Below are 56,935 nucleotides of genomic sequence, written 5' to 3' on the forward strand. Positions count from 1 at the left end.
CCCCGGCTCAGGGGATGATCATCGGGGAGTCGCGGGTCCGTGGCACCGGTTTCGCTGACTTCCGAGTAGCGCAGGAAGTAGATCTCGCCCGCCTCCATTGCCAGCTCGGCATCCAGGAGATGGGAGAAACGGAACCCGATGCCTTCAATCCCGAAGAAGGGGCGGCTCATGTCCAGTTCGCGGGTGCCGGGGAGGATTTCCAGCCAGGTGTAGCCGCCGCTGCGCAGGTTCACGTAGTGGTGGCCGTCCACGTAGAAGCTGGGTGCCATGAGCTCCTGGTCGCCCCATTCCGACTGTGGGCGGTAGACATAGAGCAGGGCGTGGTTGTTGCTGTCCCATTTGTGTTTGGGCACGGGACGGAAACGCTCACCGTCCACATCCCGCAGGAAGGCGCCGGCATCATGGCCGATGGACTGGTGGACCGTACAGCCGCCAAGACTGAGCAGGGCGGTCAGCAGACAAAGGATGCAGGCGCGGGTGTTCATTCCCATGGCAGTCACTCGTGGTGTCCCAGTTCCGGCCGGCAAGCTTACCACCCACGGCAAGCGTGGATCTGAGAGGTGATGCAAGACTTTGGATTCCAGTCGGGCCGTCACTCAGGTCAGGGGGACCCCTGGATAGATAGGGTGCTACGGGTTACCTTCTGTTAAGCTCTCGCCGCGGACCTTCTGCCGAGCGGTACAACAAGACAACAGCCGGGAAGCCTGACCATGACCGACCAATGGAAACGACCGCGTGTGCTGGTGGCACTGGCGGTCCTCGCCGTGGCCCTGATCATAATGCGTGCCTGGGCCAGCACGCAGCCCGCCAGTGACAGCGGCAGCGACCGGCTGCTTCCCGTCAGCGTCAGCACCCCCGACGCTGTGGATGCCTTTCCCCAGGTCACCCGCCATACCGGGCTTGTGGAGCCACGCCGCGTAAGCACCCTGGCGTTCCAGCCGGAAGGGCGTGTTGATCGCATCGAGGTCCGGGAGGGCGATGCCGTGGACGAGGGGCAGGTGCTGGCGGTGCTGGATGACCGCCGCCTCAGGGCCTCGTTGAAGGAGGTGGAAGGCGAGATCGCCGCCACCCGTGCCAGCCTGGATCTGGCACGCCAGGAGGAGGAGCGCCAGCGCAACCTGCGCCGTGATGGTGCCAGTACCCAACGCGACGTGGATCGGGCCGAAGCGGAACGCCGCCGGCTTGAGGGCCAGCTTCAGGGGCTTCAGGGGCGTCGGGACCGGGTGCAGGCCAACCTGGACGACGCCCGGCTCGAGGCGCCGTTTGACGGTATCGTGGCACGCCGGATGGTGGATCGCGGGGATCTGGTCTCCACCGGAACCGCGGCTTTCCGGGTACTGGACCCTGAAAGCCTGGAGGCCCGCATCGGTATGCCCGCGGGCGCTGCGGCGGATTACGCGCCCGGTGACCGGGTAGCGCTGACCGCTGGTGGACACGCCCTCGAGGGCACCGTGCTCGAACGCCTCCCGGAGCTGGATCCGGGCCGGCGCACACGCACCCTGCGTGTGGAACTGGACACCAGTGCTCCCGTGATGCCCGGTCAGATCGCCCATCTGCGCCATGCCACCGAGGTGTCGCAAAGCGGCCATGTACTGCCTGAATCCGCGCTGACCCGGGCCCGTTCCGGCCTCTGGGCCGTACTGGTCCTGGAACCGGACGGGGAGGAGGCGCACCGGATCAGGCGCGTGAACGTGGAATGGCTCTACAGCCACGATGGGCGCGTTCTGGTCCGTGGCCCACTCGAGGCGGATATGGACGTGGTCGATGGCGGCACCCACCGGGTTGTGCCGGGCCAGCGTGTGCGTATTGCGGAAGAGGGTGGCGACGGTGATTGAACGGCTGCTGTTCAACCGCCGCCTGCTGGTGATGGCGGTGGGGCTGTTGATTGTCTCGGGGCTGGCGGCCATCCAGACTCTGCCACGCCTTGAGGATCCACGCATCACGGCGCGCAATGCACGGGTGCTCACCACCTTCCCGGGGGCTGACCCGAAACAGGTCGAGGCGCTGGTCACGCAGGCGCTTGAAGACGAGATCCGCACGCTCAAGGAGGTCAAGGTGCTCTCCTCCGCCTCCCGCCAGGGCGTTTCCAGCATCGCCATCGAGCTGCTTGAAGAGGTGACGGAGGTTGAACCTGTCTGGAGCCGGGTACGGGACAAACTCGCGGACGCCCGCCCGGAGCTGCCGGACCAGGCATCACGCCCGCGTCTGATTGATGACCGCTTCTACGCCTTTTCCATGGTGATCGCCTTGACCCGTGAGGACCCGGGCATCAGCCACAACGCCCTGGGTCGTCACGCGGATCGCCTGGAGGAGCGGTTCCGGGCCATGCCGGGTACCGACTATACCAACCTGTTCGGTCGCGCCGCGGAGGTGATCCGCCTGCACGCGGACCCGGCCGAGCTGGCGCAGCTTGGCCTGTCCGCGGAGGACATGGCCCGGCGTGTGGCCGGCTCCGATGCCCGTCGTCCGGCGGGTGTTCTGGACAACGGCGAGTCGCGCCGGGCTGTGACGCTGCAGGGGGATTTCGCGGACCTGGAGCGGATCCGGGACGTGACCATCAGCATCGACGAGGGCCAGCGCCTGAAAGTGGGCGATCTGGCGGACGTGGAGCGGGGCGTGGCCGACCCGCCGGAACAGCACGCCCTGCTCAACGGCGAGGAAACCATCCTGGTGGGCGCTCGCATGGCCGGTGGTGGTCGTATCGACAGCTGGTCGCAGCAGGCCAGGGGCGTGCTGGATGAGGTGCGCACGGAACTGCCGGACGGGATCGAGGCCCGGGTTCTGTTCGACCAGAGCCAGTATACCCAGGAGCGGCTGGAAGGCGTGGTCGGCAATCTCCTGATGGGGTTGATGATTGTCGTGGCCCTGCTGTTCCTGACCCTGGGATGGCGCGGCGCGCTGGCCGTGGGGCTGGCGATTCCCGCCACCATGCTGCTGGTGCTGAGCCTGTTCCGTGTCTTCGGGGTCAATATCCACCAGATCAGCATCACGGGCATCATCGTGGCGATCGGGCTGATCGTGGACAACGCCATCGTGGTGACCAACGCCCTGCGTGAGCGTCTTGGCCAGGGGGATTCCCACACCGAATCCGTTCGCTGGACGCTGCGCCACTTCGCCGGTCCACTCCTGGCAAGCACGCTCACCACCATCCTGGCGTTCATGCCGATTGTGCTCATGCCGGGCGGAGCGGGCGAGTTCGTGGGGCCGCTCGCCATTGCGGTGATCCTGGCGCTGATCAGCTCCTACCTGGTGGCGCTGTTGGTGATTCCCGCCATGAGCCCGCTGCTTCTTACGGGGCTGACAGCCGTCTCCGCCTCGGGGCCCGGGCCGGCCATGCGGTGGCTGCGTTCCTTCATCGGGATCACGCTGCGGCGCCCCGTCCTCGCCATTGGTCTGACACTGCTGTTGCCCATCAGCGGCGCCGTGATCCTGCCGATGCTGCCGATCAGCTTCTTTCCAGCGGCGGACCGGGACCAGTTCCATATCCAGGTCCGCCTTGAACCCGGCGCCTCGGTGGATCGCGCCCGGAACGTCGCACAACGGATGACCCCGGTCATTCGGGATGTTGAAGGGGTGCGGGACGTCTGGATGGTCGCCGGTGGCAATGCGCCCAAGGTGTACTACAACCTCGTCGGGCGCGAGGACAGCAACCCCGCCTTTATCCAGGCCATTGTGGATACCGCCGGGGCGCAACGGACGATACCAGCCATCCGGAGGCTGCAGGGTCGGCTTGATGAGGCTTTCCCTGACGCCCAGACGCTGGTGCGGCGCTACGAACAGGGCCCGCCGGTGGCGGCGCCCCTGGAGTTGCGCCTCTATGGCCCGGAACTGCCGGTGCTCGCGGATCTGGGCGAGCGCATTGCCGGCTTCATGCACGCTCTGCCGGAAGTGACCCATGTGCATACCCTGGTCAACCGGGATCAGCCCCGGATTGAGCTGACGCCGGACCAGGAGGAGATCGCGGCATTGGGGCTGGACGCGGAAAGCGTGGCGGGCCAGCTCAATGCCCTTCTCAGCGGGCGCGAGGGTGGTTTTATGCTGGAGGAGACGGAACAGATGCCGGTTCAGGTGCGCTACCCGGAGCCCTGGCGCAGTCAGGGCAGTATGCTCGGCAGTGCCCTGATCCGCGGCGGCGAGGACCGGGGTGGTATCCCGGTGGCGGCCCTGGCGGAGCAGGAGCTGACGCCGTCCTGGCGGCGCATCCAGCGTCGCCAGGGCGAACGGGTCCAGCTGGTGCGTGGGTATCTGCAGGTCGGGGAGCTGGCGCCCACGGTGATGCGGCGCCTTGAGGACAGGCTGGAAGCGGAACTGGATCTGCCCCCGGGTTACCGGCTGGAGACGGGGGGCGAGGCCGAGGAGCGCAACGAGGCCGTCAACCGGCTTCTGAGTTCCGTTGCCATCCTGGTGCTGATGATGGTTGCCGCGGTGGCCCTGACCTTCAATTCCTTCCGGCGGGCGGGGATTGTCTTCTTCAGTGGCGCCCAGGCCTTTGGACTCGGCCTGCTGGCCCTGGCCCTGACCGGGCATCCCTTCGGTTTCATCATCATTGTGGGGATCATGGGGCTGGTGGGGGTGGCCATCAACGCCACCATCATCATGATTGCCGCCCTGGACGATGATGACCACGCGCGGGACGGTGATGCCGCCGCCATGGTCGACGTGATCACGGGGCCCACGTTCCGCCACATCGGCTCCACCACCATGACCACCTTCGGTGGCCTGGTGCCACTGATGGTCGCGGGCGGCACCCTGTGGCCGCCGTTTGCCCAGACCTTTGGCGTGGGGCTGCTGCTGGCGACGGTGATCGCCCTGGTGGTGACACCGGCCGCCTACCGGCTGGCCTGCACGCCGGCCCGGTAAACGGGCACAAAAAAAGGGGGCTCCGCAGAGCCCCCTTCTGATCCCCATGGATCGATGCTTGCTTACTTGGCCGCTTCGCGGGCTGCTTTCAGCCACTTGTCGACCATTTCACGGTTCTCATCGATCCACTCAGCGGCCAGGGGCCGGACTTCGTCGTCGTCCAGATCCTGCTCGCTCATCTTGCCGTCAACCTGACTGATCCACTTCAGCGGTACTTCCGCCTGACGGAACAGCTCTGCGGCTGCCGGATTCTCTTCGAGGAAGTTGTTGTTGGCGGCAACCTGGATGTCAGCCGCAACAAAGCCCATCTCGATGGGATCGGTCACAGCGCCGGTGATGCCGGAAGCTTTTTCGTTCTCGCTTTCGACGATGCCGGGCGCGTTGACCCACATAACGTCCTCACCCGGTACCAGCTTCAGGATCCATGCGCTGGGGCCCCAGGTCATGTACAGGGTCGGGTTGCCCTGTTCGATCTGGGACATGGCTTCCGTGAAGTTTGCGGAATAGCCAGCATCCACGTGGTCGATGCGGTCGCCCAGATCGAACTTGTCGATCATGGCGTTGATGCCTTCGTGGCAGCCCCAGCCGGGCGGGCAGCCGTAGAGCTCGGCCTTGCCGTCGTTGTCGTGGTCAAAGGCATTACGGATCTCTTCGTTGTTCACGATGTCCATGATGCCTTCGATGTCGTACTTCTCAACGGCTTCCTTGTTCACCAGGTAGCCCTGGATGCCGCAGCCCTTGCAAAGCGGATCAAAGATGGTGCCGTTGTCTTCCCAGTTGTCGGGCAGCTGCGGGTTGTGCAGCGGGAACCAGCCGTTGGGCCAGTAGTCCACATCGCCCTCGCTCATGGCCAGGTAGGCGACCGGGTTCTGGAGCGAAATCGGATCCTGGACGTCATAGCCCAGTTCGGTCAGCAGTTCCGCATAGACCCAGCTCACCGGAATGGCGGAGGTCCATGTAGCCACAGCCGGCTGGACGCTTACGCCCTCGCCGGGCTTTTCCTGTGCCTGTGCCGTGAATGCCAGCGAACCGGCAAACACCAGCGCCAGCGCTTTCAGCGAAATGGATTTCAGGCGTTTCATAATACGTTCCTCCGTATTGCTCTTGTTGGACTCACGTCTTTGTGAGCTGTGTCGTCCTACGGATGCCGGCGGCATCCGCACTTCACAGATGGTTATCAGTCGTCACTGCTTGCACGGCTTCCCGGGGCCTTTTCACCCAGACCCTGGGTGATCCGGTCGAGCACCATGGCCAGCAGCACGATCCCCAGCCCGCCAACAAAGGCCTGGCCGATATCAAGACGGTTCAGCCCCTGGAACACCAGCAGGCCGAGGCCACCGGCGCCGATGATGGCCGCGATCACCACCATCGACAGCGCCAGCATGATGGTCTGGTTCAGGCCGGCCATGATGGTCGGCATGGCCAGCGGCACCTGCACCTTCCACAGGATCTGGCGCGGCGTGGAGCCGAAGGCGGTGGCTGCTTCCGTATACTGACCGGGCACCTGGCGGATACCAAGGTTGGTCAGGCGAATGGTTGGCGGCATGGCAAAGATGATGGTGGCCACCAGCCCCGGCACGTTACCGATGCTGAACAGCATGACGGCAGGCACCAGGTAAACGAAGGGAGGGGTGGTCTGCATGATGTCCAGTATCGGCCGCACCAGGGTGTAGGTCATGTCCTTGCGCGAGCACAGGATGCCTATGGGCACCCCGATGATCAGGCAGAAGAGCACCGAGGTGATTACCAGCGAGAGAGTGGTCATCAGCTCTTCCCAGACGCCCATGAAGCCGATGAAGGCGAAGGCGACCACGGCGAACACGCCCACTTTCCAGGAGGCGGCGCGCCATGCGATGACGAACAGACCGGCGAGCACGGCCAGTGGCGGCGTGGAGGTGAGCAGCCACTGGACCCACTCCATGACGGTCTTTACCGGTGGGCTGACCCAGGTCCGGAAGAAATCCCGGAAGGTGTTCACCAGCCAGTCGACAAACTGGGTGACCCAGTCATCAATGGGCATGTCGATCAGCTCAAACGGGTTGCCCAGGGAACCGCCGAGCATCGGGATCAGATCATTCATGATGTAAGCCTCAGTCGTCCTGTGCGTAACCCTGTTTCTCGAGAATGCCGTGGATCAGTTCCGGTTCATCAATAACGCCCTGGAGTCGCCCCTCGGCGTCCTGGACGATGACCGGCAGTTCCGAGTAGGCACGGCCGCGCAGTACACGTTTCAATACGGTATCCGAGCTGCAGTGGACAGCGGCATCCGTGTGGCGTTCAGGGGCGCCACCGGTTTCGGTGACTTTCTCTTCGAGCTCATGGAGCGCCACCTCATTCCCTTCGAACCGCATCTTCACGAGGTGGCCGTTGGTATCCACGTGGAATTCGATATCGCTGTAGCCGGTGCGGTTCCAGACCTGGTTGCCGGCTTCTTTGCCCACCCTGTTGAAGTAGCGGTCGCTGAACGGCAGGGCGACGGTTTCCGCGGTGATGACGCCGGTTGGATCGGCATGTTCGACGAACTTGGCCACGTACTCGGTTTTCGGGTTGACCAGAATCTCTTCCGGGTTCCCGACCTGTACGATCCTGCCGGCATCCATGATGGCGATGTGGTCGCCGATGCGCATGGCCTCGTCCAGGTCATGGGTAATGAACAGGATGGTGCGGCCCAGCTCCTGCTGGATGCGCATCAGCTCATCCTGCATCTGGACCTTGATCAGCGGGTCCAGTGCGGAGAAGGGTTCGTCCATCAGCAGGATGTTGGCCTCGGTGGCGACCGCCCGGGCCAGGCCCACGCGCTGCTGCATGCCGCCTGAAAGCTCATCCGGGTAGTGGTTCTCCCAGCCACCCAGGCCGACCATTTCCAGGTACTTCTTGCCCAGTTCCTCGCGTTCGGCCTTGTCGCGACCCTGGACCTCGAGGCCGTAGACCACGTTCGAGAGAACCGTCTTATGCGGGAAAAGCGCGAAGTGCTGGAAGACCATGCTCAGGTGCTGTGAGCGCACACGTCTCAGTGTCGGGTCGTCCATGGTGGCGATATCCATTTCGCCATGTTCCGGGTCGTTGAGAATGATCTTGCCGAAAGTGGGCTCGATGAGACGGTTGATGCAGCGGATGAGGGTGGATTTGCCACTGCCGGAGAGGCCCATGATGCAGAAGACCTCGCCGGCGCCAACCTCGAAGCTGGCGTTGTTGACGCCTACGACATGCCCGGTTTCGGCCTGGATCTCGTCCTTGGATTTGCCCTGATCCAGGAGAGGCTTCACGGATTCCGGGTTGGGTCCGAATACTTTGGTGACGCCTTCAGCCCGTATCACTGCAATAATACCCCGTGGTCTGGTTGGATATAGATACAAGAAGGCGGCGCGCGGAAGGATTACTGATGCGTAACCGCCCAGTCATGGTGTAAGAACCTATACGTATTGAACTCAGAGGTCAAACAGGAGAGCCCCGGTGTCACAGGATTTTGAATCCCTCAAAGCCCGCCACAGAGGCATTCGCGACAACCTTCCGGGTGCCCTGGACCTGCGCGTTCACCGTGCCCTGAGCTGGCTCCAGAGGGCGGAACTGTGCGACGACGAGGACGGGCGATTCATCTTTCTCTGGATCGCCTTCAATGCCGCCTACGCCCAGGAGATGCGGCTTGAGGAGCCGATGCCGGAACAGAAGGTGCTGCGTGAGTTCCTCGAGGGGCTGGTGGCGCTGGACGTGGAGAAACGCCTTTCGGGGGTGGTCTGGACGGCCTTCCCCAATGCCATCCGGATGCTGCTGAACAACCAGTATGTGTTCCAGCCCTACTGGGACTGCCAGAACGGGCGCCGGCCCCGCGGCGAGTGGCAGGGGCTGTTCGAGCGCGCCAAGGTGGCCGCCTCCCGGGCCCTGGGCTCGGATGATACAGCGCGTGTGCTGGGCCTGGTGTTCTCGCGGCTCTATACCCTGCGCAACCAGATGATGCACGGCGGCTCCACCTGGAACAGTTCCGTCAACCGGGAGCAGGTGCGGGACGGGGCCAACATCCTCGATCAGCTGGTGCCGGTGATCATCGACATCCTTATGGCGCACCCGGAGGCGGACTGGGGTGAGCCGGGCTACCCGGTGGTGGCCTCAGGCGCCTGATTCGGGCCCCAGCAGAGCCTCGATACGCTGGCGCAGCTCCGGCAGCAGTTCCGTCTCGAACCAGGGGTTGTTCCGGATCCAGGCGTTATTGCGCCAGGAAGGGTGGGGCATGGGCAGCACCGCCGGCTCACGGCCTTCCTCTAGGATCGTCCGCCAGTTGGCCACGGTAGCGGTCAGCGTCTTCTCCCGGTGCCACTTCGGCAGGTGGTAACGCTGGGCGTACTGGCCGATGACCAGGATCAGGGAGAGATTCGGCAGGGCCGCGAACACGGACTCGTGCCAGGTCTCCGCACATTCCCGCCGTGGTGGCAGGTCGCCGCCCTTGCTGTCATAGCCGGGGAAGCAGAACCCCATGGGCACGATGGCGAACTGCTCCGGGTCATAGAAGCGTTCCTCGGAAACGGCCAGCCACTCCCTGAGCCGCACGCCCGAGGGGTCGTAGAACGGCAGGCCCTTCTGGTGCGCCTTGTTGCCCGGCGCCTGACTGGCGATGCACACCCGGGCGCCAGCGCCTGCCTGCATCACGGGCCGGGGTTCATGGGGCAGTGGTGGTCCGTGGCGGGGGCAGTCACGGCAGACGCGGCAGTTGCGGATGCGGGGCAGCAGCGTATCCAGTTCGTTCATTGGCTCGTGCCCTCCATTGGGAGGAGCAACCAGGCGGGGAACGGCAGCGCCAGATGCCGGTTCTTGATCCCCGGGGTCAGAACCGGTGTAGTCAGGTTGCTGAGAACGAGCATTATCAGGGTTACAGGCTGGACCATGGGGATACCGTTCAGAGTGGAATACGCAGCGCAGGGTAGCACTGGAGAGTTGATGAGCGTATGGCAGGAGCGACACCCGTTGGCGTGATGCTAATTGCCTGACCTATTCCTGTACTTTATCATGAACAGGGACAATATCCTGTACAGGAGGCCCCTATGGATGCCATCAGCTACACAGCCGCCAGAACCAACCTGGCCAAAACCATGGATCAGGTCTGTGAAGACCATTCGCCGGTGATCATCACCCGGAACAAGTCGCAGTCCGTGGTCATGATCTCGCTTGAGGACTATGAGGCTCTGCAGGAGACTGCCTATCTGCTGCGTGCCCCAAGGAACGCCCGCCGTCTTATGGAATCCGTTGCCGAGCTGGAGCAGGGCGGGGGAGAGGAAAAGGAACTCCTTGAATGAAACTGATCTTCTCCGAGAACGCCTGGGAAGACTATCTGTACTGGCAGAAGACTGACAAAAAGATCCTGAATCGGATCAACAAGCTGATTAAAGAGATCAAGCGGGAACCGTTCGAGGGCGTGGGCAAACCGGAACCCCTCAAGCACAGCCTTGCCGGTTACTGGTCACGGCGGATTAACGAAGAGCACCGGATTGTTTACAGGGTCACGGATGATGCCGTGCTCATTGCTCAGCTTCGGTACCACTATTGATTTAACAGGCAGGCGCGGGAGCGCTGCGCTCTGCGGAGTCAAAGGGCTTCTGCGACCGTGCAAGATTGACAGAAGCGGTTCGCGGTGGTTCCCTGTCCACGTTTGCGGGCGTAGCTCAGTTGGTAGAGCATCAGCTTCCCAAGCTGAAAGTCGCGAGTTCGAGCCTCGTCGCCCGCTCCATTCCCCCGTATTGCCCGCCTCGCTATACTGCCGCCATCCTGATGGCTTGAGTGGTTTCGCCAATGCTTTCTGTTCTCCGGTATCTTCTTCTGGTTATTGCTGCAGGAGTGCTGGCCGGGTGTTCGCTGCTGGCTCCGGATCCCCCCTCTGACCAGAGCAACATCTGTGAGATCTTCAGGGAGCAGCCCGAATGGTATGACTACGCCCGGGCATCCGAGGAGCGCTGGGGTACGCCCATCGCCACGCAGATGGCGTTTATTTACAGGGAATCGTCCTTCCGCAGCCATGTCCGGCCACCACGCCCCTGGCTTCTGGGCATCATTCCCTGGTTCCGCTCGTCCTCGGCCTACGGGTACGCCCAGGCCCAGGATCCAGTCTGGGGTGAGTACGAGGAGGATGCGGGCGGCCTGTTCGCGCGGCGCACCCACATGAAGCACGCCACGGACTTCATTGGCTGGTACAACCGGCGGAGCCATGAGCGCCAGGGCATTCCCCTTTCCAATCCGGAACATCTCTATCTGGCCTACCATCAGGGGCCGGCCGGCTATGAGCGGGGCAGTTACCGGTCCAGGCCGGGTATCCAGAGAATCGCCCGGCAGGTGGAGCAGCGGGCCTGGCGTTATGACGCCCAGTTGAAGGAGTGCGAGTCGGAGTTCCGCTGCCGTCATTTCTGGCAGTTCTGGCCCTTCTGTTCTGAGTAGCCCGCTGTTACCCCGCCAACGGGTTGGCATTACCGTCATTTCAGCCTGAATCCGGTTTTCCCGCCGGCTTGGCTTCGTATAACCTGTCCCGTCAAAGAACAACAGGAAGGGAGCGCCGGTCATCTTGAGAAAACCCATTGCCTGGGTGCTGGCGGGGCTTGTGGTGCTGGCCCTGCTGATGCTGTTGCCACGCCCGGCAGAGCAGCCCGAGTCCACCAGTGCTGGCCCGGAAGACGGGGATCTCCGGGAGGCCATTGAGGAAACCGGCCGCCGCGGAGCCTTGGTGGACGAGGTGGTGTTCACCCAGGAATCGGACGTGGGTCGGATCGCCGGGCTGATTGAACGCGGCCGGCAGCAGGTGTTTGCCCAGGGCATCACCAACATCACCGCCTATCAGCGCCTGCGCGACTCCCGTAAGGGTGACTACGAAACCGCCTATGGCTCCAACACCGAGCTGACCCTCAACCCGGCGGAATTCGAGGAGAACCTCAACCCCTTCAGCAACCGCCGTATCCGTGAGGCCATGAACTGGCTGGTGGACCGCCGGCACGTGGCCGAGGAGATCTATGGCGGCATGGCCGTGCCCCGCTATCTGCCGATGAACACGGCCTTTCCCGATTACGCGCGGCTGGCGGAGACCGCCCGGTCCCTGGAGCTCAAGTACGGCCATGATCCGGAAAGAGCGCGCCGGATCATCGAGGAGGAGATGAAGGCACTGGGCGCGGCTCGGCGGGACGGGCAGTGGTACCACGACGGCGAGCCGGTCACCCTGCGCATCCTGATCCGCACCGAGGATGCCCGCAAACAGGTCGGTGACTATGTGAGCAATCTCATGAGCGATCTCGGGTTCAATGTGCGGCGCCAGTACCGTACAGCCCAGGAGGCCTCGCGCATCTGGATTGCCAGCGACCCCTCCGCCGGTCAGTGGCACATCTATACCGGCAGTTGGGTCTCAACCGCCATCAACCGGGACGTCTCCAGTAACCTGAGCTTCTACTACACCAACCGCGGCCGCCCGGACCCGCTGTGGCAGGCCTATGACCCGGACGAGACCCTGGACAACATCGCCCGCCGGCTGGAACGCCGGGATTACACCAGCATGGAGGAACGCCGCGAGCTGATGGCCGAGGGCATGGAGCTGGCCATGGAGGAGTCCTACCGCATCTGGCTGGTGGACCAGCTCAGTATCATCCCGCGTGCCGCCAACGTGGCTCTGGCCGCGGACCTGGCCGGGGGGATCTCGGGCTCGCGGATGTGGCCCTACACCCTGCGTTACAGGAACCGGCTGGGCGGCAGTATGACCTTCGCCGCGCCCAGCATGCTCACCGAGCCCTGGAACCCGGTGGCCGGCAGCAACTGGCTGTTCGATACCATGATCACGCGGGCGCTGAATGATCCGCCGCTGCTTCCGAACCCCTACACAGGGCTCTACCAGCCCCAGAGCATCCAGGGTGCGGAGGTGACCGTGACCGGGGATACGGTGGCCCAGCGCAGCCAGGACTGGGTGGAGCTGGAGCGCGAGGAAACCATCGAGGTGCCGCCGGAGGCGTGGATCGGCTGGAACGCGGAGGAAAACCGGTTCCGGACAGTGGCGGACGCGCATCCAGACGGCACCACCGCGCGCTCACGCACCCGCATCCGCTACGAGGAAGGCTATCTGGACGGCCAGTGGCATGACGGCACCGAGATGTCCCTGGCGGATCTGGTGCTGCCCTGGATCCTGAATTTCGCCCGGGCGGACGAGAACAGTCCCTTCTTCGATCCGGCGCACGTCCCGCGCTTCCAGGTGTTCCAGCAGTATTTCAAGGGCTGGCGCATCCTCCAGCGTGAGCCCCTGGTGATCGAGGTCTACAGTGATCAGGTCTTCCCGGATGCCGAGACCATCGTGGCCCAGCAGGCGCTGTCGCCATTGCCCTGGCACATGCTGGCGCTGGGCATGCGCGCGGAAGAGGCCGGGGATCTTGCCTTTTCATCCCACAAGGCGGATGCGAACCGCGTGCCCTGGCTCAGCCTGGTTTCCGGACCCAGCCTGGAGACCCTGGAGCGGCATCTGGGCCGCGCACGCGAGCAGGGCTACCTGCCCTATGCCTCGGTCCTCAGGGACATGACCGAGGGTGAGAACCCGGCGGAGCGGCGTTACAGCGCCATCCAGGACTGGTACCGCGAGCGCGGCCATTTCTGGGTGGGTAACGGGCCCTTCTACCTGCATTCCGTGCATCCTGTTGAAAAGACAGTGGTGCTGCGCCGCAACGAAGACTTTGCGGACCCGGCGGATAAATGGCTGGATTTCAGCGAGCCGGAGATTCCCGAGGTGACCCTGGATGGGCCCATGATGGTGCCCCAGGGCCAGTCGGCGACCTTCACCGTGACGATAACCTTTGGCGGGGATCCCTATCCGGAAAAGGCCATCAGGAACCTTGAATACCTGCTGTTCGACGCCGACGGCAATCTCCAGACCCGCGGCCAGGCGGAACCCGCGGGCGAGGGGCGCTGGCAGGTGTCACTGGATGCCGACACCCTGTCGGCGCTGGACGACGGTGCCAACAGCCTGGAGGTGGCGGTGACCTCGTCCCGTGTGGCTCTGCCGGCCTTCGCCTCCCACGCCTTTGCCACGGTTCCGGTGGGGACACGGCTGATGGAGGTGGATGATGAATAGCCGCCTGCGGGATTTCCGCCGTCTTGGCTGGTTCACCCTGCGCCGGGTGCTGGCGCTGTTCGTGACCGTTCTGATCGGGGTCTACCTGACCATCGTCATCGCCAACATGGGTGGCAAGGTGGATGAGCTGCGCAAGCTGCAGATCCGTTCCACCGTGTCCGAATCGGTGCGGGCGGATCCCTCCTTTTCGGAAATGGATTCCGAAAAGCGCAATGAGTTGATCAAGGAGCAGGTGCAGCTGCAGATCGAGCAGCGCAACCTGGATGAACCCTTCATCTGGCGCAGCTTCGACTACCTGGCCCAGGCCATCCAGCTGGACCTGGGCCGCGCCGAGGAGATGCACAGTGATACCGGCTCGCGCGCGGTCTATGACATCATCGTGGAACGGCTGCCGGCGACGCTGCTGCTGTTTGGCACGGCGAACCTGCTGGTGTTCTTCGTCTCCGTCTATGCCGCACTTTACCTGTCGCGACGCTACGGCAGCCGGCTGGACCGCGCCGTTATCGGCCTCGCCCCCAGCTCGGCGGCCCCGGCCTGGTTCTACGGCATCTTCCTGATCCTGCTGTTCGCCTTCGTGGTGCCGGTGCTGCCCGCCGGCGGCATGGTCGCGATTCCTCCGCCCGAGGATCCGTGGGTCTATGCCGGGAGTGTGCTGGAGCATCTGGTGCTGCCGGTCATCGCCATGTTCCTGTCGTCCATCTTCATCTCCATCTACTCGTGGCGGACCTTCTTCCTGATCCACTCCAGCGAGGATTACGTGGAGATGGCGCGGGCCAAGGGCCTGCCCTCGAACCTGATCCAGAGCCGCTACATCCTGCGGCCCACTCTGGCGCCCATCATCACCAACTTCCTGCTGATGCTGATCGGGCTCTGGAGCGGCGCCATCATCCTGGAGCAGGTGTTCAACTGGCCCGGCCTCGGCACGCTGCTGTTCCAGGCCATCGGGCACCGGGACACGCCAGTGATCATCGGGGGCGTGGTGATCTTTGCCTACCTGCTGGCGGTGACGGTGTTCATGCTGGATTTCCTCTACGCCATTCTCGACCCCCGGGTCCGGATCGAGGGAGGTGAGCAATGAACCGCTGGGTGCAGGGGCTGCGTGAACTCAGGGGGTATCCGTCCGCGGTCGGTGGGCTGGCGATCATCCTGTTCCTGGTGGCGCTGTCGCTCTATACCGTCATCACCATTCCCTATTCCGAGGCGCTGGACCGCTGGCGTGGCGGGGACCACTGGCAGATGAACCCGGTCAACGCCGGGCCGGTCTGGGCGGATCGGCTGCTGGGGGGCAACCTGCCGCAGACCCGGGTTGTGGAAAGTGACAATGCTGACGTGCGCGAGGCGCCCTTTGAGGGCGGCAAGCAGGTGCGGATTCCGCTCACCTTTGAGTACGACAACGAGGGCTTCCCCAGCGAACTCAACCTGTTCCTGAACCAGAAGGGCACCCAGCAGGAGGCCTTTGTGCGCCTCACCTGGCACACGCCTTCCGGGGAGACCATCCCATTGGGCGGCCAGCGGGTCTCGGAGGAGGACCGCATCTCCATCTCCCAGAACCGGGCCCTGGAGGGGCGGCTGGGTATGGTGCCGCACGTGGGGCTGTTCGCCGGCGGGAGTGATCCGGCGGACCCGAGGGCGGAACGGGGCGACTACCGGCTCACGGTGGACGCCATGCTGTTTGATCCGGGTGCCGAACTGGAGGCGGACCTGGCGGTCTATGGCCGGGTCCACGGGCTGGCCGGCACCGACTACCAGCGCCGCAACCTGATGCTGGCACTGATGTGGGGCACGCCCGTGGCCCTGGCTTTCGGGCTGCTGGCGGCGGTGGGCACCACGATCACGACCCTGGTGATCGCCGCCACGGGCGTCTGGTACCGGGGCTGGGTGGATGCGCTGATCCAGCGCCTGACGGAGGTGAACATGATCCTGCCCATGCTGCCGATACTGGTGATGGTGGGCACGCTCTACTCCACCAGCATCTGGCTGATGCTGGGCGTGGTCATTGCCCTGGGCATCTTCAGCGCCGGCATCAAGACCTACCGGGCCATGCTGCTGCCCATCCGCGAGGCACCCTACATCGAGGCGGCACGGGCCTATGGCGCGGGCAACGCGCGCATCATCCTGCGTTACATGATCCCGCGCATCCTGCCGGTATTGATCCCGACCTTTGTGACCCTGATCCCGACCTTCGTGTTCCTGGAGGCGTCGCTGGCCGTGCTGGGTCTGGGTGACCCGGAGCTGCCCACCTGGGGCAAGGTACTCAATGACGCCCAGGAGCAGAGCGCGCTCTACAACGGCTTCTATTACTGGGTGGTGGCGCCCGCCGTGCTGCTGATGCTGACGGGGCTGGGCTTCGCCATGTTCGGTTTCGCCCTGGACCGTGTCTTCAATCCGAGGCTGAGAACGCAATGACGGACGCTCGCGAGCGACTGCTGCAGGTGCGCAACCTGCAGCTCCATTACCGTACCCGCCGGGGGACAGCACGGGCGGTGGACGGCGTTGACCTCGATGTGGGGCGCAACGAGGCGCTGGTGGTGCTGGGTGAGTCCGGCTCCGGCAAGAGCTCCCTGGCCAAGGCGCTGATGCGGCTGCTGCCGCGCAACGTGGCCCGTTACAGCGGCCAGGTGATGCTCGGCGGTGACGAACTCATGGGCATGGACGACGAACGCTTCCGTTCCGGTGTGCAGTGGAACCGCATCGCCATGGTGATGCAGGCCGCCATGAACGCTCTCAATCCGGTGGTCCGGGTGGGCGAGCAGGTGGCGGAGCCGCTGCGGGTGCACCGTGGCTGGTCGAAAGCGGCGGCCATGGAGCGGGTGGTGGAGACGTTTGCCATAGTGGGCGTGTCCCGGGACTTTGTAACACGCTACCCCTTCGAACTTTCCGGCGGTATGCGTCAGCGCGTAGTACTGGCCATGGCGCTGATCACCGAGCCGGAACTGGTGATTCTGGACGAACCCACATCGGCGCTGGACGTCCTGACCCAGGCGAGCATCATGAACGTGCTCAAACGCATCAAGCGCGAGCAGGGCACCAGCTTCATCCTGATCACCCATGACGTGGCCACCTCCAGTGAACTGGCGGACCGGGTGGCGCTGATGTACGCCGGCCAGGTAGTGGAGCAGAGCGACGCCCGGGATTTCTTCCACCATCCGGCCCATCCCTATTCGAAGCTGCTGATGGACAGCGTGCCGCGCCTGCACCAGAGCGAGCCGCCGGGCTACATCCCGGGTGAGCCACCGGATCTGATCGACCCGCCGGCGGGCTGTCGTTTTGCGGACCGTTGCCCGTCGCGTTTCGGGCGCTGCAGCGAGGATCCACCTGCTTTCGAGCTGAACGGCGAACGCCGTGTGCGTTGCTGGCTGCATGAGGAGGGCACCGACCATGACGGCTGAGGAACCATTACTCCAGGCGACCAACCTGCACACCTGGTTTGAGCTGCGCCAGTGGGGCTTCCTGCGCGTGGGCTCGGTGCGCGCCGTGGACGGCGTGGACTTCGAGCTGGGCCGCGGCGAGTCCGTGGCCTTCGTTGGCGAAAGCGGCTGCGGCAAGAGCTCCCTGGCCCGGACGCTGCTGGGCCTGCACAACCCCAGCCATGGCGACGTGATCTTTGAAGGGCAGCACCTCAGTGAACTGAAGGGTGAGGCCCGCCGCCAGTACCTGGCACGGGTCGGCTACGTGCAACAGGATCCCTTCGGTGCACTTCCGCCGTTCATGGACGTGCGCCGGCTGCTGTCGGAGCCGCTGATCATCCATGGTGTGAAGGACCGGGACGAGCGTGAGCGCCGCATCTGCCAGGCGCTGCAGGAAGTACGACTGACCCAGGTGGACGAGATCCTGCCCAAGTTCCCGCACATGCTCAGCGGCGGCCAGCAGCAGCGGGTGGTGATCGCCCGGGCGCTGCTGCTGGAGCCGGCCATGCTGATCGCGGACGAGCCCGTTTCCATGCTGGATGCGTCGGTGCGGGTGGAGATCCTCAACCTGCTGCGGCGCATCCAGACGGAGCGTGGGCTGACACTGGCGTTCATCACCCATGACCTCTCAACCGTGCGCCACTACGCCGATCGTATCTTCGTGATGTACGCCGGCCGGGTGGTGGAACAGGCCCCGGTGGAACAGCTCCTGGACAATCCCCAGCACCCCTACACCCGCGCCCTGCTGGCGGCGATTGCGGATGTGGATGCGGACAACGCGCTGGATGAGCGCGACGTGCCGGATGGCGAGCCGCCCAGCCTGTTGCACCCGCCCGAGGGCTGCCGTTTCCACCCGAGGTGCCCCCAGGCCATGGCCGGTCTCTGTGACCGGCAGGATCCGCCCCTGTTCGAGCCGGAGGCCGGGCACTATTCCGCCTGCTGGCTGCAGGATCCGGAGCGGGACTAGACATTGCGGGCCCTTGGAATCCTGCTGATGCTGACGGCCCTGGCGCCGCTGCTGGCCATGGTCTCCGGTGGCCTGGCACCCTCGGTGGTACTCTCGTTGGTTGCCTACGGCATGCTGTTCGCTGGCGTGTTGTGCTTCACTGCCGGCGTTCTCCGCCGCTAGCGGCAGGATCAGGCACTCGGAGATACGGTGCGGGGTCTCTCGGGCGCCAGCAGTAACAGCAGGGAAGCGGCAACAGTCGCGCCGGCGAGGGTTATGCCCAGGCCCGAGGGTGTCATGCCGGCATCCAACGCCAGCCCGGCCAGGACCGGCGAGGCAGAGGTGGACAGCACCATGGCCGCCTGGGCCAGGGAGCGGATGGCGCCGATGTGGGCCACGCCGTAACGCTCCGGCCAGAGGGCGTTGCCGGCCGTGCCCGCGAAGCCCTGGCTCATGCCCGTGAGCGCCAGGTAGAGGAAGGGCGTCCAGCTCGCATGGGTCATGGCCATGACCAGCAGCCCCGCGACCATGGGGTAGAGCCCGATCACCAGGGACCGCCGGGCCCCGATGCGGTCCACCAGCGGGCCGGCCACGAACAGCATCAGGAAGTGGCCGAGGGCGTAGCCGGAGAAGGCCAGGGCGATGTGCTCCAAGGGCCAGCCCCGGATCTCGGCAATGGCGGTCTGGTGGAAGAGGATGGCGGTCACCGTGAAAGGCACGGCCAGTGCACCCGGCAGGGCCATGTAGAGGCCGGGGTCGCGCAGCGCCTGGCGCCGGGTGAAACCAGTGGTCTCGGCGCCGTCCTCATGGCCCGTGGCGCGGAATTCGCGCGGATGGCGGGCATCGCGGGCGAGCCAGCGCATCAGGGGCAGCGCCAGTACGAGCAGGAAGGCGGCGGCCAGCAGCCAGGGCGAACGCCAGCCCCAGGCCGCCAGGATCAGACCCCCGGCCGCCGGCAGCAGTGCCTCGGACAGCGGTAGGCCGGAGACGGTCAGGGCCATGATCTTGCCCCGATCGCGGTCGAAGTAGCGGCTGGCGGCGGTGAAGCCGATGTGCGTCATCATGCCCTGGCCGCCGAGCCGCCCCAGGAAGAAGCCGGGAATCAGAAGCAGCCAGTGCCAGGCGGTACCGAGCAGCAGGGCACTGGTTCCGAGCAGGCCCAGTGCCAGGGTGATGGTGTTGGCCAGGGACCAGCGGTCCACGATGGTCCCGAGTCGCACCAGTACCAGGGCCGAGCCCAGTGTCGCCAGGCTGTAGTAGGTGCCATAGGTGGCGTTGCTCAGCTCGAAGGTGTCGCGCAGGCTGCTGCCGAAGATGGAAATGAAGAAGGTCTGCCCGAACCCGGACAGCGCCGTGGCCAGCAGTGCGAACAGGGCCAGCGAGGGGTTGGTCTGTATGAAGCGTGGCAGGCGCAGGTTCAAGGCGGACTCCGGTGAACAGCGGGAGCGCCATGATAAAGCGCCGGAGTCCGCCGTTACAGGGGCGGCGTCTCAGGGTTCCCCGAAAGCCGAGCTGCGCAGACGGTTCAGAACGGCCATCACCTCATGCAGCCTGGGGAGGGCCAGATCGCCGTCCGGGCGGCGGCTGAGTGCGGTCAACCCTGCCTCCAGCCGCCGGGCCAGCTCTTCCGGGGGCTGATCCAGGCGTGTGCCGGATTCCGCCACCCGTGCCAGCAGCTGGCCGATGGCCCGCACCTGGGAGGGGTCGGCCACCTGCTCAACCGAACGCAGGTCCACGTCATCGCGACCAAAGATCAGGGTATCCGGCCCCCGGGCCTGGATCTTGGTCTTGCCCGGCTTGGTTTCCGGGTTCAGCTGTTTGCCAATCAGGGGGCGCGGTGTTGGCCGGTCCAGCGGGTCCAGGGCCTCGGTTTCGCGCCCGGTGGCGAAGCGCTCGGCCACAGCCCGGGCATCAGCGGTCACGTCATGGGCATGGTAGTCCTGGAGCTGGATCACGGTGTCCGCGCAGTCGAAATAGTCCCCGGAGCCGCCCATCACCAGGATGGTGGAGACCGAGAGTTCATCGCGCAGCTGACGGATGCGGTCCACGAAGGGGGTGATGGGTTCGCTCTCGCGGGCGACCAGGGCCTGCATGCGGCGGTCGCGGATCATGAAGTTGGTGGCGGAGGTGTCCTCGTCCACCAGCAGGGTGTGGGCGCCGGCTTCCAGGGCTTCCTGGAGTGCCGCTGCCTGGCTGGTGGAGCCGGAGGCCAGTTCCGTGGAGAAACGTTCCGTGGTCTTACCGTAGGGCAGGCGGTTGATGTAGGGGGAGAGATCCAGGCCGTGCACGGCGCGCCCGTCCTCCGCCCGGATCTTGGCAGCGCCGCCATCGGTGACCACCTGCTCGCGCCCGTCCCCGGGAACATGGTCATAGACGCCGAGCCCCAGCGCCGACAGCAGGGTGGACTTGCCGTGGAAGCCGCCGCCGACGATCAGGGTGATCCCCTCGGGAATGCCCATGCCGGCGACCGGGCCATGGTTGGGCGTTTCCAGCGTGACGGCCAGTGACCCGGGCGTCTCGAAGGGGATGGCATCGGTCAGCGGCCGGTCATCGACCCCTGAGCGCCGCGGCAGGATCGAGCCGTTGGCCACGAAGGCCACGACCCCGTGCTCCGGAAGCTGGCGGCGCAGGGCCTGCTGGTCCTCCACCACGGCCATGTGCCGCTCCAGTGCCTTCAGATCCAGACGCCGGGCGGTGGCTGCGGCCAGCACCGCCTCGGGCAGTTTCTCGCAGATCAGTTTGCGGGCCTGGTGGCCCATGATGCTGCGCCCGCGCGCCGGCAGGCTCAGGCTCAGGCGCAGTTCCACGTCGCCGTTGTCATCGATCAGGGTTGCCGTCCGGTCCAGCACCGTCTGGTTACCGGCGTCGATGCCCAGCTCCTTCTCATTGCGCGTGGCGTGGCGGAAGGCACGGGCGATGTAATCGCGTGCCGCGCACTGACGCGCCTGGCTCGTGAATACCGTTGATGGGAGCTGCGCCGTGGCGGCGTCCACTCTTGCCCGCACCCGCGAGGGGGCGGCGAACGGATCGGCCTGCACGTGGTCCACGATCAGGGTCCAGCCCTCGAAGCGGTGTTCACCGAGCAGGTCCTTATAGGCCCTGTAGCTTTTACCGTCGAGTCGGGTCAGCAGTGATGCCAGTTCTTTCATGGAGCCTTCCGGTTACAGAAAAAGTACATGCTAACAGAGGGTTGTCGAACGGGTGTTTGAATCCTTTCCGTGACGAGTGTCACATCTCCAACTATATTGCATGCGAATCCGCCACTACGAAAATTCGGAGACCAACACCATGCTTGCCCTGATGCGTCGTTTCACCATCCGCCAGCGTCTGATGGGCCTGGTGGGCGTAGCCTTCCTGGTCCTGCTCGGGCTTGTCCTGATGGTGGCCAATGATTTTGAGGAAGGCCTCTACAACAGCAGCAAGGAGCGTACCCGTAATCTGGTGCAGAGCACCATGACCATGGTGGAGCACTATTATGAACGCCAGCAGGACGGCGAACTCAGTGAATCGCAGGCCAAGCGCCGCGCCGCGGAGGCTGTGCGCAATCTGCGCTATGGCGACGATGACTATTTCTGGATCCATAACATGGATCTTGTCATGGTCATGCACCCGTTCAGTGAGGATCTGGAAGGCAAGTCCCTGAAGGATTACGAGGACCCGAACGGGGTGCGCCTGTTTGCGGAGATGAACAGAACCATCCGCAATGAGGGCGGCGCCGGTTTCGTGCCGTACCACTGGCCCAAGCCAGGGTTTGATGATCCGGTGCGCAAGATCTCCTATGTGGAGCGGTTCGAGCCCTGGGGCTGGGTGATCGGCACCGGCATCTACCTGGACGAACAGGAGGCCCAGTACGCCGCTGCCATGAGTGGTGTGGTGACGCTGGCAGTAATCGGGTTCCTGGTGCTCATCGGTGTGAGCTTCCTGATCGTTCGCAGCGTGACACAGCCCATGGGGAGCGCTGCTGCTGCCATGGAGAGTATCGCCACGGGTGAGGGCGACCTGACCCGGCGTCTGGATGATACCGGCAGCGATGAGGTGGCGCGCGTGGCCCGAAGCTTCAACAGCTTTGTGGCCCGGATCCAGGATATGGTGCGTGAACTTCGGGATGTGGTCGGGACCAACAAGGAAGTAGCCGGCAGCGTCCGCAACTCCGTAACCGAGGCCGGACAGTCCTTTGACCAGCAGAAATCCGAGCTGGACACGGTCGCTTCCGCCATCGAGGAAATGACCCAGACCGTGGATGATGTGGCCAAGCGCATCAGTGAGGCGGCGGATGCTGCGAGCACCGCTAATGACCGCGCCAGCGAGGGTGAGCACACGGCCCAGGAAGCCCGGGACCGTATGGCGAATCTGGTGCAGGAGGTGCAGCAGTCGAGCGACGCCATTGGCAAGCTGGACGAGCATGCCCAGAACATCGGCCAGGTGCTGGATGTGATCCATGGCGTGGCGGACCAGACCAACCTGCTGGCGCTGAACGCGGCCATTGAGGCGGCCCGTGCCGGCGAGCACGGGCGTGGTTTCGCGGTGGTGGCGGACGAAGTGCGTAACCTGGCCAGTCGCACCCAGCAGTCCACGGATGAGATCCGCGAGATGATCAACCAGCTGCAGGAAGGGACCCGCCACGCGGTGGAGACCATGCAGCGCAGCAGCGAACAGACCCAGAGCATGCAGACGAGTGTGGATTCAGCCCGGGAGGCGCTGGAGGCCATCGCCGGTTCGGTCAGCACCATTACCGACATGACCCAGCACGTGGCCACTTCGGCGGAGGAGCAGTCCCAGGCCTCCAACGAGATCTCGGCCAGCCTGAACCATCTGACCACACTGGCGGGGCAGGTCCGGGAGGAGCTCAACAGCATCCAGGAGCAGTCCCAGTCCCTGGGCAGTGCGGCGGATTCCATCGAGTCCATGGTGCGCCAGTTCCGGGTGGACTGAGCCCGGCCTCACTTGATCAGGGAGAGGGTGATGACGTCCATCTGTGTCTACTGTGGCTCCCGCTCCGGGCATGGGGATGACTACACGGACGCCGCGCGCCAGCTTGGAAAGGCCATGGCGGCGCGGGGGTTCGGGCTGGTTTACGGAGGCGCTTCCATCGGCATGATGGGGGTGATCGCGGATGAGATGCTGGCGGCCGGCGCCGCCGTGACCGGGGTGATCCCGGAGTCGCTTCAGCAGAAGGAGGTGGCCCACGACGGGCTCACGGAACTGCTGGTGACTGCGGATATGCACGAGCGCAAGCGCCTCATGGCCGAGCGTGCCGATGCCTTCATCGCCATGCCGGGTGGTCTCGGTACCCTGGAGGAACTGTTCGAGATCCTGACCTGGGGCCAGCTGCGCTTCCACGCCAAACCCATTGGCCTTCTCAACACCCGCGGATACTACGATGACCTGATCCGGTTCCTGGATGGCACCGTTTCCGAGGGGTTTGTGCATCCCCGGCATCGGGCCATGCTGACCGTGTCACAGGCCCCGGAAGACTTGCTTGATGTCCTGTCTTTGCATTAGTTTGTTCTAAATAAAGTCGCAGGAGCCTCCAATGGAGCCGCAGTTCTGGCATGACATCTGGACCGAGCGGAAAATCGGTTTCCACCGTAGTGACATCCACCCCATGCTCCAGAACCACTGGCATTCACTCGGGTGCGAGGGTCTCGATGTACTGGTGCCGCTGTCCGGCAAGACACTGGATATGCGCTGGCTCGCCAGCGAAGGTCACCAGGTGACCGGCATTGAGCTGGACCAGCGTGCCGTGGATGAGTTCTTCGAGGAATGGCAGTGTCAGCCGGCGGTCGACGCGCGCGTTGACGGGCTTGCGGACCATCATTCCGGTAACATCCATCTGCTGGTGGGGGATTTTTTCGGATTCCAGCCGGAGGCGCGCTTTGAGGCGTTCTACGACCGGGCAGCCCTGATCGCCATGCCGGAAGCGATGCGCCCGGACTACCTCAGGAAGCTGGCTTCGCTTGTTGTTGAAGGCGGCGTGGGGATGCTGATCACCTTTGAGTACCCGGACGGCGAGATGGACGGCCCGCCCTTCCCGGTGCGGCGCCCGGAGCTGGACGCCCAGAACTGGTTCCGGGTCGAACAGCTTGAGCGCCAGGAGGTTATCGGATATTACACCCACCTGCAGGAGGCGGGCGTTACGTCGCTGGTGGAAACGGCCTACCGGCTCGAGCGTACAGCCGAGCCGGCGGCATAAGGACTTACCCCAGCGCCTTAAGGGCCGCCTCGTAGTCCGGCTCCTCCCCGATCTCTGATACCAGCTGGCTGTGCAGCACCTTGCCGTTCTCGTCCAGAACCACCACGGCGCGGGCGCACAGGCCACGGAAGGGGCCGGAGGTGAGATTGACCCCGTAGTCCTGCCGGAAGCCGTCGTTGCGGAAACACGACAGCGTAATCACGTTGTCCAGCCCCTCCGCGCCGCAGAAACGCGCCGCCGCGAACGGCAGGTCCGCCGAGATCACCAGCACCGCGGTGTTGTCCAGGCTGCTGGCCTTTTCATTGAAGGTGCGGGTTGAGGCGGCGCAGACGCCGGTATCCACGCTGGGAATGATGTTCAGGATGCGGCGCTGACCCTGCCAGTCACCAAGGGTTTTCTCCTCCATGTCCGGGTTGGTCAGGGTGAAGTCCGGGGCCGTATCGCCGGGCTGGGGCAGGTTGCCGCTGACCTCGACCGGATTGCCGCCAAGTGTGACCTGTGCCATTGCTGTTCTCCCTGTTTCTGTCCGTCTGTTGGAATACCGCCGTTGGGTACGCTGTCACTGTGACCGCGGATGATCCAACAGTGCCACAATGCAGTGCTGGAGCAAAGCCGCTGACCCACCGGGTCTACCTGTCGGGTTAATTGACTTTTACCGGGATTTTTCAAAGTTTATGCCTGACTGGTTGGCATACGGGCGGAACCCCGCTGATAATTACCCCTTCTGTGGTATGGGAGCCCTTTGATGCAGGAAGGAGATCCGGTGTTTTTCAGGGAGGGGCCTGCTACCGACTTACGTCAGATGGATCCCCGGGCACTGCTGACCATCCTCGATAATGTGGATGCGCTCGTCTACGTGGCGGACATGGAAACGCACGAGCTGCTGTTCATGAACGACTACGGCCGGCGCGTCTGGGGTGAACCGGCTGGTCGCAAGTGCTGGGCGGTACTCCAGGATCGGAACAGCCCCTGCCCCTTCTGCACCAACTCCCAGCTTGTGGATGGCGAGCGGGAGGGTGCTGAACCACTGGTGTGGGAATTCCGGAACCAGGCCAACGGCCGCTGGTACCAGTGCCGCGATCAGGCCATCCGGTGGCCGGACGGGCGCCTTGTGCGGCTGGAGATCGCCATGGACATCACCGAGCGCCGGGAGATGGAAGAGGCGCTCAGGGCCGAACGCGAACGCGCGGATGCGCTGGCACGTGAAGATGAGCTGACGGGGCTCAACAACCGGCGGGCCTTTTTCGAGGCGGCGGAGAAGCTGCTCGCAAGGGCCCGTCGCAGCGATCGCCCCCTTTCACTGGTGCAGTTCGATCTGGACTGGTTCAAGCGCATCAATGACGAACACGGCCATGAGGCCGGCGACCGGCTACTGCGCCACATCGGGCAGCTGATCGGCAACTGTGTGCGAGAGGGCGATGTCGCGGCACGCGTCGGTGGCGAGGAATTCGTGCTGCTGCTTCCGGACACGGACCAGGACGAGGCCCGGATCCTGGCCAACCGGCTGCGCCAGTGTCTTTCCGGTTCCTCCGTTGCCTGCCGGGATGCCACGGTCAGCGCCAGTGCCAGCTTCGGTGTTTCCTCCCTGATTCCAGCCGACGATGGCGTTGATGATCTCATGGCACGTGCGGACCGGGCGCTCTACCGGGCCAAGCAGGCCGGGCGGGACTGCGTCTACGGCTGATCCGTCCAGGCCGTGATCAGTGCGTCCGCACTCTCGAAAGCACCCTCCACACGGCCACCCGCCAGCCAGTCGCCGCACAACCCCAGTCTATTGTCCACTGAGCTGAGATACAGTGGCCTGGGCCCGGGGGCCGGGCGTGCGTAGAGCCAGCGGTGCACCAGGTGATCGCTGGTGGGCTGGCCAACCCCGAAGCGCTGGCGGAAGGCGGTGGTCAGTTTTTCGGCTACTATCGCCGGATCGGTGTCACGGTGGGTTTCGGACCAGGTGCTGTTGGCATGGATAACCCACCATTCCGCATTGCCACGAGCGGGTTTGCTGGTGTTCCGGGCGACCCAGCCCAGACTCTCATGGGCCAACTGGATGCCATCAAAGCCAAGTGCCAGAGCCTCTTCAAAGCGCAGTGCCAGAGTCCAGCAGGGCAGCATCCGGAATTGTTCCAGCGCCATGGATGCGACCAGGGATTCCGGGAGCAGGTCCCGGGTCTGTTCGGGCGGAGCCGTAATGATCACGCGTGAGAAGGGGCCATGCGGACCCTGATCGGTCGTCAGAGTCCAGCCCTTAGGGCCCGCCGACACGGCCGTGATGCGGGTTCCGGTGCTGATGGAAAGGTTCCTGGATAGAGAACGGGTGATGGCGGTCATGCGGGGCGTACCAACATAACGCATCGCCTGGTGGAAGCTGTCCACCCCGCTTTCTGAACTTTCATGCCAGAGAGTGGCGTCCCAGAGCTGAAGGGCGTCTGCTCCGGCATACTCCCTCAGAAACGCGTTGAACCTCGGATTGCAAATGGTAAAGAATTGCGCTCCGATGTCGACGCTGGCATCATCCCGGGTGCGCTTGCTGGCAAGCCGCCCTCCCGGGCCACGGCTTTTCTCGTAGATGATGGGCGTGAAACCCGCTTCGCGTGCGCGCAGGGCTGCTGTCAGGCCGGCAACGCCAGCCCCAACAATGGCGATGTCTGTATTCTGAATCATGGTGGGTTATTCGTTGGCGGCGGCGTTATGGATGACCGCGTCCGAATAATCGTAACCAGCCGGGCCCCTGCTGACAAAGAGGCCCGGCTTTTGGAGTTTCAGGTTGAATTCAGAAGGAGGCCTGTATCCAGACCCAGCCCTTGTCCGCATCGCGGTTGAAGGCTTTGTCAGTGCCCTGACTGAAGCCGTCAGCATCGTAGGCGGCATACTTGGCGCCTACCGAATAGGTCCCGTTGATGCTGTACGTCGCCTGCAATGCGGCTTCAGAACCGTAATCGTCGCTGCTCTCATCGCTGTCAAACTGATGGTAGATCGCCATCAGGTGGACACCACCCAGAGTGCCGGAGAGACTGGTGTAGCTGTCCACCAGCCCGGAATCCGGCGTTGCCAGGAAACGGTCGGTGAAGCCATTGAACGCATGCAGTGTCGCCAGAGGCGTTGCAAAGGCTGAGTTACCGTTGTCACTGCCCAGCATTTCCTGACCGATTTTGAACTGTACGCCTGACACATCGACCCCGGCTTCGAGGCTGTAGTAGCTCTGGTCCAGGCTGCGGGGATTATCGTCATAATCGCTCTGATGGGCGTACTCCAGCGTGTACAGGGCATTTACGCCATCACTGAGCGGTGCATCTCCCGTGTACCGCAGTCCGAACGTCTGTGTGGAGTCATCGGGGTTGTTATCAAGCGCGATCAGGTAGCTGTAGGCCGACACTGCGCCGTAGTCCAGGCCTTCGTATTGCGCATGCAGGATGCCGGTATCCATGGCGAGGTCACCCTTGGGGCTGGCATCCGAAAAAATGCGGTTGGCGTTATAGAGATACCCTGCCGTGATGGTGGTATCCGGCAGTGACGTATTGACCAGCGTTGAGCCGTCAAAGGTCTGCTCGTTCTGGCGCCAGCCCACATTGCCAATAAAGCGGTCGTTATCCAGCTTCAGGCGCTGGCGGCCAACTCTCAGCCTGGTGTTCGTCAGGCCGCTGTACGCGAGATAAGCCTGGTTCAGCTCCGTCTCGGTTGGGTCGGCAACCACTGGGCGGCTGTCTCGACCATTGATTGTGCTGTTGTAGTTTTCAGGGCCGACCGCCGTGACATGTTCCACGTCCATGTAACCTTTGAGGTTGGCGACCTCAGCGGTTTCATAGCCCAGCCTGACACGCAGCGTGGATGCCCGCGCATCATCTGTGAAACCATCCTCGTCCACGTTCTCGTAGCGATAACGCGTGTCCAGTGAGGATGTGCCATTGGCAATGGCATCTGTGATGGGATCCGCGCAGATTCCTCCGGAAAATGCAGCAACAGCAACCACAAGGGGGGCTTTGCCAAGATAGGAGCGCACGGCGGTGGTAATCGGTGATCGCGTTGTCATGGGGTGGGGCCTCCAACGGCCGACTGAGGATGAATTCTCAGCCGAGTATCCCCTCTTAAAGAAATATGGGAAATGATGCTTATCAAGTTTCTGGCTTTATTTCCCTTCAGTATCAGGAAGGTAGGCCTTAAGGAGTAGGGTTTTCGTGTCGGCTGCCAGATTAAGCTGGTGCTTTCGGAGTACTACATCTGCGTGGCATCCACGTATCGACCAGGATCACCTTTCAGCATTGGCTGCTTTCAGGAGTCTCAACAGGGGATAGGTCGTTGTCCAGCGCCGACGATGCATAAAAAAAGGGCCTGCGATTGCTCGCAGGCCCCTCGGCTGTATGGCCCGCCCGATAGGATTCGAACCTATGACCTCTGCCTCCGGAGGGCAGCGCTCTATCCAGCTGAGCTACGGGCGGAGATTGACACCGGAATGGATAGTACCGGTGTCGTTCGACGGCTGGTGCCTTGTGAGCGACGCCATCGAAACAGGGGCAGTATGATAAGGGCCGTTGGCCCGCACGTCCATCCCCAGGTGACATTTCAGTAGTTGAGGGCCGCTGCAAAATGTGCCAGTGTTCAGTGAGAACATTTTTTGCGCAAAACGCTTGCATTCTTTTGGGGAAATAAGAATAATTAGCATTAAGGTGCTCGTTAGCTGCCATGCAGGAGTTGTCATGTACGTGTGTCTCTGTAATCAAATCACTGATCACGAAATCCGCCGCGCGGTCGAGGATGGCTGCTCCAGCATGCGGCAGCTCCGGAACGAGCTCGGTGTTGCTACCCAGTGTGGTCGTTGTGGAAACATGGCCCGGGAGATTCTGAATGAGCACCGCCAGAGCGTGGACCTGGACCTGATCAATGCGCTCGCACGCCCCGCGTAACAGCCTCTACTCCCTGCGACTGGCTGGCCGTTGCTGATCCGTATGTGCTAGTTTTGCGTAATTGAAAACAGACAGACCGGATCAGGAGGCAATTCCCATGAAGGGCGACAAACAGGTCATCCAGTATCTGAACCAGGCGCTGGCGGCTGAGCTGACCGCTATCAACCAGTATTTTCTCCACGCGCGCATGCTCAAGGACTGGGGCATCGACAAGCTGGGCAAAATCGAATACGACGAATCCATCGACGAGATGAAGCACGCCGATCAGCTGATCGAGCGCATTCTGTTCCTGGGCGGTCTGCCGAATCTTCAGGACCTGAACAAGCTGCTGATCGGTGAGAATGTGAAGGAAATCCTTGAGTGCGACCTCAAGGCCGAACACGACGGTATCGCCATCTATCGGGCCGGCATCAAGCATGCTGAATCCGTTCAGGATTATGGTACGCGCGATCTGCTCGCGAGCCTGCTGGCGGACGAGGAGGGCCATGTGGACTTCCTTGAGACACAGCTCGACATGATCGACCGCATGGGTCTCGAGAACTACTGCCAGCTGCAGTCCAGCGGCACTGCCGAGGAAGGCGGCGAATAAAGGAGGCTCGTATCATCGGCCGGGAGCGGGTACAATACGCCCGCTTCTGACGACTGAGGTGTGGTAATGAACAAGCTGACCCGAATTTTCGCAAGTCTCGGCCTCATTGTGGCGCTGGGCGGTTCCGCGCTCACACTGGCGGCTGTTGAGGACCAGATCAGGGAACGCATCAAGCCCACCGGCAATGTGAATATTGCAGGTGAGGAAGGCCAGCAGCGCCAGCAGCAGTCCAGCGGACCGCGCGGTGGCGAAGAAGTCTATGCCGACGCCTGTGCCGCATGCCATGACTCTGGTGCCGCTGGCGCACCCAAGATCGGTGATTCCGGGGCCTGGGCGGACCGTCTGAGCAAGGGGGATGAAACCCTCTATGATCATGCGATCAATGGTTTCAACGCCATGCCAGCCAAGGGCGGCTGCAGTGGCTGTTCCGATGAGGAAGTACAGAACGCGGTTGATTACATGACCGCGGAGAGCGAGTGAACCACGCTGCTAAAACCCGGCAGGGATTTCGGGGTGCCGCGCGCGTTGTCTCTGACAGTTGAGAGCGGTCAATGCGAATAACCGGCTACACAGACTATTCCCTCCGGGTTCTGATCTACCTTTCCCTTCAGGGTGACCGGTTGGCGACGATCCAGGAAGTCGCCGACCGGTATCAGATCTCCAAGAACCACCTGATGAAAGTGGTTCATCAGCTGACCCTCAAGGGTTATCTGGACAGCGTCCGGGGCAAGAAAGGCGGTGTCCGACTCCGGCTCAGCCCGTCGGAAATCAATATTGGTGTGCTCGTTCGGGAGATGGAGCCGGACCTGAATCTCGTGGAGTGCTTCGGGCCGGACAATAACTGCGTGATCTCACCGGTTTGTTCGCTCAAAGGGGTACTGGGTGAAGCGCTGGACGCATTCCTTGCGACCCTGGACCGTTACACGCTGTCGGACATTGTTCCCGGCAAGGACGCGCCCCATCTCATCCGGCTTCTGAACATCCCCACCGAGGGATCGGCAGCCGCCGTGTAGGAGCGACCTCGGTTACGCTCCTTGCGCGCCAGGTCTCTGGCGCACCGTCACCCCCCCGTCATATTCATGAACCGCAGGATCTGAACGTCACCGTCTGTGGTGAAGTGGTGCTCTTTCGGTTTCAGGTCCATGGCGCTGATGATGGCCTCGCGGATGGGCTCGTCATCTTCCGGGTAGCGACGCATAAGCCCCTTCAGGTCCTTCGAGTGCTCATTGCCCAGACACAGCAGCAGGCGCCCTTCCACGGTCAGGCGTACGCGGTTGCAGTCGCCACAGAAGTTGTGGGTGTGTGGGGAGATGAAGCCGACCTTGCTCTGTGAATCCGGCATCCGGAAATAGCGCGAAGGACCCCCGGTATCCGCCGTGCTGGGGATGAGGTCGTAACGCTGTTCGATGATTTCCCGGACCTCGTCGCTGGAGCAGAAGGTCTCATCCCGGGTATGGTCGGAGATCTCGCCCAGCGGCATTTCCTCGATGAAGCTGATGTCGATACCGCGCGACCGCGCGAACTCGACCAGGTCGAGGACTTCGTGGTCGTTGCGGTTCTTCATGATGACGCTGTTGAGCTTGATGCCCTTGAAGCCGGCTTCTACGGCGGTATCAATGCCCCGGATGACCTTGTTCAGGTCGCCGTTACGGGTGATAGCCCGGAATTTTTCCGCGTCCAGCGAGTCGAGGCTGATGTTGAGCCGGTCCATACCGGCGCTTTTCAGGTCGTGGGCCATGTGCGGGAGCTGGCTGCCGTTGGTGGTCATGGCCAGGTCGTCCAGGCCCAGGCCGCCAATGTCCTCGACCAGTTTCACGATGCCCTTGCGGACCAGGGGCTCGCCGCCGGTCAGGCGGATCTTCTCGACACCGAGCTCGCGGAAGATGCGGGCGATGCGCCCGATCTCCTCCAGGCTGAGCACCTGCTGGCGCGGCAGGAACTCCATGTCCTCGCTCATGCAGTAGACACAGCGGAAGTCGCAGCGGTCGGTCACGGAGATGCGCACGTAGGTGATGGTGCGCCCGAACTGGTCGACCAGTGCCTTTTGCGGTTCGGACATCGTGTTCTCCTTACTGCTCGCTCATGGCCTGGAGCTGTACCGGTTCGCCGTCGCGCGTGAAGATGGCGAACTGGTCCAGATTCTCACCGGTGGTGAGGGTCTGGGCCATGCGCGTGAGGTGTTGTTCGGTCTCGTCCTCGGGCGCGGGCTCGCCGTTGCGCCCGGGAAGGACAGCGGTCATCAGGAATTCCCAGTTGGTGCTGACCTGGTCCGCTTCCTCGACAATGTCCTTGAGGCGGGTCTGGGGTGTCAAGGGGAAGTCGCGGACCATCAGGGGCATGAGGGTGCCCTGGTCGTCCATGGCAGCGTGCTCGCCGCTGGCGGTTTTTTCCTGGAGGCGCTGGACGTTGATGAGTACGACCAGGAGTTTGGTGCCGGGGCTGTCCATTTCGGACATTTTCGCCAGGTCGTCGAAAGTGGTGATTCTTGGTTCCGGGGTGAAGGTTTCTACCGTCATTGTGTGCCTCTCGCTCACTGTACCAATGGATTGTCGGCGCCAGCCAGGTCAATTCCCTCGATCCGTGAGCGCCCGGCCAGGATCTGGAGGTACTGGCTGACGGAGCGGCGCCAGACGGATTCCTTCAGGTAAGTGGCGATCTTTTCGTGGACGGCTTCAAAGGGCAGCTGTTCGCCACGCTGGCGTTCGTGCAGCCAGATCACGTGGAAGCCGTAGCGGGTTTCCTGCGGATAGGCTGCGATCTCGCCTTCGGGTAGGCGTTCGAGGGCTTTTTCGAAGTCGTGGGCAGTGTCGCCGGGGCCGATGGTACCCATGTCGCCGCCGGCTTCGGCGGAGGGACATTTCGAGTGTTTGAACGCGAGTCGTGTGAAGCGGCTGGGATCGGCCTGGCAGACGCGGATGATGCGGCGGCAGCGTTCGCGGGCGGCAACGCGGGCGTCGGCGTCTTCGGCCGGGGCCGGGCGGAAGATGTGGGAGACGTGGTACCGGCTGGGGGAGCGGAAGCGTTCGCGGTTGCTGTCGTAGTACTGGCGGCAGGCGGCTTCGTCCGGCTCCGGGTTGTCCAGTTCCTGGTCCAGCAGCATCCGGATCTGTGCTTCTTCCTGGGTTTCCGCGGTCTGGCGGTCTTCGCCGGTGATGCCCTGGCGTTCGGCTTCGGTGATCAGCATCGTGCGGATGGAGAGGGCGCGCGCGGCTTCTTTCCGGGCTTCGTCCAGGGAGGATGCTGGATGGTATTGGACTTCCTGGTCGATGGCTTCTTCGGTGATGGTGCGACCGTTCACCATGATTTCGCCGCCGGCGACTTGCTGTATTGGAATGGCTTGCATAGTTATCGCCTCTGTCTCTGCTGCAGGTCGTCCGCTGCCGGGGATGCTCTCCGGGAACCGCTACAAGCACATCCCTGTGCGCTACGCGGTGGCCATCCATGGCCACCGAGTTTCCCTACGAGCATCCCCGGCACCGGCCGCCCCATGATTGTGGGGATTATTGCGGCCGTACGATCTGGTACCGCCGGGCCACGTATTCCACCGGCCAGCTCCAGATGTGCACCAGCCGGCTGAACGGGAAGGCGGTGAACATGAGCAGGCCGAGGAAGATGTGGGTCTTGTAGATCCAGTGCACGTCCACGATGTACTGCCATGCACCTGCCTGGAAGGTGACGATGCCCTGGGCCCAGTGGGCGAGTTCGAGCATGACGGCGCCGTCCAGGTGGTCCATGGAGACGAACAGGGTGCACAGGCCGGTGATCAGCTGCAGGTAGATCAGGCAGATGATGAAGGTGTCCATGGGGCTGCTGTTGGCGCGCACCCGGGCGTTGAACAGGCGCCGGTACACCAGGTAGCTGAGGCCGGCAAAGCACAGCAGGCCGAAGAGACCGCCGGCGACCATGGCCATGATCTGCTTGGCGCCCGGGCTCATGCCCAGTGAGGTGTAGACCACCGTGGGCGTGAGCAGGCCGAACAGGTGGCCGAAGAACAGCAGCAGGATGCCCACGTGAAAGGCAATGCTGGCCCAGCGGAACGCGGGTGGGTTGTCCAGGCTCTGGCTGGACATGGCCCGCCAGGTGTATTGCCCTCGTTCGTAGCGCAGGAAGCTGCCGAGCAGGAAGACGGTGCCGGCCAGGTAGGGGCCGACGCCGAAGATCAGCTGGTTGATATAGGTTTCCATGGTGTCTCTCCCCTGAATCAGCGTTGGCCGGCGGCCTGGGCGCCGGGGTTGTCCACCCAGCGCACAGGGATCTCGTCCGTGGGTGTGGTGGCGGGGCCGGGGCTGGTGTTGCCGCAGCCACCGCCGGCCGGGTCGTTATTGCCGAGGAAGGTGACCTGTTCCTCTTCCCAGATCTCGTCCATCTTGGTGATGGATTCGTCCGGGCCCTCGTTGGCCGCCAGGTCCCGCATGTCACGGGCCTGTTCACAGCTGCCGCCGATGGCTTCCAGCGCATGGAAGAGGGCGGCATAGGGGGATTCCTTTTCCTCCAGGCGGGCACCGAGCAGCACCATCACGGGCATGGCGTCACCGAGCATGTCGGTGATCTCGGTTTCGTCCTGGGTGGAGAGGTATTCCAGGAACAGCGGGATGTAGTCCGGCAGTTCCTTCGCATCCAGCTCGTAGCCGTGCAGGCGGTAGTGTTCCATCAGGTCGACCATGGCCTGGCCGCGGTCCCGGGATTCACCGTGTACGTGCTCGAACAGGTGCAGTGAGAGGTGGCGGCCGCGGTCGAACAGGCTCACGTAGTTCTCCTGGATTTCGACCAGCGGACGGGCCGCCAGGTCGTCGATCAGCGCCAGAAGCGCGTCACGGGGGGCTTCCCCGAGCCGCGATTCGCTGCGGATGACCTCGGCCAGCTCCGGCAGGGCCTCGTGCATGGGCCCTGTCGGGTAGGCCATGAGATGGGCGATGGCGTGCAGTGTCTTCATGGTGATCTCCTCAGTTGCCCATCTTCTCGACGCGAACGGAAAAGAAGTTGCGCTTGTTGTTGGGCTTGCCGCCGAAGACGTCGGCGTCCTCGCCACCCCCGGCGTTGCAGCCACTGCCGAAGCTGAAGCCGCAGCCACCGCGCTCGGTCTGGCCGTCGTACATGGAGTGGGCGTACTCGCGCTTGTTGGTCGGGATCACGAAGCGGTCCTCGTAGTCGGCGATGGCCATGTAGCGGAACATCTCCTCGACTGTCGCCACGTCCAGCCCGACCCGCTCCAGCACTTCGGTGTCTTCAACGCCATCCACATTGCGCCCGCGCATGAAGGCCCGCATGGCCAGCATCCGTTCAAGGGCGTGGGTGATGGGTTGTTCCTCCCCGGCGGTCAGCATGTTGGCCAGGTAACGCACCGGGATGCGCAGCTGGTCCACGTCCGGGATCGCGCCGTTGTAACCGATGCGGCCGGACTCGGCGGCGGACTGGATGGGCGACAGCGGCGGGGCGTACCACACCATGGGCAGCGTCCGGTATTCCGGGTGCAGCGGGAAGGCGACCTTCCACTCCATGGCCATCTTGTAGACCGGGGAGTTCTTGGCGGCTTCCAGCCAGTCGTCCGGGATGCCCTGGCGCCGTGCTTCGGCCTCGATCTCCGGGTCATGCGGGTTGAGGAAGACGTCCATCTGGGCTTCGTAGAGATCCTGCTCGTTGGGCGTGCTCGCGGCCTCCTCGATGCGGTCGGCGTCGTAGAGCATCACGCCCAGGTAGCGGATCCGGCCCACGCAGGTCTCGGAGCACACGGTGGGCTGGCCCACTTCGATGCGCGGGTAGCAGAAGGTGCACTTCTCGGACTTGCCGGACTTCCAGTTGTAGTAGATCTTCTTGTACGGGCAGCCGGAGACGCACATGCGCCAGCCGCGGCACTTGTCCTGGTCGATCAGGACGATACCGTCCTCTTCCCGCTTGTAGATGGCGCCGCTGGGGCAGGAGGCCACACAGGTGGGGTTGAGGCAGTGCTCGCACAGCCGGGGCAGGTACATCATGAAGGTGTTCTCGAACTGGCCGTAGATCTCCTTCTGCACGCCCTCGAAGTTGTAGTCCTTCGAACGGTGCTTGAACTCGGTGCCCAGGATCTCTTCCCAGTTCGGGCCCCACTCGATCTTTTCCATGCGCTTGCCGGTCAGCAGCGAGCGTGGCCGGGCCGTGGGCATGGTCTTCGAATCGCCCGCCTTCTGAAGGTGGGCGTAGTCGAAGTCGAAGGGCTCGTAATAGTCGTCGATGGCCGGCATGTCCGGGTTGGCGAAGATGTTCGCCAGTACCCGCCAGCGCCCGCCAATGCGGGGCTGGATGCTGCCATCGTCGAGGCGCTTCCAGCCGCCTTTCCAGCGTTCCTGGTTCTCCCACTCCTTGGGGTAGCCGACGCCGGGCTTGGTCTCAACGTTGTTGAACCAGGCGTACTCCATGCCCTCGCGGGAGGTCCAGACGTTCTTGCAGGTCACTGAACAGGTATGGCACCCAATGCACTTGTCCAGGTTCAGTACCTTGCCGATCTGTGCGCGTATCCTCATGTCATGCCCCCTCTGTCCGCATGGCATCGCTGGATTCCTCGTCCATCCAGTCGATGTTGCTCATCTTCCGGACAACGATGAATTCGTCGCGGTTGGAACCGACGGTTCCGTGATAGTTGAAGAAGTAACTCTGCTGGGCGTAGCCGCCGATCATGTGCGTCGGCTTGAGCACGGCCCGGGTCACGGAGTTGTGAATGCCGCCACGGTTGCCGGTGATCTCGGATCCGGGCGTGTTCACGATCTTCTCCTGGGCGTGGTACATCATCGACATTCCCTCCGGGACCCGCTGGCTGACCACCGCCCTTGCGGTGATGGCACCGTTGACGTTGAACGCCTCGATCCAGTCGTTGTCCTCGATGCCGGCCTTGGCCGCGTCGGTCTCGCTCATCCACACGATCGGGCCACCACGTGAGAGCGTGAGCATCAGCAGGTTGTCCGTGTAGGTGCTGTGGATGCCCCACTTCTGGTGTGGCGTGATGAAGTTGAGCACGATCTCGGTGTTGCCGTTGCCCTTCTTGTTCAGGATCGGATCGATCGTCTTCATGTCGATCGGCGGCTTGTACACGCACAGGGTCTCGCCGAAGGCGCGCATCCAGAGGTGATCCTGGTAGAACTGCTGGCGGCCGGTAATGGTCCGCCACGGGATCAGCTCGTTGATGTTGGTCCAGCCCGCGTTGTAGCTGACCTTATCCGACTCGATGCCCGACCAGGTGGGCGAGGAGATGATCTTGCGCGGCTGGGCCACGATGTCGTTGAACCGGATGGTCTCGCCTTCATGGTGGCGGGCCAGGTGCGCGTGCTCGCGGCCGGTCTGTTCGCTCAGCGCCTCCCAGGCCCGGACCGCCACATGACCGTTGGTCTCCGGTGCCAGACTCAGCACGGTCTCGCAGGCGTTGATGGCCGTGCGGATCTTCGGGCGCCCCTTGGTGCTGACGTCCTCGGTCACGCGGCCGTTGAGATCGCCCAGGAACTCGACCTCGTCATTGGTTTTCCAGCTGATGCCCTTGCCGCCGTTGCCCACGTTGTCCAGGAGCGGGCCCAGGGCCGTGAAGCGGTTGTAGGTCTCGGGGTAGTTGCGCTCCACCGGCACGATGCTGGGCATGGTCTTGCCGGGAATCGCCTCGCACTCGCCCTTCTTCCAGTCCTGAACCTCCTTGGGCTGGGCCATCTCCGCCGGGGTGTCGTGGATCTGGGGCAGGGTGGTGACATCGGTTTCCTCGCCCAGGTGGCCCACGCAGAGCTCGGAGAACTTCCTGGCGATGCCCCGGTAGATGTCCCAGTCCGAACGCGACTCCCAGGCCGGGTCCACGGCCGCGGTGAGCGGGTGGATGAAGGGGTGCATGTCCGAGGTGTTCATGTCGTGCTTCTCGTACCAGGTGGCGGTCGGCAGCACGATGTCCGAGTACATGCAGGTGGTCGACATCCGGAAGTCCAGCGTCGTCAGCAGGTCCAGCTTGCCGGTGGCCGCGTCGCGCCACTGCACTTCCTCCGGCTTCTCGGCATTCGGGATACTGTCCAGGTCCTTGCCCTGGAGGCCGTTCTCGGTGCCGAGCAGGTACTTGAGGAAGTACTCGTGGCCCTTGCCCGAGGAGCCCAGCAGGTTGGAGCGCCAGACGAACATGTTGCGCGGGAAGTTGGCCGGGTTGTCCGGGTCCTCGCTGGCGAACTGCAGGCTGCCGTCCTTCAGGGACTGCACGATGTAGTCCTTGATCTCCATGCCGGCTTCCTTCGCCTCGCGCGCGACCTGCAGCGGGTTGCGCGACAGTTGCGGCGCGGAGGGCAGCCAGCCCATGCGCTCGGCACGGACGTTGTAGTCGATCATGGAGCCGTTCCAGTCATCGGCGTTGACCAGCGGTGACAGGATCTCCTCCATCTTCACCGTCTCGTGGCGCCACTGGCTGGTGTGGGCATAGAAGAAGGAGGTGGAGTTCATGTGCCGCGGCGGCCGGTGCCAGTCCAGCGCGAACGCCACCGGCGCCCAGCCGGTCTGCGGGCGCAGCTTCTCCTGGCCCACGTAGTGCGCCCAGCCGCCGCCGGAGACGCCGATGCAGCCGCACATCATCAGCATCTTGATGACGCCGCGGTAGTTCATGTCCATGTGGTACCAGTGGTTCATGGCGGCGCCGATGATGATCATCGACTTGCCCTGGGTCTTGTGGGCGTTTTCCGCGAACTGCTGGGCCACGGTGATGACCTTCTCGCGCGGCACGCCGGTAATGGCTTCCTGCCAGGCCGGGGTGTAGGGTACGTCGTCATCGTAGGAGCTGGCCACGTGGTCGCCGCCCAGGCCCCGGTCGATGCCGTAGTTGGCCACCATCAGGTCGAAGACGCTGGCCACCCGGGCCTTGCTGCCGTCGGCCAGGGTGATGGTGCGCATGGGCACGCGCCGCTTCTGGATCATGTCGTGGCTGGTGTGGGTGAAGTGCGGGTTGCCACCGCCCCCGAAGTAGGGGAAGGCCACCTCGGTTACTTCATCGGATTCCTCGATGTGGCTCAGTCGCAGATGGACGTCACGGCCGTCACCGGTCTTCTGCTCCAGGTTCCACTTGCCCTTGTGCTCGGTCCAGCGGAAGCCGATGGAACCGGTCGGTGCCACCATGCTGTTGCTGTTCTCGTCCCAGGCGATGGTCTTCCAGTCGGCGTTGTCTTCCTCGCCCAGGTTGTCCGCCAGGTCTGAGGCGCGCAGGAAGCGGCCCGGTACCGTGTTGCCGTTCTCTTCGTCCAGCATCACCAGGTAGGGCAGGTCGGTGTAGCGGCGCACGTAGTCGTCGAAGTACTCGCTCTTACCCTCAACGTGCCATTCCTTGAGGATGACGTGGCCCATGGCCATGGCCAGCGCCGAGTCCGTGCCCTGCTTGGGGTTGAGCCAGATGTCGCCGAACTTGGAGGCCTCGGAATAGTCCGGGGTTACGGTAACGGTCTTGGTGCCCCGGTAGCGGGCCTCGGTCATGTAGTGGGCGTCCGGCGTGCGCGTCTGCGGCACGTTGGAGCCCCACATCATCAGGAAGGTCGAGTTGAACCAGTCCGCGGACTCCGGAACGTCCGTCTGCTCGCCCCAGGTCTGCGGCGATGCCGGGGGCAGGTCGCAGTACCAGTCGTAGAAGCTCATGCAGACGCCGCCGATCAGCGACAGGTAGCGGGTGCCGGCGGCGTAGGAGAGCATGGACATGGCCGGAATGGGCGAGAAGCCGATGATCCGGTCGGGGCCGTAGTCGCGCGCGGTGTAGACGTTGGCGGCGGCGATGATCTCCTGGACTTCGGTCCAGTCGGCACGCACGAAGCCGCCCAGGCCCCGACGGGACTTGTAGGCGTGGGCTTTCTGCGGGTCCTGGACGATGGACGCCCAGGCTTGGACCGGGTCGCTGTGCTGCTTTTTCGCGTCGCGCCAGAGTTCGACCAGGTGGCGGCGCACCATGGGATACTTCAGGCGGTTGGCGGAATAGATATACCACGAGAAGCTCGCGCCCCGGGCGCAGCCGCGCGGTTCGTGGTTGGGCAGGCCCGGGCGTGTGCGCGGGTAGTCGGTCTGCTGGGTTTCCCAGGTGACCAGGCCGTTCTTCACGTAGATCTTCCAGGAGCACGAACCGGTGCAGTTCACGCCATGGGTGGAGCGCACTACCTTGTCGTGCTGCCAGCGGGAGCGGTAGCCGTCCTCCCAGCGCCGATCCTCGTCCACGCTCACGCCGTGGCCGTCGGCAAAGGGTTCCCTCTGGCGCTTGAAGAACGTCAGTCGGTCCAGAAAGTTACTCATCTTGATCTCCTCAGGTTTGCCCTGTCCGCGCTGCCTGAACGTTGAGCTTTCTCAATGTCCAGGCTGATGGGCCCTATTCTGGTCAATAAGAAGTATCAGGTCTGCATGGATACCACGAGATAACCGGGATCTACCCCCCAAGGGATAGGAAAGGGTTACACGCGGGTTTCAGTGGGCTCGCCAAGGGTGGCGAGGAGGCCGGCGGCAATGAGGATAAGGCCGATGCTCATCAGGGGGGTAAAGCGCCAGCCGAAGGCGTCCGTGATCAGGGGGGTTGAGACATAGGCAAAGGTGGTCCCCAGGGCGCACAGAACCAGAAGCCCGGTGGTCAGCGCCAGCCGGGGGATGCGGGTCAGCCTGTGCAGGTAGACCACGCCGGCGGCAAAACAGCCGGGAACCACGCCGAGACCCGCGCCCACCAGCAGCAGGTGGCTGAACCGGTTTGCCAGTGCCAGACCGGCCAGTAATGGGATCAGCGCCAGGAAGACCATCAGCAGCACGTTGCCGGGTCTGGCGGAATGGGTGGCCCAGCGGTAGAGCACCCATACCAGAGGGAGGCCGATGGCTGCCGGCGCCAGCAGTATGAGGCTGAACTCTGTGCCGGTGAGCCCGAAGGTCTGCGACACCAGGGTCACAAGCGCCCCGAAAACACCCCAGCTGCCTGCCGCCAGTGCCAGTACCAGTATGGCCAGCGGCAGGGAACTGGACAGGTTCCAGTTCTTGTCTGCGGGCTGCATTGGATGTTGGACCTCATGCATGATGGATGGCATTGCGGTTTCAGTGGCTTGAGTGTCCGCCCAACCGTCATACCGGTCAAAAGGTCATTAGAGGTAGCCGTTGTTGAATTGGTGTAACATGTCTATTACTTTCGATATACGCCCAGTCCGACACGCTTGCTGAGAACCAGATGCGCCTTTTCAGGGATTCGCTGATTGCCCGTATCGGAATGGCCCTGGCGGCCGTTGTGATACTGGCATTGATCAATATTGGGGTTTCGCTGGCGATTTCCGCCAGTGCCCGGGGCGACGCCGCCGCCATCAACCATTCCGGACTGGTGCGCATGGAACTCCAGCGGCTGGTGACCCTGGGGGAGGCCGAGGCTGGGCCGGAGCGCATCCAGGACCAGATGCAGCAGATCACCGCCCGCCTGGAAAGCCCCCTGCTCAACAGTGCCATGCCGGGGCTGGCGCATCCGGTCACGGCACAGTACCAGCGTGTGCGGCTGACCTGGTTGGCCCTGATCCGGCCCGTCTATTCGGAAGTACTCCGTGGCAGCGCCGCGGGTTTGCCACTGAAAGGGACTGCTGTCTTCATTCAGGAGGTGGATGCCCTGGTGGCAGCGCTGGAAGCACGTGCCGAGTCGCGCATTGCCCTTCTGGGCATGGTCCAGGTTCTGTCCCTGATCCTGACCCTTGCGGTTGTGGTGGTACTGTTCCTGGACGTGCGCCGGCGTGTGGTGGAGCCCCTGAACCGGCTTCTGACCATGGCGCGCGCGGCGGCACGCCAGGACTTCAGCCAGCGTACCGGCTTCCGGGGTCAGGATGAGCTGGCCGTTCTGGGCCGGACCTTCGACCAGATGAGTGAATCACTGTCCCGGCGCTACGCGGACCTGGAATCGCAGGCGGCGGCGCGGACCGAGGAACTCGAACGCAGCCACCGCGCACTGCAGCTCCTGCACAGCGCCAGCCGGTCGCTCTATGGCGCCACGGACCTTTGCGAGGGCTCCGTTCCATTGCTGCAGCAGCTGGAAGGGCTTCTGGATATAGGCCCGGTGAGCCTCTATCTGCATGAACAGGAGAATGACGCCTCATTTGAGGCGGTCACCACCTTCGCCCACGCGCGCCCGGAACACTGCCGTTCCTTCAACTGCGATGCCTGCCTCACGGGCTGCCATACCTTTGAGGACCAGCCCGAGGAACACCGCAAGCGGCTGCTTCTGCCGGTGCGTACCGGGGACGATCTGGTGGGAACCCTCGAGGTCTGGTATGAGCGCGACCGGACCCTGCAGCATCACGAACGCCAGCTTCTGGAAACCCTGGCTGACCAGCTCGGCACTGCGGTCTACCTGAGCCGTCGGATGACGGAACAGCAGCGGCTGACGCTGATGGAGGAGCGCACCGTGATCGCCCGTGAGCTGCACGACTCGCTGGCGCAGTCACTCTCCTACCTCAAGATGCAGGTGGCGCGTCTGCAGAAGCTGCAGCAGGAATCCGGTCGTGAGGTCGATGCCCGCGAGGAGGAAGTGATCCATGAGCTGCGCAACGGGCTGAACAATGGCTACCGCCAGCTCCGGGAACTGCTGACCACCTTCCGCCTGCAGTTCGATTCCCCGGGGCTGGAGGAGGCCCTGAACCGGACGGTGAGCGAGTTCAGTGAGCGCCTGGGCTATCCGGTGTCACTGGAGTACGACATGCCGCCACGCATGTTCTCACCGAATGAGGAGATCCATGTGCTGCAGATCGTGCGCGAGGCGCTGGCGAATGTGCTCAAGCATGCCGATGCCACTGAGGCCTCGGTGTGTGTCTACCAGCGCAACGGCTCACTCCGGGTGGTGGTGCGGGACAATGGCGTGGGTCTGCCCGACGGTGGGGCACCGCCGAGCCATTACGGTATCGTGATCATGCGCGACCGTAGCCAGACCCTGGGTGGTGAACTCAGTATGCGCAACCGGGACGAAGGCGGCGCCGAAGTGCGCCTGATGATCCCGCAGAACAACTCCGGCCTGATCCAGGCTTCCTGAGCCCATTGCTCACAGAACAGTAACGGGATGATGTTATGACCCAGACAGACGATAAAGCGCCGGCGCGGATTCTTCTGATTGATGACCACCCCCTGCTGCGCCGGGGCATTACCCAGCTGCTGGAAATGGAGGACAGCATGACCCTGGCCGGGGAAGCCAGCAGCTCAAAGGAGGGGGTGCGCCTTGCCGGGGAGCTGGACCCGGACCTGATTCTGCTCGATCTGAACATGCCGGGAACGGATGGCCATGAGACGCTGCGTAAGCTGCGGGAGGACGGTTTCCCGGGCCGGATTGTGATTTTCACTGTCTCGGATGCCGAGGATGACGTGGTTGCGGCGTTGCGCGCGGGTGCTGATGGTTACCTGCTCAAGGATATGGAACCCGAGGACCTGATGAGCCGGCTGCATCAGGCCGCCGTGGGCAAGCTGGTGATCAGCGACCGGCTCACGACCCTGCTTGCCGATGCCCTGCGCCATCAGCACACGCCGGAGGCGGAGGGACCGGACTACGCCAGCCTGACCCCGCGTGAGAAGGACATCCTGCGCCACATCGCGGAAGGGCTCTCCAACAAGATGGTGGCCCGGCGGCTGGACATCAGCGAGGGCACCGTCAAGGTGCATGTGAAGCACCTGCTCAAGAAACTCGGGCTGCGCTCCCGCGTGGAAGCTGCCGTCTGGGCGGTGCATGAGGGCTACGCCGAAAGCTCATGAGAGGTCGTCGATTGACCCACTTTGGTGATGTGATGATGGTCTCTCAAATGTTGATGGGGGAGGTCTTTAGTGGGACACTTCCGGTACGGTGCGCAAACAGCGATATTTAATCTGGAGCTTGCGCGAAACCAATAAGGAAATTGGCCGATACGCATGTCTGCTTCATCATCCTTGCCAGCCCCTTTTCCTCGTTTTGTTACGTTCATTCGTATCGTCCAATTTTTTGCTGGTCGAATCTATATGAAATCAAACGTAGTGATGACGTCCTAACCCAGGGAGATGATTGCCGTCGTTATAGAGATGTATGGATGGTTTGGATAGCTTGAGTTCGTAAAACATGCACGATGGAAGCTGGAACAGTAGGAGGGAACCCTGTGAGAACACGCAAACACCTGAAGAGCTTCGATTCTGATGAGATCTTACTTGATGGAGAAGAGGCAAGGACGGTGCTTTACTTCATATTCACTGATGCTGAAAAAAACTTGATCGATAGACTGGAGATGGATGAGAAGGCTCGTGGCTATGCGCAAGGACTACTCGTTGAGGCAATTGATGCGTCCTATTCCATTGGCTATTTGGAGAAATTATTTCGAAGCGCTGCGAATCCTACAAAAGGCGCTGTCAAACTTCTGAAGAGCTTCGCCAAGAAAGCGTCCAAGCAGTGGTTTAAGCATGCATCGGCCAGTGACTTACAGAATGTGCGGGTCTACCAGTTCGTCGTGGATCACCTTGCCACCCAGTTTAAAAGTGAGCTCAGGATACTGTTGGCCTCTGAGCGTGAGTTGAAGACCAGTGCATTTTTCGCCTATACAGTACCTCGCCAGGGCTTGATCAAGGTGGTGGGGTGATGGATATGAAGAATCCTGTGGTCAAGTGGTTCGTAGGAGTTTCTGCAATCAGCATTGTTCTGACACTGGCTTTGGTCGCGTATGTCCTGTCAAGCATGTCTATGTCCACATTGGTGTTATGCAGCGCCGGGGAAGGGGGAATACGGATTCCAGCTTCGGTCTGCGAAACCCACATGCGTCTATTCAGATCCTCGGAGTCGGATATAAAGGAACTTCGTTACGGTGGGCTTGATCCTGTTCTGAATATGAAGGATGAACGGAAGTACAAGATCGCCAGGTTTCTTATAGAGAATGGACTGGACGTTGATGAACCCAATCAATACGGCGATGAAGACTCCGATGCAACCCCTCTGCATCTGAGCGTTCTCTACAATGATCCAGAGCGAGCCCGGTTTTTACTGGATCAGGGCGCTGATCCCGATGCGGAAAGCGACAGATTTGATGGCATGACGCCACTGGAATTAGCCCGTCATTTTCGGAGCACGGATAATGATAGGGAGTTTCAGGCGATCATTGAGGTGTTCGAATCCCGGGTATCAAGAGAGCATTGAATGACGCTGCCCTCTCAACGAAGGCGGGATGTTACTTTGCGGTCCCGGGGGTATCAAGGCTACACCGAGACCTCATGAGAGGTCGTCCATGAGGGCGGACAGGGTGGCGCGGCCCCGGCGCTGGTTGGCCTCGGGGTCCTTGTCCGAGTCGCCCTCGCGCTCCACGTGCTCATCCGGCATCTCATCCAGGAAGCGGCTGGGAATAGGCTCGATGACCTCACCGTACTGCTTGCGCTGGCCGGCGTAGGTCAGGGTCAGGCAGCGTTGGGCACGGGTGATGCCCACGTACATCAGCCGCCGCTCCTCCTCAATGGTCTCGGATTCAATGCTGCTGCGGTGCGGCAGAAGCTCCTCCTCCAGCCCCATGATGAAGACGTTCGGGAATTCCAGCCCCTTGGAGGCATGCAGCGTCATCAGCTGGACCCGGTCGCTGTCGTCCTCTTCCTCCTGGCGGTCCAGGATGTCGCGAAGCACCAGCCGGCTGACCGCTTCCTCCAGTGTCTGCTCCGTCTCGCCGTCGTCCTCGTTCGGCTCCATCTGTTCGATGGAGTCCAGCAGGTACCAGACGTTCTCCATACGCTTCTGGGCCTGCTTGGCGCTGGAGGCGTTCTGGTGCAGCCACTCCTCGTATTCCACATCCGTGAACATCCGGCGGATCACGCCCAGGGTGTCGTCGCCGGTTTCGAGCTGTCGGCGGGTGTCGTGCAGGAAGTGGGTGAAGCGCCGCAGCTTCTCCAGCGCACGGCCCTGGATGTGGCTTTCGGCGCCGACCTCATCCAGGGCGCGGACCAAGCTCATGCCGCGCTGGCGGGCGTAGCCGGTGAGCTGCTCAAGGGTGCGTGGGCCGATCTCGCGGCGGGGCACGTTGACCACGCGCAGGAAGGCCACGTCGTCGTCCGGGTTGGTGAGCAGACGCAGGTACGCCATGGCGTCCTTGATCTCGTTGCGCGCGAAGAAGGAGGTGCCCCCGGAGATCTTGTAGGGAACCTGGTAGGCCTGGAGCTTGATCTCCAGCAGCTTCGACTGGTGGTTGCCCCGGTAAAGAACGGCGAAATCCCGGTATTCCGAGCGGCTCCGGAGTCGCTGGTCCAGGATCTCGGAGGCGATGCGTTCGGCTTCGCCCTCCTCATTGCGGCAGCGCAGAACGCGGATGGGGTCGCCCACGCCCAGTTCGCTCCACAGGGCCTTGTCGAATACGTGCGGGTTGTTGGCGATGACGGTGTTGGCGGTGCTCAGGATGCGCCGCATGGAGCGGTAGTTCTGCTCCAGCTTGACGATCTTCAGTGACGGGAAGTCCTCCTTGAGCTGGGCCAGGTTCTCCGGCCGCGCGCCGCGCCAGGCGTAGATGGACTGGTCGTCGTCGCCCACCACGGTCAGGCCCTGGCGATGGCCCACCAGCATGCGCACCAGTTCATACTGGCTCAGGTTGGTGTCCTGGTACTCATCCACCAGCAGGTAGCGGATGCGGCGCTGCCACTTCTGAAGCACCTCCTCGTGATTGCGGAACAGCAATACGGGCAGCAGGATCAGGTCGTCGAAGTCCAGGGCGTTGTAGGCCTTCAGGTAGTCCGCGTAATGCTGGTAGATGACCGCGAAGCGTTCCTCGCGGGCGTCATTGGCCCGGCTCAGCGCCTGGTCCGGCAGCAGCATGGCGTTCTTCCAGCTGGAAATCGTCGCCTGCAGGTCACCGATTTCGAGACCGGTGTCCGCGGCGTGTTCGGCCAGAAGGTCGCGCAACAGCGCACGCGCATCCTCGGCGTCGAAGATTGAGAAGCCGGGGTGATAGCCCACCGCGTCGTGTTCCTCACGCAGGATGGTCAGCCCCAGATTATGGAAGGTGGCCACCGTCAGCCCGCGCGCCGCGCGGCGATCCACCAGCTTGCCCACACGCTCCTTCATCTCCCGCGCCGCCTTGTTGGTGAAGGTCACGGCGGCGATGTGGCGGCCCGGGTAGCCCGCGTACTCGATCAGGTGGGCGATCTTGCGCGTGATCACGCTGGTCTTGCCACTGCCGGCGCCGGCGAGTACCAGAAGCGGGCCGTCCAGGTACTTAACGGCTTCGCGTTGGCGGGGGTTGAGATCGGCCACGGGCTGTCCTCCTGATTGGAGACGTAGTGTAGCATTGAGAAGGTGTTGCTTGATTGGTGCAGGCAGCCGTGATTAAATCCTTGGGCCCGGAATGGGGCAAGGAGCAAAAAGCAAGCAGCAAGGAGAGCAATATGGGCAAACCCGCAGCTACCCTCGGCGATTTTCACGTCTGCCCCCAGTTTGATGGCCCCAAGCCCCATGTGGGCGGCCCCGCCGTGGAAGGATCACCGAATGTGCTGATCGGGGGTCGCCCGGCCGTGCGGCAGGGGGATAGGGCCGTCTGTGTGGGGCCTCCGGATACCGTCAGCGAGGGCTCGCCCACCGTTTTCATCAATGGCCGACCGGCCGCCACCCTGGGCTGCGCCACAGCCCACGGCGGCAAGCTGGTGGTCGGCAACCCGACCGTGCTGATCGGCTGAGGCTGGTACCGCCAGCCTCAGCCGTACCGACCGGTGATGTAGTCCTCGGTCTTCTGCTCACGCGGGTTGGTGAACAGGGTATCCGTGTCATTGAACTCCACGATCTCGCCCATGTGGAAGAAGGCGGTGTAGCCGGCCACGCGGGCAGCCTGCTGCAGATTGTGGGTGACGATGGCGATGGTGTAGCGGTCCTTCAGCTCGTCAATCAGTTCCTCGATGGTGGCCGTGGCCAGCGGGTCCAGTGAGGAGGCCGGCTCGTCCATCAGAATGACTTCCGGGTTCACAGCAATGGCCCGGGCGATGCACAGGCGCTGCTGCTGGCCACCCGAAAGGGCTGTGCCCGGCGTCTGCAGCCGGTCCGAGACTTCCCGCCAGAGCCCGGCGCGCTTGAGTGAGTGCTCCACCAGCTCGTCCAGATCCCGGCGGCTGTTCACGATGCCGTGCAGCCGCGGGGCGTAGGCGATGTTCTCGTAGATGCTCTTGGGGAAGGGGTTCGGCTTCTGGAAGACCATCCCCACGTTGCTGCGCAGCTGGACCACGTCCACATCCGGGTGGTAGATGTCCTCGCCGTCCAGCGTGATCTGGCCCTCGATCCGGACACTCGGAATCAGGTCGTTCATGCGGTTGAGGCAGCGCAGGAACGAACTCTTGCCGCAGCCGGACGGGCCGATCAGAGCCGTCACCTCGTTCTCGTGGATGTCGAGGTTGAGGTCGTGCAGTGCCTGGGTCTGGCCATACCACAGGCGTACATTCTCGGCCTTTACCTTCACGTTCTTTTCGGCGGTGCCGGCCGTCTGGGCCTGGGTACTGGTGTCGGTCTGCCCGGTGGTCATAGCGGTTACTGATTCCGTGGTTTCTGGGGATTCGGTTGTGGCTTCAGAGTACATACGCACCTCGTATAGCGCTACCAGCGGCGCTCGAATTTGCGCCTTAGAAAGACGGCCGTGGCGTTGAGGGTCAGAAGCACCGCCAGCAGCACCATGATGCCGGCGGCGGTTTTCTCCACATAGGCCTGTTGGGGCTCCGAGGCCCAGGTGAAGACCTGCGCCGGCAGCACCGTAGCGGACTCGAAGATGCCGGAAGGCGCCTCCGGAATATAGGCGATCATGCCCACGATGATCAGCGGCGCGGTCTCGCCCATGGCCTGGGCCAGCCCGATGATGGTGCCGGTCAGGATCCCCGGCAGCGAGGAGGGCAGCACGTGGTCGCGCACTACCTGCCAGCGGGAGCAGCCCATGGCGAAGGCGCCCTGGCGGATCGGGTCCGGCACCGCCCGCAGCGCCGCCCGGGTGCTGATGATGATGATGGGCAGCGTCATCAGCCCCAGGGTCAGGCCACCGGCCAGGGCCGAGGAGCGGGGCACGCCGAAGAAGTTGATGAAAAGCGCCAGACCCAGCAGGCCGAAGATGATCGACGGCACCGCCGCCAGATTGTTGATGTTGACCTCGATGGTCTGGGTCAGCTTGTTGTCCGGGGCGAACTCCTCCAGGTAAACGGCGGACATGACGCCAATGGGAAAGGCGAACACCAGGGTGATGCCAAGCACATAGAGTGTGCCCACCGCCGCCGAAAAGATGCCCGCCAGTTCCGGCAACTTGGAATCGCCGGTCGTGAAGAAGCGGGTGTTGAATGCGCTCTGGATACGGCCGCTGTCAGCCAGGGCATCCACCTGTTGGCGGAGTTCCGCCGGCAGGTCATGGCCGTGTTTCAGGTACTGGTCGATCTCGGCCTTGACCGGCACCCAGCGCTGGTCGGTGGTGCCCATCAGGTCCGGGTTATCCTCCATCTCCAGGGGAATGGAGCGGGTCGCGCCACGGGAAGCGATGTCCCGCATGTCACTGTCCAGCGCGAACTGGCCCAGGCGGGCTGAGCGGTCGTTGTACTCCAGGGTCACCTGGACCTGGTGCTGCCAGAAGGCCGTGTACCCTTGGCTGATGATGTCGGTAAAGAACGCCACGATGATGGCGAACGCGATCCCCACCGCACCAATGCAGTACGCCTTGAAGCGCTTCTCGGCGCGGTAGCGGCGGCGGATGTGCGGGTCGTTGGCGGAGCCGGTCAGTCTGCGCGTGCTCATGTCTTGGTTCGCTCAGTCGTATTGTTGCTTGAAGCGCCGCACCATCACTGTGGAGATGATGTTCAGCGTCAGGGTCACAATGAACAGCACCAGCCCCAGCGCGAACGCGGACAGCGTCTGCGGGCTGTCGAAGGACTGGTCCCCGGTCAGGGAGTAGACGATGTTCACGGTCACCGTTGTCATGTCCTCCAGCGGGTTCCAGGTCAGGTTGGGGCGCACACCGGCCGCCATGACCACGATCATGGTCTCCCCCAGCGCCCGCGAGACGCCCAGCAGGAACGCCGAGATCACGCCCGGAAGGGCCGCCGGCACCACCACATTGCGGATGGTTTCCGATCGGGTGGTGCCCAGGGCAAAGGCGCCCTCACGCAGGCTCTGGGGAATGCTGTTGATCACGTCATCCGACAGTGACGAGATGAAGGGAATGATCATGATGCCCATGACGATGCCGGGCGACAGGATGTTGCTGTACGAGGCGTCCAGGCCGAAGAATCCGGCAATGTCCACGACAATGGGTGTAACCGTGATGGCGGCGAAGAAGCCGTAGACCACCGTCGGGATGCCGGCGAGGGTCTCAAGGATCGGCTTGACCACGCCCCGGGTCTTCAGGGAGGCATACTCGGACATGAAGATGGCCGACAGCAGCCCGATGGGCAGCGCCACGGCCATGGCGATGGCGGTGACCATGAAGGTGCCCGCGAACAGCGGGACCGAGCCGAACACGCCGCCTCCGCCCTCGCTGACCTCATCGCCGCGACCCGCTGCTTCCAGGAAGGAGTCGCCCGGTGACCAGACCGTTCCGGTGATGAACTCCCAGACGCTCACTTCCCGGAAGAAGCGCATGGCCTCGAAGATGACCGACAGGACAATGGCGAGGGTGGTCATGATGGAAATCAGGGCCGCGCCCAGCAGGAGCCAGCGGATCAGCCGGTCGAGGGTGTTGCGGGCGCGCAGGGTCGGCCGGATAGCCATGAGCCCGTAAGCGAAACCGGCTGCCGCCGTGATCAGCGTCATGGCGAGCACCAGCTCCGAGGGCAGGGCGATCCAGCCGAGAAGATTGAGCAGGGAAGCGGCAAAGGCCACCCCGATGGCGGGCACCGCCATGGAGACCACTGAGTACCAGCCATACTGCTGCGGCCTTGAATGCAGCCGTGTGCCGTCGGCCTGGGTTGCCATTGCCTTGCGCCGGCCCAGGAAGAAGCCGGCGTAGCCCAGCGGGATCAGCCCCGCGAGCAGGATCAGCGTGGTTTCACCTACGCTCACTGTTGCCTCCCTTTTCTGCAAAGAAAAACCCGGCTGACCGCCATGGGCGGAGCAGCCGGGAAGGGCTTCTCGGTTACTTCGTCAGATCGCTGCGCTTGAGGTTGACCCGCTCAGCGACACGCTCCTGCCACTTGCGACGGGCCTTTTCAGGCAGCGGAATCAGACCTTCCTCGACCAGCAGACCATCCGGGCCGATCATCAGATCATCCATGAAGAGACTGACGTAGCCATCGATGCCGGAGACCACATCGCCCTCGTGGGCCTTCTTGATGTAGAACCAGAGGCTGCGGGCCACAGGGTAGGTTTCCGTGGAGATATTCTCCGTGGTGGGTTCCACGCCATCGATGCTGGCGGCCTTCACACTGTCGCGGTTCTCCTCCAGGAAGCCGTAGCCGAAAATGCCGAAGGCGCTGCGGTTCTCCTGGATGCGCTTGATGATCAGGTTGTCATTCTCGCCGGAGTCCACATAGGCGCCGTCAGAGCGTACGTCGGTGTACTCACCGGGGTAGCCGGCTTCCTCGCTGACCGATGCCATCACCAGTTCCTCGAAGGCATCCCGTGTACCGGAAGTGGTCGGTGGACCCAGGATCTCGATCTCGCGGTCCGGCAGGCTGGAATCGATGTCGCTCCAGTTGTCATAGGGGTTCTCGACCAGGTCACCGTTCTTTGGCACCTCAGCGGCCACGGCCAGCAGGACCTGTTCGCGGGTCAGGTTGAGGTCGTCGTTCTCCGCGCTCTGCGCAAAGACAATGCCATCGGAGCCGATCATGGCCTCGGTGATGTTCTCAACGCCGTTCTCCTGGCAGCGGTCGAACTCGCTGGGCTTCATCCGCCGGGAGGCGTTGGTGATGTCCGGCGTGCCGGCGCCGATGCCCTCGCAGAAGAGCCGGAGGCCGCCACCGGAGCCGGTGGACTCGATGGTGGGGGTGGGATTTCTGGACGTTGCGCCGAATTCCTCAACCACATAGCTGGCAAAGGGGTAGACGGTGCTGGAGCCCACGATCCGGATCTGATCGCGCTCCTGGGCGACCGAGACCGTGCTGGCGCTCATCAGCGCCGCCATGGCGATGGCGGATTTCTTCCAGGTCTTCATGGATACACTCCTCAGGTTGACCCACCTCATCGTTACATCAACGAGTCTACGGGGGGTGTGTGACAGTTTTATGACAACGGTGAAAGAAAAGGTCCGGATGGGACCCGTCTTGGAAACCGCCCCGGCTGGGGGCCGAAGCGGCTTCCGGTGGGGATCAGAAGCTGTAGATGGCGCCGACCATGACGTTATCGTCTGCGTCGTTCTCTTTGTCGTACCAGCCGGCTTCCGCCCACAGGCTCAGCGGCTCGTAGAGTTTGTGTGAAACGCCCAGGGTGAACTCGTCACGTTCCTTGACGGTGGTTTCGTCATCCGGGGAAACCCGCTGGGCGGCGCCGTAGAATTCGGTACGGCCCTGGGTGAAGGTGCCGCGCAGGGCGGTGAAGGTGGTCTCGTCGCCGGCGGGAGCGTTCTCCGCGTTCTCCTGGATTGAGTACTTGGCGCCGAACTCGAACTGGCCGATGCCGTAGACGCCGGCTATACCGTAGGTATTTTCACTGTCATAAGCGGTCAGTGCATCGAAATCGTCGTTTGTGGTGATGTTGCCATCATTATCAACGTAGAGTTGCTCTCCGTTGGCGTTGTAGACCTCACCGGTTGTATCCGCCGCACGGTCATCATAGCCGGCATACAGCCCCCAGTTATTTCCGGTGTACCCACCGGCGATGGAGAGACCTACCTCGTTGCTGTCCTCGCTGCCGGGGCCTTCATCACGCCCCTGGATCCGCGCCTGGGTGCGGAAGCTGAAGCCATTCCAGTCCGGGCTGTAGTAGGCGATCTGGTTGTTCTCGCCGGCGAAGGCCTCGTCGGAGATCTCGGCGTCCTCGGCGACTTCCGTGGCATCGATGATCAGGTCCTCATAGACGCTGTCGAAGTTGCCGGCCTGGACCTTGCCGAAGTCGCCCTTCACGCCGAGGAAGGCGCTGTCCTGGCTGTCGAAGCCGTCGCTGTTGTCGTCACTGCTGTATTCCAACTCAAGCTGACCAAAGGCGGTCACAGCGTTGCTTACACGGGTCTCGAAAGCAAAGCCAAGAGTGGAGTCCTCATCATCCAGCTCCGTGGAGGCGTCTCCGTCTTCGTTCTTTTCGGAGATCACCTTGGGCTCCACGGTGCCGTAGAGGTTGAAGGTGGTGTTCTCCGCCAGGCTGAGCCCTTCATCCGCGGTGAACTCCAGGGCCTGGGCGCCTGGGGCGGCCAGGGTCGCGGCGATGGCGGCGGAGAGAAGTTGTTTTCTGGTCATGGTGTGCGCCTTTGGTTTGCGTAATGCCAGATTAATTGTGATCCAGCTCTGAATGTCTGTCATTGGGTTCCATCAAAACTTTCTAATGGAAGTAAACCGTTGCCCTGCGGGCTTCCCGCGAGCGTCTGGCGACGAGTCTATGGAGAGGGTATGACACTTTCGTGACATTGAGGAAAGGAATTGCTCCGTTCCGGAAGGGATTTGTGGGACCTGTACCTGAGTGCCCGCATCGCTATAATGGCCACCGGACTTCAAACCCACCGGATACGGTTCCCCATGAGCTCAATCAATCAGGCCATTGCCAATGAACTGGGCATCAGCCAGCGCCAGGTGGATGCCACCGTGGCCCTGCTGGACGAGGGCGCGACGGTTCCCTTCATCGCCCGTTACCGCAAGGAAATCACCGGTTCGCTGGATGACAGCCAGCTGCGCCAGCTCGATGAGCGGTTGCGTTACCGCCGGGAGATGGAGGACAGGCGCGCCACCATCATTGAGACCATCCGGGAGCAGGGCCAGCTGACCGACGAACTGCTGGCCAGCCTCAATACGGCGGACACCAAGGGCCGGCTGGAGGATCTCTACCTGCCCTACAAGCCCAAGCGCCGAACCAAGGGCCAGATCGCCCGGGAGGCGGGGCTGGAACCGCTGGCGGATGCGCTTTTTGATGACCCGGGTCAGGATCCGGAAGTGCTGGCCGGCAACTACCTCAACACTGAGGCGGGTATTGAGGATGCGAAGGCGGCGCTGGATGGCGCCCGTTACATCCTGATGGAGCGTTTTGCCGAGGACGCGGACCTGCTGGCGCGCCTGCGTGACTTCCTGTGGCAGGACGGCCAGCTGCGGGTGCAGGTGGTCAGTGGCAAGGAAGAGGAAGGCGCGCGCTTCCGGGATTACTTCGATCACCGGGAACCGCTGAAGAAAGTGCCCTCACACCGCGCCCTGGCCATCTTCCGGGGCCGCAACGAGGGCGTTCTGCAGTACAGCATCGAGGTGGGCGACCCGGAGGCGGACAGCCGCGCGCCGCATCCGGCCGAGGGCATGATTGCCTCGCACTGGGGCATCCAGAACAGGGAACGCCCGGCGGACCGCTGGCTGGGCGAGGTGGTGCGCTGGACCTGGCGGGTCAAGCTCAGCACCCACCTGGAAACCGACCTCATGGGCAGCCTGCGTGAGCGGGCGGAATCCGAGGCCATCCAGGTGTTCGCCAGCAACCTCAAGGACCTGCTCATGGCCGCGCCCGCGGGCAAGACGGCGACCATCGGCCTGGACCCGGGGCTGCGCACCGGGGTGAAGGTGGCGATCGTGGACGGCACCGGCCGATTTCTCGATCAGGGGAGCATTCACCCGCACGCGCCCCGGAACCAGTGGGACCAGTCCATCGAGCAGCTCGCCGGCTGGTGCCGCCAGCACGGTGTGGGGCTGATCGCCATCGGAAACGGCACCGCTTCACGGGAGACGGACCGGCTGGTCGGGGATCTCATCAAACGCTATCCGGAGCTGGGCGTGACCCGGGTCATGGTCAACGAAGCCGGAGCCTCGGTCTACTCGGCATCCGAGTACGCCTCCCGGGAGCTGCCGGACCTGGACGTGACCATCCGGGGCGCGGTCTCCATTGCCCGGCGCCTGCAGGATCCTCTTGCAGAGCTGGTCAAGATTGAGCCCAAGTCCATTGGCGTGGGCCAGTACCAGCACGATGTCTCCCAGGTACAGCTGGCGCGCACCCTGGACGCGGTGATCGAGGACTGTGTGAACGCCGTGGGTGTGGACCTCAACACCGCGTCCGTGCCGCTGCTGACCCGGGTGGCGGGGCTGAACACGGGCATTGCGGAGAACATCATCCGCCACCGCGAACAGAAGGGCATGTTCCGCAGCCGCCGGGAACTGATGGAGGTCAGCCGGCTGGGGGAAAAGACCTTCGAACAGGCTGCCGGTTTCCTGCGCATCATGGATGGAGAGAACCCTCTGGACGCCTCGGCGGTGCACCCGGAGGCCTACGGCTTCGTTGAGGCCCTGGCGAAGAAGGAGGGCCGTTCCCTGGGCGCGATTATCGGTGATCACGCATTCACCCGCAGTCAGGACCCTGCCAGACTCGCGGATGAGCGCTTTGGTGAGCCCACGGTCCGCGACATCCTGAATGAGCTGGAGAAGCCTGGTCGGGATCCGCGCCCGGAGTTCGAATACGCGCAGTTCCGCGAGGGCGTGGAGACGCTGGCGGACCTGGAGCCCGGCATGAAGCTGGAAGGCAACGTGACCAATGTGACCCACTTCGGGGCCTTCGTGGACATCGGCGTCCACCAGGATGGGCTGGTGCACATCTCCGCGCTGTCCAACGAGTTCGTTAAGGACCCGCGGGATGTGGTGCGTGCCGGGGACGTGGTGACCGTGAAAGTGCTGTCCGTGGACCAGGACCGCAAGCGCATTGAGCTGACCATGCGCATGGGTGATGAGCCCGGGCAGGCCACCCAGGGCAGCGCCAAGCCGAAAAATGCCGGCAAGGGTGAACCCGCCGGGAAAGGGCCGCGTAACAGCTCCGGCGGTCGCGGGTCGAAACCGAAGAAGCCGGAAGCCGGTGGCGCCATGGCGGATGCCTTTGCCCGCGCCCGCCAGTCCGACAAACAGCATTAACCGGGAGTATTGCATGGGGGAACGCCGTTTCAGGGCCCTGGAGTCGATTGCCGGCGGTGACTGGCCGGGATTCCGCAAGGGGCTGGAGAAGGAGGGGCTGCGGGTGGATCCGGAGGGGGCCATCGCGCGGACACCGCATCCGGAAGCTCTGGGTTCCGCTCTCACCAATCCGGCGATCACCACGGACTATTCCGAGTCCCTGCTGGAGCTGGTCACGCCTGTCTGTGAGTCCACCGCTGAACTGATGGCGGCCATCGAGGGCATCCATGCCTATGTTCACCGCCATCTGGGAGAAGAAGCCCTCTGGCCCCTGAGCATGCCCTGCCGGCTGGATGGCGAGCAGAGCATCCCCATCGCACAGTACGGCACCTCCAACATCGGCATGCTCAAGACCGTCTATCGCCGTGGTCTGGCCTGGCGCTACGGGCGCATCATGCAGAGCATTGCCGGCACCCACTACAACTTCTCGCTGCCGGATGCATTCTGGCGGCAGTGGCAGCAGCAGCTGGGCGACCCGGGGCCGCTGGCGGACTTCCGCACCCAGCAGTACTTCTGGCTGATCCGCAATTTCCGCCGCCAGAGCTGGCTGCTGATGTACCTGTTCGGCGCCTCGCCGGCGCTGGACACCAGTTTCATGAACGGCAGCCGTTCCGGCCTGGCGCCACTCGGTGACCGCACCCTCTTCCAGCAGGGTGCGACTTCCCTGCGCATGAGCGATCTGGGCTACAACAACCAGGCTCAATCCTCGCTGGACATCTGTTTCAACCGGCTGGAGACCTACACTGATACCCTGGAAAACGCCATCCACACGACCTGGCCTCCGTATCAGGAGATCGGCCTGTTCCGGGATGGCGAACGCATCCAGATCAATGACAGTGTGCTGCAGATCGAGAACGAGTACTACAGCGCCATCCGTCCCAAGCGTACCACCGAATCCGGCGAGAAACCGCTGCATGCCCTTCAGCAACGGGGCGTGGAATACGTGGAGGTGCGCTGCCTCGACCTCGATCCGTTCTCGGCGGTGGGGGTTAACGAGGACCAGCTGGACTTCATGGACCTGTTCCTTCTGCATT

Annotated in this window: 51 protein-coding genes and 2 tRNA genes (2 of these 53 cut by a window edge); 28 read left to right on the forward strand and 25 right to left on the reverse strand. The window is 63.3% G+C overall.

Annotation, left to right across the window (positions count from 1 at the left end):
• On the reverse strand, positions 1-491 hold the 5' portion of the coding sequence (locus CK501_RS03310) for a DUF2846 domain-containing protein (protein WP_095616285.1). It extends 346 nt beyond the left edge of the window; 491 of the gene's 837 nt are visible here — the first part of the coding sequence; its start codon is at positions 489-491; its stop codon lies off the left edge, out of view.
• Positions 492-710: 219 nt separating this feature from the next.
• Between CK501_RS03310 and CK501_RS03315 the strand changes: the two genes are divergently transcribed.
• Positions 711-1,835, forward strand: a complete 1,125-nt coding sequence (locus CK501_RS03315) for an efflux RND transporter periplasmic adaptor subunit (RefSeq protein WP_095616286.1) — start codon at positions 711-713, stop codon at positions 1,833-1,835.
• Positions 1,819-4,860, forward strand: a complete 3,042-nt coding sequence (locus CK501_RS03320; RefSeq protein ID WP_233128833.1) for an efflux RND transporter permease subunit — start codon at positions 1,819-1,821, stop codon at positions 4,858-4,860. Before CK501_RS03315 ends, CK501_RS03320 begins: the two co-directional genes overlap by 17 nt.
• A gap of 62 nt (positions 4,861-4,922) precedes the next feature.
• Here CK501_RS03320 and proX read toward each other — a convergent pair whose 3' ends face one another.
• The 3 genes from proX to CK501_RS03335 form a co-directional block, all read right to left on the reverse strand.
• Complete coding sequence (gene proX / locus CK501_RS03325; protein WP_158223027.1) at positions 4,923-5,942, reverse strand: glycine betaine/L-proline ABC transporter substrate-binding protein ProX; 1,020 nt, start codon at positions 5,940-5,942, stop codon at positions 4,923-4,925.
• 95 nt (positions 5,943-6,037) lie between these two features.
• A complete protein-coding gene (locus CK501_RS03330) occupies positions 6,038-6,940 on the reverse strand; it encodes an ABC transporter permease (RefSeq protein ID WP_095616288.1) in 903 nt (300 codons plus the stop codon).
• A 10-nt stretch (positions 6,941-6,950) separates the two neighbouring features.
• On the reverse strand, positions 6,951-8,126 hold the full coding sequence (locus CK501_RS03335) for a quaternary amine ABC transporter ATP-binding protein (RefSeq protein WP_198949364.1): 1,176 nt from the start codon (positions 8,124-8,126) through the stop codon (positions 6,951-6,953).
• A gap of 187 nt (positions 8,127-8,313) precedes the next feature.
• On the opposite strand from CK501_RS03335, the gene CK501_RS03340 reads away from it, so the two are divergent.
• Complete coding sequence (locus CK501_RS03340) at positions 8,314-8,976, forward strand: HEPN domain-containing protein (protein ID WP_198949365.1); 663 nt, start codon at positions 8,314-8,316, stop codon at positions 8,974-8,976.
• Here CK501_RS03340 and CK501_RS03345 read toward each other — a convergent pair.
• The gene (locus CK501_RS03345; RefSeq protein WP_095616289.1) at positions 8,965-9,600 is read right to left on the reverse strand and encodes a uracil-DNA glycosylase family protein; all 636 of its coding nucleotides are present in this window, start codon (positions 9,598-9,600) and stop codon (positions 8,965-8,967) included. The two genes, CK501_RS03340 and CK501_RS03345, sit on opposite strands and share 12 nt — an antisense overlap.
• Positions 9,601-9,893: 293 nt before the next feature.
• Between CK501_RS03345 and CK501_RS03350 the strand changes: the two genes are divergently transcribed.
• From CK501_RS03350 to CK501_RS17060, 10 genes are all read left to right on the forward strand, one after another.
• Positions 9,894-10,145 (forward strand): type II toxin-antitoxin system Phd/YefM family antitoxin, encoded by a 252-nt coding sequence (locus CK501_RS03350; RefSeq protein ID WP_095616290.1) that lies wholly within the window; start codon positions 9,894-9,896, stop codon positions 10,143-10,145.
• Positions 10,142-10,396: a Txe/YoeB family addiction module toxin gene (locus tag CK501_RS03355; RefSeq protein WP_095616291.1), complete on the forward strand. Its 255-nt coding sequence runs from the start codon at positions 10,142-10,144 to the stop codon at positions 10,394-10,396. The genes CK501_RS03350 and CK501_RS03355 overlap by 4 nt, the downstream gene beginning before the upstream one ends.
• A gap of 104 nt (positions 10,397-10,500) precedes the next feature.
• Positions 10,501-10,576 (forward strand) — tRNA-Gly (locus CK501_RS03360).
• Between the two features lie 62 nt (positions 10,577-10,638).
• Positions 10,639-11,277, forward strand: a complete 639-nt coding sequence (locus CK501_RS03365; protein ID WP_095616292.1) for a transglycosylase SLT domain-containing protein — start codon at positions 10,639-10,641, stop codon at positions 11,275-11,277.
• A 124-nt stretch (positions 11,278-11,401) separates the two neighbouring features.
• Positions 11,402-13,933, forward strand: coding sequence for an ABC transporter substrate-binding protein (locus CK501_RS03370; RefSeq protein ID WP_198949366.1), 2,532 nt, complete (start codon positions 11,402-11,404; stop codon positions 13,931-13,933).
• A complete protein-coding gene (locus CK501_RS03375) occupies positions 13,923-15,011 on the forward strand; it encodes an ABC transporter permease (RefSeq protein ID WP_095616293.1) in 1,089 nt (362 codons plus the stop codon). Before CK501_RS03370 ends, CK501_RS03375 begins: the two co-directional genes overlap by 11 nt.
• A complete protein-coding gene (locus CK501_RS03380) occupies positions 15,008-16,339 on the forward strand; it encodes an ABC transporter permease (RefSeq protein ID WP_095616294.1) in 1,332 nt (443 codons plus the stop codon). Before CK501_RS03375 ends, CK501_RS03380 begins: the two co-directional genes overlap by 4 nt.
• A complete protein-coding gene (locus tag CK501_RS03385; protein ID WP_095616295.1) occupies positions 16,336-17,322 on the forward strand; it encodes an ABC transporter ATP-binding protein in 987 nt (328 codons plus the stop codon). The genes CK501_RS03380 and CK501_RS03385 overlap by 4 nt, the downstream gene beginning before the upstream one ends.
• Positions 17,312-18,307 carry an ABC transporter ATP-binding protein gene (locus tag CK501_RS03390; protein ID WP_095616296.1) on the forward strand — a complete coding sequence of 332 codons (996 nt, stop codon included), beginning with the start codon at positions 17,312-17,314 and terminating at the stop codon, positions 18,305-18,307. Before CK501_RS03385 ends, CK501_RS03390 begins: the two co-directional genes overlap by 11 nt.
• 27 nt (positions 18,308-18,334) lie before the next feature.
• Positions 18,335-18,469 carry a hypothetical protein gene (locus CK501_RS17060; protein WP_269844179.1) on the forward strand — a complete coding sequence of 45 codons (135 nt, stop codon included), beginning with the start codon at positions 18,335-18,337 and terminating at the stop codon, positions 18,467-18,469.
• An 8-nt stretch (positions 18,470-18,477) separates the two neighbouring features.
• Here CK501_RS17060 and CK501_RS03395 read toward each other — a convergent pair whose 3' ends face one another.
• Both CK501_RS03395 and CK501_RS03400 read right to left on the reverse strand, forming a co-directional pair.
• Positions 18,478-19,707, reverse strand: coding sequence for an MFS transporter (locus CK501_RS03395; RefSeq protein ID WP_198949367.1), 1,230 nt, complete (start codon positions 19,705-19,707; stop codon positions 18,478-18,480).
• Positions 19,708-19,776: 69 nt separating this feature from the next.
• On the reverse strand, positions 19,777-21,435 hold the full coding sequence (locus CK501_RS03400; RefSeq protein ID WP_095616297.1) for an ABC-ATPase domain-containing protein: 1,659 nt from the start codon (positions 21,433-21,435) through the stop codon (positions 19,777-19,779).
• A 139-nt stretch (positions 21,436-21,574) separates the two neighbouring features.
• Between CK501_RS03400 and CK501_RS03405 the strand changes: the two genes are divergently transcribed.
• The 3 genes from CK501_RS03405 to CK501_RS03415 are packed head-to-tail and all read left to right on the forward strand — an operon-like array spanning position 21,575 to position 24,479.
• Positions 21,575-23,218 (forward strand): methyl-accepting chemotaxis protein, encoded by a 1,644-nt coding sequence (locus tag CK501_RS03405; protein WP_158223028.1) that lies wholly within the window; start codon positions 21,575-21,577, stop codon positions 23,216-23,218.
• 30 nt (positions 23,219-23,248) lie between these two features.
• A complete protein-coding gene (locus CK501_RS03410; protein WP_095616299.1) occupies positions 23,249-23,788 on the forward strand; it encodes an LOG family protein in 540 nt (179 codons plus the stop codon).
• 31 nt (positions 23,789-23,819) lie between these two features.
• Positions 23,820-24,479 (forward strand): thiopurine S-methyltransferase, encoded by a 660-nt coding sequence (locus CK501_RS03415; RefSeq protein ID WP_095616300.1) that lies wholly within the window; start codon positions 23,820-23,822, stop codon positions 24,477-24,479.
• A 4-nt stretch (positions 24,480-24,483) separates the two neighbouring features.
• Here CK501_RS03415 and tpx read toward each other — a convergent pair whose 3' ends face one another.
• A complete protein-coding gene (gene tpx / locus CK501_RS03420; RefSeq protein WP_095616301.1) occupies positions 24,484-24,984 on the reverse strand; it encodes a thiol peroxidase in 501 nt (166 codons plus the stop codon).
• Positions 24,985-25,224: 240 nt separating this feature from the next.
• Here tpx and CK501_RS03425 point away from each other — a divergent pair, with 240 nt between their 5' ends.
• Positions 25,225-26,163 carry a diguanylate cyclase gene (locus CK501_RS03425; RefSeq protein ID WP_095616302.1) on the forward strand — a complete coding sequence of 313 codons (939 nt, stop codon included), beginning with the start codon at positions 25,225-25,227 and terminating at the stop codon, positions 26,161-26,163.
• On the opposite strand, the gene CK501_RS03430 is transcribed toward CK501_RS03425, so the two are convergent.
• From CK501_RS03430 to CK501_RS03440, 3 genes are all read right to left on the reverse strand, one after another.
• A complete protein-coding gene (locus CK501_RS03430; protein ID WP_095616303.1) occupies positions 26,154-27,137 on the reverse strand; it encodes an NAD(P)/FAD-dependent oxidoreductase in 984 nt (327 codons plus the stop codon). The genes CK501_RS03425 and CK501_RS03430 overlap by 10 nt on opposite strands.
• Positions 27,138-27,246: 109 nt before the next feature.
• On the reverse strand, positions 27,247-28,503 hold the full coding sequence (locus tag CK501_RS03435; protein WP_198949368.1) for an alginate export family protein: 1,257 nt from the start codon (positions 28,501-28,503) through the stop codon (positions 27,247-27,249).
• Positions 28,504-28,832: 329 nt separating this feature from the next.
• Positions 28,833-28,909, reverse strand: a tRNA-Arg gene (locus tag CK501_RS03440).
• A gap of 258 nt (positions 28,910-29,167) precedes the next feature.
• Here CK501_RS03440 and CK501_RS03445 point away from each other — a divergent pair.
• The 4 genes from CK501_RS03445 to CK501_RS03460 all read left to right on the forward strand — a co-directional run bounded on the left by CK501_RS03445 (position 29,168) and on the right by CK501_RS03460 (position 30,976).
• Positions 29,168-29,374 (forward strand): bacterioferritin-associated ferredoxin, encoded by a 207-nt coding sequence (locus CK501_RS03445; protein ID WP_095616304.1) that lies wholly within the window; start codon positions 29,168-29,170, stop codon positions 29,372-29,374.
• A gap of 97 nt (positions 29,375-29,471) precedes the next feature.
• Positions 29,472-29,963: a bacterioferritin gene (gene bfr, locus CK501_RS03450; protein WP_095616305.1), complete on the forward strand. Its 492-nt coding sequence runs from the start codon at positions 29,472-29,474 to the stop codon at positions 29,961-29,963.
• Positions 29,964-30,029: 66 nt separating this feature from the next.
• Positions 30,030-30,443, forward strand: coding sequence for a c-type cytochrome (locus tag CK501_RS03455; protein WP_095616306.1), 414 nt, complete (start codon positions 30,030-30,032; stop codon positions 30,441-30,443).
• Positions 30,444-30,514: 71 nt separating this feature from the next.
• Positions 30,515-30,976 carry an Rrf2 family transcriptional regulator gene (locus tag CK501_RS03460; protein WP_095616307.1) on the forward strand — a complete coding sequence of 154 codons (462 nt, stop codon included), beginning with the start codon at positions 30,515-30,517 and terminating at the stop codon, positions 30,974-30,976.
• A 47-nt stretch (positions 30,977-31,023) separates the two neighbouring features.
• Here CK501_RS03460 and moaA read toward each other — a convergent pair whose 3' ends face one another.
• The 8 genes from moaA to CK501_RS03500 form a co-directional block, all read right to left on the reverse strand.
• Positions 31,024-32,022 (reverse strand): GTP 3',8-cyclase MoaA, encoded by a 999-nt coding sequence (gene moaA, locus CK501_RS03465; RefSeq protein WP_095616308.1) that lies wholly within the window; start codon positions 32,020-32,022, stop codon positions 31,024-31,026.
• A 10-nt stretch (positions 32,023-32,032) separates the two neighbouring features.
• A complete protein-coding gene (locus CK501_RS03470; protein ID WP_095616309.1) occupies positions 32,033-32,479 on the reverse strand; it encodes a hypothetical protein in 447 nt (148 codons plus the stop codon).
• 14 nt (positions 32,480-32,493) lie between these two features.
• Complete coding sequence (locus tag CK501_RS03475; protein WP_095616310.1) at positions 32,494-33,306, reverse strand: peptidylprolyl isomerase; 813 nt, start codon at positions 33,304-33,306, stop codon at positions 32,494-32,496.
• Positions 33,307-33,463: 157 nt separating this feature from the next.
• Positions 33,464-34,147: a respiratory nitrate reductase subunit gamma gene (gene narI / locus CK501_RS03480; RefSeq protein ID WP_095616311.1), complete on the reverse strand. Its 684-nt coding sequence runs from the start codon at positions 34,145-34,147 to the stop codon at positions 33,464-33,466.
• A gap of 17 nt (positions 34,148-34,164) precedes the next feature.
• Positions 34,165-34,896, reverse strand: a complete 732-nt coding sequence (narJ, locus tag CK501_RS03485; protein WP_095616312.1) for a nitrate reductase molybdenum cofactor assembly chaperone — start codon at positions 34,894-34,896, stop codon at positions 34,165-34,167.
• Between the two features lie 10 nt (positions 34,897-34,906).
• On the reverse strand, positions 34,907-36,460 hold the full coding sequence (gene narH, locus CK501_RS03490; RefSeq protein WP_095616313.1) for a nitrate reductase subunit beta: 1,554 nt from the start codon (positions 36,458-36,460) through the stop codon (positions 34,907-34,909).
• Between the two features lies 1 nt (position 36,461).
• Positions 36,462-40,211 carry a nitrate reductase subunit alpha gene (locus CK501_RS03495; RefSeq protein WP_095616314.1) on the reverse strand — a complete coding sequence of 1,250 codons (3,750 nt, stop codon included), beginning with the start codon at positions 40,209-40,211 and terminating at the stop codon, positions 36,462-36,464.
• A gap of 155 nt (positions 40,212-40,366) precedes the next feature.
• On the reverse strand, positions 40,367-40,948 hold the full coding sequence (locus CK501_RS03500) for an MFS transporter (RefSeq protein WP_095616315.1): 582 nt from the start codon (positions 40,946-40,948) through the stop codon (positions 40,367-40,369).
• Positions 40,949-41,118: 170 nt separating this feature from the next.
• On the opposite strand from CK501_RS03500, the gene CK501_RS03505 reads away from it, so the two are divergent.
• From CK501_RS03505 to CK501_RS03520, 4 genes are all read left to right on the forward strand, one after another.
• Positions 41,119-42,951 (forward strand): type IV pili methyl-accepting chemotaxis transducer N-terminal domain-containing protein, encoded by a 1,833-nt coding sequence (locus CK501_RS03505; protein ID WP_095616316.1) that lies wholly within the window; start codon positions 41,119-41,121, stop codon positions 42,949-42,951.
• A 35-nt stretch (positions 42,952-42,986) separates the two neighbouring features.
• A complete protein-coding gene (gene narL, locus CK501_RS03510) occupies positions 42,987-43,661 on the forward strand; it encodes a two-component system response regulator NarL (protein WP_095616317.1) in 675 nt (224 codons plus the stop codon).
• Positions 43,662-44,035: 374 nt separating this feature from the next.
• Positions 44,036-44,509 carry a hypothetical protein gene (locus CK501_RS03515; protein WP_095616318.1) on the forward strand — a complete coding sequence of 158 codons (474 nt, stop codon included), beginning with the start codon at positions 44,036-44,038 and terminating at the stop codon, positions 44,507-44,509.
• Positions 44,509-45,060, forward strand: a complete 552-nt coding sequence (locus CK501_RS03520) for an ankyrin repeat domain-containing protein (protein WP_095616319.1) — start codon at positions 44,509-44,511, stop codon at positions 45,058-45,060. The genes CK501_RS03515 and CK501_RS03520 overlap by 1 nt, the downstream gene beginning before the upstream one ends.
• Positions 45,061-45,132: 72 nt before the next feature.
• Here the strand turns inward: CK501_RS03520 and rep are convergent, their stop codons facing one another.
• The gene (gene rep / locus CK501_RS03525; protein WP_095616320.1) at positions 45,133-47,148 is read right to left on the reverse strand and encodes a DNA helicase Rep; all 2,016 of its coding nucleotides are present in this window, start codon (positions 47,146-47,148) and stop codon (positions 45,133-45,135) included.
• A gap of 131 nt (positions 47,149-47,279) precedes the next feature.
• Between rep and CK501_RS03530 the strand changes: the two genes are divergently transcribed.
• Positions 47,280-47,567: a PAAR domain-containing protein gene (locus CK501_RS03530; protein ID WP_095616321.1), complete on the forward strand. Its 288-nt coding sequence runs from the start codon at positions 47,280-47,282 to the stop codon at positions 47,565-47,567.
• A 17-nt stretch (positions 47,568-47,584) separates the two neighbouring features.
• Here CK501_RS03530 and pstB read toward each other — a convergent pair whose 3' ends face one another.
• From pstB to CK501_RS03555, 5 genes are all read right to left on the reverse strand, one after another.
• A complete protein-coding gene (gene pstB, locus CK501_RS03535) occupies positions 47,585-48,400 on the reverse strand; it encodes a phosphate ABC transporter ATP-binding protein PstB (protein ID WP_095616322.1) in 816 nt (271 codons plus the stop codon).
• Between the two features lie 71 nt (positions 48,401-48,471).
• A complete protein-coding gene (gene pstA, locus CK501_RS03540) occupies positions 48,472-49,644 on the reverse strand; it encodes a phosphate ABC transporter permease PstA (protein WP_095616323.1) in 1,173 nt (390 codons plus the stop codon).
• A gap of 12 nt (positions 49,645-49,656) precedes the next feature.
• Positions 49,657-50,907 carry a phosphate ABC transporter permease subunit PstC gene (gene pstC, locus CK501_RS03545; protein ID WP_095616324.1) on the reverse strand — a complete coding sequence of 417 codons (1,251 nt, stop codon included), beginning with the start codon at positions 50,905-50,907 and terminating at the stop codon, positions 49,657-49,659.
• 73 nt (positions 50,908-50,980) lie between these two features.
• On the reverse strand, positions 50,981-52,000 hold the full coding sequence (locus CK501_RS03550) for a substrate-binding domain-containing protein (RefSeq protein ID WP_095616325.1): 1,020 nt from the start codon (positions 51,998-52,000) through the stop codon (positions 50,981-50,983).
• 154 nt (positions 52,001-52,154) lie between these two features.
• Positions 52,155-53,237: a porin gene (locus tag CK501_RS03555; protein ID WP_158223029.1), complete on the reverse strand. Its 1,083-nt coding sequence runs from the start codon at positions 53,235-53,237 to the stop codon at positions 52,155-52,157.
• A 276-nt stretch (positions 53,238-53,513) separates the two neighbouring features.
• On the opposite strand from CK501_RS03555, the gene CK501_RS03560 reads away from it, so the two are divergent.
• Together CK501_RS03560 and gshA are read left to right on the forward strand one after the other, a co-directional pair.
• A complete protein-coding gene (locus CK501_RS03560; RefSeq protein WP_095616327.1) occupies positions 53,514-55,862 on the forward strand; it encodes a Tex family protein in 2,349 nt (782 codons plus the stop codon).
• Positions 55,863-55,875: 13 nt separating this feature from the next.
• Positions 55,876-56,935, forward strand: partial view of a glutamate--cysteine ligase gene (gshA, locus tag CK501_RS03565; protein WP_095616328.1) — the 5' portion only. Its footprint extends 479 nt past the window's final position; the window shows 1,060 of its 1,539 coding nt (coding positions 1-1,060); its start codon is at positions 55,876-55,878; its stop codon lies off the right edge, out of view.

This window comes from Halovibrio salipaludis (assembly GCF_002286965.1).
In the GTDB taxonomy this organism is placed as follows: Bacteria; Pseudomonadota; Gammaproteobacteria; order Pseudomonadales; family Oleiphilaceae; genus Halospina; species Halospina salipaludis.

Excerpts from the sequence above, each read along its gene's own strand:
- CK501_RS03315 (WP_095616286.1), top strand. The coding sequence starts at position 711 with ATGACCGACCAATGGAAACGACCGCGTGTGCTGGTGGCACTGGCGGTC.
- proX (WP_158223027.1), bottom strand. The coding sequence starts at position 5,942 with ATGAAACGCCTGAAATCCATTTCGCTGAAAGCGCTGGCGCTGGTGTTT.
- CK501_RS03330 (WP_095616288.1), bottom strand. The coding sequence starts at position 6,940 with ATGAATGATCTGATCCCGATGCTCGGCGGTTCCCTGGGCAACCCGTTT.
- CK501_RS03345 (WP_095616289.1), bottom strand. The coding sequence starts at position 9,600 with ATGAACGAACTGGATACGCTGCTGCCCCGCATCCGCAACTGCCGCGTC.
- CK501_RS03350 (WP_095616290.1), top strand. The coding sequence starts at position 9,894 with ATGGATGCCATCAGCTACACAGCCGCCAGAACCAACCTGGCCAAAACC.
- CK501_RS03355 (WP_095616291.1), top strand. The coding sequence starts at position 10,142 with ATGAAACTGATCTTCTCCGAGAACGCCTGGGAAGACTATCTGTACTGG.
- CK501_RS03365 (WP_095616292.1), top strand. The coding sequence starts at position 10,639 with ATGCTTTCTGTTCTCCGGTATCTTCTTCTGGTTATTGCTGCAGGAGTG.
- CK501_RS03375 (WP_095616293.1), top strand. The coding sequence starts at position 13,923 with ATGATGAATAGCCGCCTGCGGGATTTCCGCCGTCTTGGCTGGTTCACC.
- CK501_RS03380 (WP_095616294.1), top strand. The coding sequence starts at position 15,008 with ATGAACCGCTGGGTGCAGGGGCTGCGTGAACTCAGGGGGTATCCGTCC.
- CK501_RS03385 (WP_095616295.1), top strand. The coding sequence starts at position 16,336 with ATGACGGACGCTCGCGAGCGACTGCTGCAGGTGCGCAACCTGCAGCTC.
- CK501_RS03390 (WP_095616296.1), top strand. The coding sequence starts at position 17,312 with ATGACGGCTGAGGAACCATTACTCCAGGCGACCAACCTGCACACCTGG.
- CK501_RS17060 (WP_269844179.1), top strand. The coding sequence starts at position 18,335 with ATGCTGACGGCCCTGGCGCCGCTGCTGGCCATGGTCTCCGGTGGCCTG.
- CK501_RS03400 (WP_095616297.1), bottom strand. The coding sequence starts at position 21,435 with ATGAAAGAACTGGCATCACTGCTGACCCGACTCGACGGTAAAAGCTAC.
- CK501_RS03405 (WP_158223028.1), top strand. The coding sequence starts at position 21,575 with ATGCTTGCCCTGATGCGTCGTTTCACCATCCGCCAGCGTCTGATGGGC.
- CK501_RS03410 (WP_095616299.1), top strand. The coding sequence starts at position 23,249 with ATGACGTCCATCTGTGTCTACTGTGGCTCCCGCTCCGGGCATGGGGAT.
- CK501_RS03415 (WP_095616300.1), top strand. The coding sequence starts at position 23,820 with ATGGAGCCGCAGTTCTGGCATGACATCTGGACCGAGCGGAAAATCGGT.
- tpx (WP_095616301.1), bottom strand. The coding sequence starts at position 24,984 with ATGGCACAGGTCACACTTGGCGGCAATCCGGTCGAGGTCAGCGGCAAC.
- CK501_RS03425 (WP_095616302.1), top strand. The coding sequence starts at position 25,225 with ATGCAGGAAGGAGATCCGGTGTTTTTCAGGGAGGGGCCTGCTACCGAC.
- CK501_RS03430 (WP_095616303.1), bottom strand. The coding sequence starts at position 27,137 with ATGATTCAGAATACAGACATCGCCATTGTTGGGGCTGGCGTTGCCGGC.
- CK501_RS03435 (WP_198949368.1), bottom strand. The coding sequence starts at position 28,503 with ATGACAACGCGATCACCGATTACCACCGCCGTGCGCTCCTATCTTGGC.
- CK501_RS03445 (WP_095616304.1), top strand. The coding sequence starts at position 29,168 with ATGTACGTGTGTCTCTGTAATCAAATCACTGATCACGAAATCCGCCGC.
- bfr (WP_095616305.1), top strand. The coding sequence starts at position 29,472 with ATGAAGGGCGACAAACAGGTCATCCAGTATCTGAACCAGGCGCTGGCG.
- CK501_RS03455 (WP_095616306.1), top strand. The coding sequence starts at position 30,030 with ATGAACAAGCTGACCCGAATTTTCGCAAGTCTCGGCCTCATTGTGGCG.
- CK501_RS03460 (WP_095616307.1), top strand. The coding sequence starts at position 30,515 with ATGCGAATAACCGGCTACACAGACTATTCCCTCCGGGTTCTGATCTAC.
- moaA (WP_095616308.1), bottom strand. The coding sequence starts at position 32,022 with ATGTCCGAACCGCAAAAGGCACTGGTCGACCAGTTCGGGCGCACCATC.
- CK501_RS03470 (WP_095616309.1), bottom strand. The coding sequence starts at position 32,479 with ATGACGGTAGAAACCTTCACCCCGGAACCAAGAATCACCACTTTCGAC.
- CK501_RS03475 (WP_095616310.1), bottom strand. The coding sequence starts at position 33,306 with ATGCAAGCCATTCCAATACAGCAAGTCGCCGGCGGCGAAATCATGGTG.
- narI (WP_095616311.1), bottom strand. The coding sequence starts at position 34,147 with ATGGAAACCTATATCAACCAGCTGATCTTCGGCGTCGGCCCCTACCTG.
- narJ (WP_095616312.1), bottom strand. The coding sequence starts at position 34,896 with ATGAAGACACTGCACGCCATCGCCCATCTCATGGCCTACCCGACAGGG.
- narH (WP_095616313.1), bottom strand. The coding sequence starts at position 36,460 with ATGAGGATACGCGCACAGATCGGCAAGGTACTGAACCTGGACAAGTGC.
- CK501_RS03495 (WP_095616314.1), bottom strand. The coding sequence starts at position 40,211 with ATGAGTAACTTTCTGGACCGACTGACGTTCTTCAAGCGCCAGAGGGAA.
- CK501_RS03500 (WP_095616315.1), bottom strand. The coding sequence starts at position 40,948 with ATGCAGCCCGCAGACAAGAACTGGAACCTGTCCAGTTCCCTGCCGCTG.
- CK501_RS03505 (WP_095616316.1), top strand. The coding sequence starts at position 41,119 with ATGCGCCTTTTCAGGGATTCGCTGATTGCCCGTATCGGAATGGCCCTG.
- narL (WP_095616317.1), top strand. The coding sequence starts at position 42,987 with ATGACCCAGACAGACGATAAAGCGCCGGCGCGGATTCTTCTGATTGAT.
- CK501_RS03520 (WP_095616319.1), top strand. The coding sequence starts at position 44,509 with ATGGATATGAAGAATCCTGTGGTCAAGTGGTTCGTAGGAGTTTCTGCA.
- CK501_RS03530 (WP_095616321.1), top strand. The coding sequence starts at position 47,280 with ATGGGCAAACCCGCAGCTACCCTCGGCGATTTTCACGTCTGCCCCCAG.
- pstB (WP_095616322.1), bottom strand. The coding sequence starts at position 48,400 with ATGACCACCGGGCAGACCGACACCAGTACCCAGGCCCAGACGGCCGGC.
- pstA (WP_095616323.1), bottom strand. The coding sequence starts at position 49,644 with ATGAGCACGCGCAGACTGACCGGCTCCGCCAACGACCCGCACATCCGC.
- CK501_RS03550 (WP_095616325.1), bottom strand. The coding sequence starts at position 52,000 with ATGAAGACCTGGAAGAAATCCGCCATCGCCATGGCGGCGCTGATGAGC.
- CK501_RS03555 (WP_158223029.1), bottom strand. The coding sequence starts at position 53,237 with ATGACCAGAAAACAACTTCTCTCCGCCGCCATCGCCGCGACCCTGGCC.
- CK501_RS03560 (WP_095616327.1), top strand. The coding sequence starts at position 53,514 with ATGAGCTCAATCAATCAGGCCATTGCCAATGAACTGGGCATCAGCCAG.